General features: G+C 64.4%; 32 protein-coding genes. 9 read left to right on the top strand and 23 right to left on the bottom strand.

Annotation, left to right across the window (positions count from 1 at the left end; genetic code table 11):
* Positions 1–259: 259 nt before the first annotated feature.
* From SR3_RS31510 to SR3_RS21530, 3 genes are all read right to left on the bottom strand, one after another.
* On the bottom strand, positions 260–748 hold the full coding sequence (locus SR3_RS31510; RefSeq protein WP_169805684.1) for a hypothetical protein: 489 nt from the start codon (positions 746–748) through the stop codon (positions 260–262).
* 235 nt (positions 749–983) lie between these two features.
* Entirely contained in the window at positions 984–2000 is a 1017-nt protein-coding gene (locus tag SR3_RS21535) for a serine hydrolase domain-containing protein (RefSeq protein ID WP_068090565.1), read from the bottom strand.
* Positions 1997–3490, bottom strand: coding sequence for an MFS transporter (locus SR3_RS21530; protein ID WP_407668191.1), 1494 nt, complete (start codon positions 3488–3490; stop codon positions 1997–1999). Before SR3_RS21530 ends, SR3_RS21535 begins: the two co-directional genes overlap by 4 nt.
* A 231-nt stretch (positions 3491–3721) precedes the next feature.
* On the opposite strand from SR3_RS21530, the gene SR3_RS21525 reads away from it, so the two are divergent.
* A complete protein-coding gene (locus tag SR3_RS21525; protein WP_068090564.1) occupies positions 3722–3916 on the top strand; it encodes a hypothetical protein in 195 nt (64 codons plus the stop codon).
* Here SR3_RS21525 and SR3_RS21520 read toward each other — a convergent pair.
* The 6 genes from SR3_RS21520 to SR3_RS21495 all read right to left on the bottom strand — a co-directional run bounded on the left by SR3_RS21520 (position 3913) and on the right by SR3_RS21495 (position 14232).
* Positions 3913–6261, bottom strand: coding sequence for a putative bifunctional diguanylate cyclase/phosphodiesterase (locus tag SR3_RS21520; protein ID WP_068090563.1), 2349 nt, complete (start codon positions 6259–6261; stop codon positions 3913–3915). The genes SR3_RS21525 and SR3_RS21520 overlap by 4 nt on opposite strands.
* 233 nt (positions 6262–6494) lie before the next feature.
* Positions 6495–7412 carry a LysR family transcriptional regulator gene (locus tag SR3_RS21515; RefSeq protein WP_068090562.1) on the bottom strand — a complete coding sequence of 306 codons (918 nt, stop codon included), beginning with the start codon at positions 7410–7412 and terminating at the stop codon, positions 6495–6497.
* Positions 7413–7418: 6 nt separating this feature from the next.
* Positions 7419–9254 (bottom strand): CocE/NonD family hydrolase, encoded by a 1836-nt coding sequence (locus tag SR3_RS21510; RefSeq protein WP_068090555.1) that lies wholly within the window; start codon positions 9252–9254, stop codon positions 7419–7421.
* Positions 9255–9264: 10 nt separating this feature from the next.
* Entirely contained in the window at positions 9265–10725 is a 1461-nt protein-coding gene (locus SR3_RS21505; RefSeq protein WP_169805683.1) for a YfcC family protein, read from the bottom strand.
* 14 nt (positions 10726–10739) lie between these two features.
* A complete protein-coding gene (locus SR3_RS21500; RefSeq protein ID WP_068090553.1) occupies positions 10740–13640 on the bottom strand; it encodes a TonB-dependent receptor in 2901 nt (966 codons plus the stop codon).
* A gap of 250 nt (positions 13641–13890) precedes the next feature.
* On the bottom strand, positions 13891–14232 hold the full coding sequence (locus tag SR3_RS21495; protein WP_068090551.1) for a hypothetical protein: 342 nt from the start codon (positions 14230–14232) through the stop codon (positions 13891–13893).
* Between the two features lie 746 nt (positions 14233–14978).
* On the opposite strand from SR3_RS21495, the gene SR3_RS21490 reads away from it, so the two are divergent.
* Positions 14979–16004, top strand: a complete 1026-nt coding sequence (locus SR3_RS21490) for a ThuA domain-containing protein (RefSeq protein WP_218018867.1) — start codon at positions 14979–14981, stop codon at positions 16002–16004.
* Between the two features lie 6 nt (positions 16005–16010).
* On the opposite strand, the gene SR3_RS21485 is transcribed toward SR3_RS21490, so the two are convergent.
* The 3 genes from SR3_RS21485 to SR3_RS21475 form a co-directional block, all read right to left on the bottom strand.
* Positions 16011–16805, bottom strand: coding sequence for a 3-keto-disaccharide hydrolase (locus tag SR3_RS21485; protein WP_068090549.1), 795 nt, complete (start codon positions 16803–16805; stop codon positions 16011–16013).
* 28 nt (positions 16806–16833) lie between these two features.
* Complete coding sequence (locus tag SR3_RS21480; RefSeq protein ID WP_157099020.1) at positions 16834–17826, bottom strand: VOC family protein; 993 nt, start codon at positions 17824–17826, stop codon at positions 16834–16836.
* Positions 17827–17945: 119 nt separating this feature from the next.
* Positions 17946–18743 (bottom strand): IclR family transcriptional regulator, encoded by a 798-nt coding sequence (locus SR3_RS21475; RefSeq protein ID WP_068090545.1) that lies wholly within the window; start codon positions 18741–18743, stop codon positions 17946–17948.
* A 305-nt stretch (positions 18744–19048) separates the two neighbouring features.
* Here SR3_RS21475 and SR3_RS21470 point away from each other — a divergent pair, with 305 nt between their 5' ends.
* The gene (locus SR3_RS21470) at positions 19049–21973 is read left to right on the top strand and encodes a TonB-dependent receptor (RefSeq protein WP_245654042.1); all 2925 of its coding nucleotides are present in this window, start codon (positions 19049–19051) and stop codon (positions 21971–21973) included.
* 58 nt (positions 21974–22031) lie between these two features.
* On the opposite strand, the gene SR3_RS21465 is transcribed toward SR3_RS21470, so the two are convergent.
* Positions 22032–23261: a rhamnogalacturonan acetylesterase gene (locus SR3_RS21465; protein WP_245654041.1), complete on the bottom strand. Its 1230-nt coding sequence runs from the start codon at positions 23259–23261 to the stop codon at positions 22032–22034.
* A 94-nt stretch (positions 23262–23355) separates the two neighbouring features.
* On the opposite strand from SR3_RS21465, the gene SR3_RS21460 reads away from it, so the two are divergent.
* Genes SR3_RS21460 through SR3_RS21450 form a run of 3 tightly spaced genes read left to right on the top strand, consistent with a single transcriptional unit; the run spans position 23356 to position 29406 of the window.
* Complete coding sequence (locus SR3_RS21460; protein WP_245654040.1) at positions 23356–24945, top strand: alpha-N-arabinofuranosidase; 1590 nt, start codon at positions 23356–23358, stop codon at positions 24943–24945.
* Positions 24945–26399, top strand: coding sequence for a rhamnogalacturonidase (locus SR3_RS21455; RefSeq protein WP_068090541.1), 1455 nt, complete (start codon positions 24945–24947; stop codon positions 26397–26399). The genes SR3_RS21460 and SR3_RS21455 overlap by 1 nt, the downstream gene beginning before the upstream one ends.
* Positions 26400–26409: 10 nt before the next feature.
* Positions 26410–29406 carry a beta-galactosidase gene (locus tag SR3_RS21450; protein ID WP_245654039.1) on the top strand — a complete coding sequence of 999 codons (2997 nt, stop codon included), beginning with the start codon at positions 26410–26412 and terminating at the stop codon, positions 29404–29406.
* A 78-nt stretch (positions 29407–29484) separates the two neighbouring features.
* Here SR3_RS21450 and SR3_RS21445 read toward each other — a convergent pair whose 3' ends face one another.
* Positions 29485–30825 (bottom strand): oligogalacturonate lyase family protein, encoded by a 1341-nt coding sequence (locus tag SR3_RS21445; RefSeq protein ID WP_068090540.1) that lies wholly within the window; start codon positions 30823–30825, stop codon positions 29485–29487.
* A gap of 91 nt (positions 30826–30916) precedes the next feature.
* Here SR3_RS21445 and SR3_RS21440 point away from each other — a divergent pair, with 91 nt between their 5' ends.
* The gene (locus SR3_RS21440) at positions 30917–32431 is read left to right on the top strand and encodes an MFS transporter (RefSeq protein WP_407668190.1); all 1515 of its coding nucleotides are present in this window, start codon (positions 30917–30919) and stop codon (positions 32429–32431) included.
* A gap of 89 nt (positions 32432–32520) precedes the next feature.
* A complete protein-coding gene (locus SR3_RS21435) occupies positions 32521–33309 on the top strand; it encodes a rhamnogalacturonan acetylesterase (protein ID WP_068090536.1) in 789 nt (262 codons plus the stop codon).
* Positions 33310–33396: 87 nt separating this feature from the next.
* Here the strand turns inward: SR3_RS21435 and SR3_RS21430 are convergent, their stop codons facing one another.
* From SR3_RS21430 to bglB, 3 genes are all read right to left on the bottom strand, one after another.
* A complete protein-coding gene (locus SR3_RS21430) occupies positions 33397–33822 on the bottom strand; it encodes a hypothetical protein (RefSeq protein ID WP_068090534.1) in 426 nt (141 codons plus the stop codon).
* Entirely contained in the window at positions 33822–34196 is a 375-nt protein-coding gene (locus tag SR3_RS21425; protein WP_169805682.1) for a C40 family peptidase, read from the bottom strand. The genes SR3_RS21430 and SR3_RS21425 overlap by 1 nt, the downstream gene beginning before the upstream one ends.
* A 368-nt stretch (positions 34197–34564) precedes the next feature.
* Entirely contained in the window at positions 34565–35614 is a 1050-nt protein-coding gene (gene bglB, locus SR3_RS21420; protein WP_068090532.1) for a beta-galactosidase BglB, read from the bottom strand.
* A 243-nt stretch (positions 35615–35857) separates the two neighbouring features.
* On the opposite strand from bglB, the gene SR3_RS21415 reads away from it, so the two are divergent.
* Positions 35858–37054, top strand: coding sequence for an SGNH/GDSL hydrolase family protein (locus SR3_RS21415; RefSeq protein WP_068090528.1), 1197 nt, complete (start codon positions 35858–35860; stop codon positions 37052–37054).
* Positions 37055–37098: 44 nt separating this feature from the next.
* On the opposite strand, the gene SR3_RS21410 is transcribed toward SR3_RS21415, so the two are convergent.
* The 6 genes from SR3_RS21410 to SR3_RS21385 all read right to left on the bottom strand — a co-directional run bounded on the left by SR3_RS21410 (position 37099) and on the right by SR3_RS21385 (position 48240).
* Entirely contained in the window at positions 37099–39798 is a 2700-nt protein-coding gene (locus SR3_RS21410) for an exo-rhamnogalacturonan lyase family protein (RefSeq protein WP_068090526.1), read from the bottom strand.
* Complete coding sequence (locus SR3_RS21405; protein ID WP_068090524.1) at positions 39795–40460, bottom strand: DUF6250 domain-containing protein; 666 nt, start codon at positions 40458–40460, stop codon at positions 39795–39797. Before SR3_RS21405 ends, SR3_RS21410 begins: the two co-directional genes overlap by 4 nt.
* A gap of 23 nt (positions 40461–40483) precedes the next feature.
* Positions 40484–43300, bottom strand: coding sequence for a TonB-dependent receptor (locus SR3_RS21400; RefSeq protein WP_169805681.1), 2817 nt, complete (start codon positions 43298–43300; stop codon positions 40484–40486).
* 432 nt (positions 43301–43732) lie between these two features.
* The gene (locus tag SR3_RS21395) at positions 43733–45043 is read right to left on the bottom strand and encodes a family 1 glycosylhydrolase (protein ID WP_068090567.1); all 1311 of its coding nucleotides are present in this window, start codon (positions 45041–45043) and stop codon (positions 43733–43735) included.
* 8 nt (positions 45044–45051) lie between these two features.
* The gene (locus SR3_RS21390) at positions 45052–45909 is read right to left on the bottom strand and encodes an alpha/beta hydrolase (protein WP_068090519.1); all 858 of its coding nucleotides are present in this window, start codon (positions 45907–45909) and stop codon (positions 45052–45054) included.
* Positions 45910–45972: 63 nt separating this feature from the next.
* The gene (locus SR3_RS21385) at positions 45973–48240 is read right to left on the bottom strand and encodes a TonB-dependent receptor (RefSeq protein WP_068090517.1); all 2268 of its coding nucleotides are present in this window, start codon (positions 48238–48240) and stop codon (positions 45973–45975) included.
* Positions 48241–48307 lie beyond the last annotated feature (67 nt).

Here is a 48307-nt window from a genome sequence, read left to right as displayed (position 1 = left end):
CATGCTTGATCCGATCACATCGGATCAAGCATGCCAAGTTTTTGGTTTGGCGCGTTTTCCGAGTCGCCGGGTGTCCCACCCGGCTTGAAAACGCTCAGGCCGAAAGAAGGCCGGGTCACCGCAGGAGGGTGGCCCGGCCTTTGCTTTTGCTTTGCGCGGTTTTCGGGCGGCTGGGGCAGATTTACGGCATTTTTTTAAGGCCGTTCTATGGAGTTTTTAATCGAAAGCGGACTTGCCGGACACGACAACAAAGCTGCCGCTAGCCACCGCACGCTTTCATAGGCACAATCCCTTTCCCAAGTGGAAGGATGTCAACATGCCAATGCTTTGAAAGCGCCTGAACAAGGCGCTCGGACAATCGCCGGGCTTGGATCGGATCAGGGCCCGCCCCAAACCCTAAGGCAACTTGATACGCAGGCAAACCAAGGTTGCCGCCCAGAACATAATTCCTGCCTTTGCGATCATTAATCCCTACATTGACCGATAAGGCAGGATCGTGACGAATCGCGCTGTCGGCACCAATCACCTTTAAATCCCGTCCAGTTTCTGCACTTCCATCTACAAACTGAAGATTTTCGTCTTGTGCAATTACCCGCATCGTTTGCTTAAATTGCGAAATCCCCTGCCGATCGATTACACATAGCTGAACTTGGAAAAAGGTATCCTGCGTTGTCTGACTGCACCCTTGGATACAAAACAGCATTGCGACCATGGCTAAGCCAGCTACCGCCGATTTAATCATAGCCATGCCCCACTATCGCAACACGCGGTCAACTTCGCCTTCTGTATGGTTAGAGGGATATCTGAACGACGGCTAGCCCCAACTTAGCAGTCATTATCTTGCTGCGAAGCAGCCCTCAAAAGCAGCCATATCGCGGCATGGCTCCCACGCTGAAAGTTGCACATAACGCTGACAATAAAGGGATTGCAAAGGGCGATGGCCCTTTGCCCGCCGGAGGCTCCTTGCCTCTTTCGTGCCTCCCTTAATCCGGCGCGAACGCCGCGATCACCGCATCCCCCGTGGCGGGGCGCAGCGTAAAGATCCCGCTGTCAACATGCCGCGTGGGATGCACGCGGTTGGTCAGCAGCGTCCAGGCCAGGCCTTTCTCGAAATCCACCCACAGCCCGGTGCCGGTAAAGCCGGTATGGCCGATGGTGCCGCGCGAACAGGCCTCTCCGCCCGACCAGCCGGGGAAGGCATGCTCCCACCCGGCGGTGCGGTGATGGGCATAGGGCGTGCGGATCGCCGAAAGCCCGGCCTCCGACATGCCCGAACCATCGAGCAGGCTCAGCGCGAAATCCAGCACGCCATCCACCGTGCCGAACAGCCCGGCATGGCCCGCCGCGCCGCCCAGCGCATAGGCGTTTTCATCATGGACCTCGCCGCGCATGATCCGCCCGCGCCACATGCAGCGCTCGGTGGCGACGCTCAGCGCCGGATCGGGATGGAAGGTGAGGCCGGGGGGCAGGGGCAGAGCGTCGAAGGGCTGGCCGGTGATCCGCTCCACGGCGATGCCCAGAAGGATATAGTTGATGTCGGAATAGACCGGCGGGCCGGGTTTCCATTCGCGCTGCAGCACAAAGGCCTTCAGACGCGCCGGATCGTCGCCATAGGTGTAGATAGGCTCGACGGCGGGGAGGTGGGTGTGATGCGTCAGGCAATCGCGGAAGGTGATGCGGCGTTCCGGGGCGTTCAGCACATCGTATTGCCGCAGATCGGGGATGGCGGCGATGAGGGGCGCATCCAGATCGATCCGGCCTTCATCGGCCAGCTTCAGCACGGCGGTGGTGGTGGCGATGACTTTGCTGACCGAGGCGAGATCGAACCAATGCCCACGCGTCAGCACTTCGGGCGCGGGTTCACGCGCCGCAAGGCCTGCCAAACGCACGGCGCGGGTGCCGTCGGCGCGCACCACGCCCAGCGTGGCGCCGGGGATCAGGCCCTGCGCCACGCTGGCGGCGGCGGGGGCGAAGGCGGCGTCGATCATCGTGTCACTCATAGGTCTGTGGCCATTCGCGGTTTGAGGCGGGCAAGAAAGGGCAGAAAGATCAGCGGCGCCAGCGTCAGCGTGCCCGAGATCACGAAAATCCCGTCATAGCCGATCACCTTGGTCAGCGCCCCGGCGGCTCCGGCGATCAGGCGCGGCAGCAGAAAGGCGAAGCCGGAAAAGAAGGCATATTGCGACCCGGCATAGCGCGGGTTCACCAGCAGCGAGAGATAGACCACAAACACCGTGCCCTCGAACCCATGGCCGAACTGCTCAAGGCCTGTGGCGACATACAGCACCCATGGCGCCACCGGCATATGGTAAAGCCAGACAAAGCTGTAGTTGCCGATGGCCGACAGCGTTGCGCCGATGGTCAGCGAAAGGCCATAGGGCCAGCGCGTCACCATCCAGCCGGCCAGCGCCACGCCCGCCATGCTGGTGGCCAGCGCCACCCAGCTGTCGGCCAGCCCCACCTGGGTGAGCGTATAGCCCACCGCATTGATCAGCGGCTTGGACATGTTGAGCGCCAGCACATCGCCCATGCGATAGAAGGCCACAAAGCCCAGAAGCACCATCGAGCCATAGCCAAATCGCCAGAAAATATCGATGTAAGGCCCCAAAGCGGCAGAGCGGCGCAGCGGCGCCTCGGGCCCCATGCGGCGGATCCTGGGCAAGGCCAGCGCCATCAGCACGAAGGGCAGCAGGGCGATCACCAGCACCGGCGTGGTGACGTTGCTTTTCGCGCCGATGCCCATCTGCTGCGCCATGCCCAGCACCGCCCAGCCCACCGCCGCCGCCAGCACCGCCACGGCGAGATAGGCCACCAGCGTGGCCAGCGCCCCCACGCCCAGCGCGTTCCAGCGGCTGGCCGTGGTGGCATGCTCGTCGCGCGCGGTGATCGCCACCAGCGGAAAAGCGCAGCAGGCCGTGACGGCGATGGCGAGATAGGCCAGCGTCCAGCCCCAATGGTCCGCGATGATCAGCGTGCCCGATCCCGCCGCCACCATCGCCGATCTGTAACCCCACAGGTTGGCCGCCGACAGCGGGCCTTGGGTGGCCGCATCCGGAGCCAGCTCCACGCGCCATGCGTCGGCGGCGATCTCCACGGTGGTGGTCCAGAAGGCGAGCAGCACGGCCCAGAAGGCGGTGACGGCCAGATTGCGATCCGGATCGGCCAAGGCCAGCCCGACAATCGAGATGCCGATCCCCAATTGCGCCAGCATGATCCAGCCGCGCCGCAGCCCCCAGAAGCGGGTGAAACCGGGGGCGGCAAAGCGGTCGAGCAAGGGGGCCCAGGCGAATTTGAAGGTGGGCAGCAGCGAGACCCAGCCGAAAAAGCCGATGATCGTCAGATCCACGCCATGCCGCGCCAGCCGCAGAAACAGCACTGTCGCGAAGAGATAGAAAGGCAGCCCCGCCGAAAAGCCCAGCACGGCGAACAGCGCCATCAAACGCCGGTTATGGGGGGCTTGCACGGCAATGGCATCGGGCACGAACGGCATTCTCCCCCTGCGACAGCGCGGGGCAGAGCCTTCATGCCGCAACTGAACCTTGTGATGACATGGACTTATGCCATGGCCGCGCCCGCCTGCCTATATAGATGGCGGTTATGGGTTTATGCCTCCACTCCGCCAAGCCCGTTGACCCGAGGCCACGCCAGGCGTTAAACCCTTTATGCGAGGCGGTTTCTTTGCCCCTCCACCAGACCCTCCACCACACAAGGGGCCTCTGCCATGGATCGTTACGCCACCCAAGCCGAACGCGCCGCCTATCAGGCGGGGGTGAAGGCCGGGCTCGACGCGGCTGCCAAGGCGATCACCGACATCCAGTATGACGGGCGCAACGTCCACGACCATTTCGCGGAGGGCACGAACGCTGCCTATGAGGCCGTGGTCGACCTCAAGCTGACGGACATCGCCAAGCCCTAGCCCCGCATGGCCTGACCCAGCAGCAAGGGCGTCTCGTCCCATGCGATGGGCTGGTGGGGCGGCAGGCCCAGCTCGGCGGCGGGCAGCGCCTTGCTGAACAGATAGCCCTGCGCCTGATCGCAGCCCCCGGCGCGCAGCGCTTCAAGCTGTTCCAAAGCCTCCACGCCCTCGGCGGTGGTCACCATATTGAGGTCGCTGGCCATCGACAGCACCGAGCGTACGATGGCCTGGCAATCCTCACGCGCGGTCAGCTCGGCGATGAAGCAGCGGTCGATCTTGATCTTGTCGAAGGGGAAGGAGCGCAGATAGTTCAGCGAGGAATAGCCGGTGCCGAAATCGTCCAGTGCGATCCGCACGCCCAGCGCGCGCAGCTGGTGAAGCAGGGCCAGCACATCCTGCGTGTCCTGCAGCAGCATGGTCTCGGTGATTTCCAGCTCCAGCCGCTGCGACGCCACGCCGCTGTGGGCCAGCGCCTGAACGATGGTGGGCAGCAGGGCCTTGTCGCGCAATTGCGCCGGGGAGAGGTTGACCGCGATGGTCATATGCTCGGGCCAGCGCGCGGCTTCGCTCAGGGCCTCGCGGATCACCCATTGGCCGATATCGACGATCAGCCCGGTTTCCTCGGCGATGGGGATGAAATCGTCCGGAGAGATCAGGCCGCGCGCGGGATGTTGCCAGCGCAGCAGCGCCTCATGGCCCACGGTGCGCCCATCGCTCAGATCGAGCAGCGGCTGGTAATGCAGCTCCAGCTGGCCGAGGCGGATCGCGGCGCGCAGATCGAGTTCCAGCTCGCGGCGTTCGCGCACGCGGGTCTGCATCTCGGGATCGAAGACCGCAAAGCCGCGCCGTCCCGCCGCCTTGGCGTGATACATGGCGACATCGGCGGCGCGCAGCAGATCGCCCGCGCTCAGCGCGTCGCCCGGCGCGGTGGCGATGCCGATGCTGGCCCCCACATGGGCGATCTGCCCATCGAGGTCGATCGGCTGGGCCACCGCCGTCAGAATGCGCTGGGCGATCATCTGCGCGGCCCCGGCATCGGCGCCATCGGCCAGCACGACGAATTCGTCGCCGCCCAGACGCGCCACCAGATCGCGCGGGCGCACGGCGTGTTCCAGCCGCCGCGCCGTCTCGATCAGCACGGCGTCGCCCGCGCTGTGCCCCAGCCCGTCGTTGATTTCCTTGAACAGGTCGAGATCGATGTAGAGCAGCGAAACACGCTCCCGCTCGCGTCGACCGGCCAGCACGCGCTCCAGATTGGCCTGAAGCAGGGCCCGGTTGGCAAGGCCGGTGAGAGCATCGTAATGCGCCAGCCAGGTGACTCGGGCCTCGGCGCGGCGCGCCTCGGTGATGTCGGCCACGAAGCCGCGCCAGCCCTGACAGGCCCCGGCGGCATTGGTGATGGGCCGGCCGCTGATCGACCACCAGCGCTCCTCGTCACCGATCACCAGCGACAGAACCTGCGCGCGGAAGGGCTGGCCCGCCCGCAGGTGCCCGGCCAGCGCCTCGGCCGCCTCGCCGTTGAACAGGGCTTCCAGCTCCAGCCCGTCGAGGACGCCCGGCTCCAGCCCCAGCGCCGCGCAGAAACGCGCGGAGGGGTGGCGGATCGCGCCGCCGGCGTCCAGTTCGTAAAGCCAGTCCGAACCCTCGTCGTCATACTGGTTGAGCAGCAGGCGCACGGTCTCATGCGATTGTGAGAGGCGGCGCGTGCGCAGGCGGCGCGTGGCGAACATGTAGTAGAAGTTGAACAGCGTCCAATGCAGGAAGGTGCCCGCCACCAGCGCGATCACCCCCACCCATGCCGCCGCCAGGCCCTGCGCGAGCAGGCAGCCCAGCGTCAACGCCACGCCCTGCAGCATGGAGAGGCCCAGCGCCAGCCTTGGCAAGGTGGTGGCGGCGATGCCGTCGATCATCATCATGGTGATGGCCAGAGCGATCAGCGCCTCACGCGTGGAGAGGGGGGCGAACAGGCAGCCCCAGAACACCGCCATGCTCCACCATTGCGTGCGCAGGCCCATCAGCCAGCCGCGCCGCACCAGATTGCGGCGTTCGTTGCTGTCGTCACGCTGTTCGATCCGCTGGGCGAGGATGTGGGCGGCGCTGGCGAACAGGCAGCCCAGCATCGCGCAGAGGGCATAGGCGCGGCCTGCGCTTGCGCCCAGCAGGCCGAGCAGGATCAGCAGCCGCGTCCATTCCAGCAGCAGCGTGGGGAAGGAGCGCAGGAAATCGGCGCGGCAGCGGGCGAACCAGGCCTCTTCGCCTGCGGCGATGTCATGCCGGATCAGGGCGTGAAGCGTGATGGGCGCCTCCGCGATCAGCCGATGTTCCTGGCGCCTTTGCCCGAGCATGCCGTTCCCCTCCTGCGGCCCGGCGTGCTGGATGCCGCCCGGTTACCGGACTTTTCCGGCAACGGGATCAGGCCCGGTTCCGAGAAAGCACGGAGCCTCTAGCGGGAGATCTTTAAGTATGGATGAATCACCCAAGAATTGCCGAGAACATCATATTTATCATGAGGATTTGTTCGAATCCTCTTCACGGAAATAAGGTAAAAACGATTGCATGGCCAAGTTGCTGGCCGATGTCAGCTGGTTGCCTCGACGGGTGTTCGGAAGTAATCCATCACCGTTTCCTCGAAAATTGTCATCAGCGATGAAGGCCTGGTGCGCGCCGAGGTGACCAGCGCGTAATCATGCGTCAGCGCCGGGGCGAAGGGGCGGGCGATCAGGCGCGGGCCCAGATAGGCCTTGGCCAGCAGCTCGTTGACGATGGCGATCCCCATGCCCTGCGCGGCCAGCGCGCAGGCGGCGCTGGTGGTGTGGCACTCCACCGCGACATGCTGATGCACGCCATGAGCGAGGAAGATATCGTCGACCTGCCGACCATAGGTATTGCCCGCGCCCAACGCGATCATCGGCATGTGCTTGAGCAGCAGGGGCGTGATCACCTCATGCGCGGCCAGCGGATGATCGACAGGCAGGGCGCAGATGCTCTGGCTGGTGACGACGACACGGGCGCGCAGATCCTCATGCCCTGCGGGCATGCGCATGAAGGCGCAATCGGCCACGCGGGTGGCGATCATGGTGCGGGTGGTGGCGATGCTGCGCGAATCCACCGCGATGCGCACCCCGGGTACCCGCGCCGCGAAGGCCGAGATGATCCCGGGCATCACCCCCTCGGCAAAGCTGGGCGGGGCGATGATGCGCAACTCGCCGGTGGCGTGGTTGGCGATATCGTCGATCAGCGCATGGACGCGCGCCACGCCCGCCAGCGCCAGCTCCACCTCCTGCGCCAGCAGCAGGCCTTCCTTGGTGGGCACCAGCCGGCCCTTGTCGCGGTAGAACAGCTCGAAGCCGATGTCCTGCTCCAGCTGGCCGACGATGCGGCTGATCGCGGGTTGGGAGAGGCCCAGCGCGCGCCCCGCCGCCGTGCCCGAGCCGCTGCGCATGATCTCGGCAAAGCCCTGCATCGCGCGCAGGCTGATCTGGCGCGCGCGGTTCATGGGCGTTCAGCCCCTGCGCGGCACCACCGGCAGGATAACGCTGGAGGGATGGCTGGCCGAAAGATGCAACCGGTTGTGCGCCACCTGAGGCGGAGCATCGGGATCACGCCAGTCGCGGTTCTGGTTGATGTCGAAATGGGGGAAGTTGCTGCCCGCGATGTCGATGCGGATGCGGTGGCCGCGCGCGAAAAGATTGCTGGTGGGGAAGGCCGTGATCTCGATCTCATGGATATGGCCTGCCCCCAGCGGTTCCGGATTCGCAAAGGAGTTGCGGAATCTGGCGCGCAGGATGCCATGGGCCAGGTTCATCGCAAAGCCCTGCGGGAACTGGTCGTTTGACGGATAGAGGTCGATCAGCTTGATCGTCACATCCATATCGGGCGCGTCGGAGCTGATAAACAGCCGGGCGACGATCTGCCCGGTCAGCTCCATATCCTCCTCCAGCGGCGCGGAAACGAAGCTGAGCACATCGGGGCGATCCCCCAGATCGCGGCCCGGCTGCGTGGCGCCGAACAGCGTTGCGGTTTCGCGCTGGTCATAGGCGCCCGCCGCCATCACCGGCGCGCCCGAGGTGACCGCGCCGCCGATGGTGGGCACCGGGTTGGCGGGGTCGGCGTCATAGGGCAGGCTGGCGTCTTGCGCTTGGGGTGCTTGCGGGGCCAGCGAACCATCGGCATGGAAGTGCCATGTCTGCGGTGTCATCGCGGCGGGGGGCCACTGGCTTTCGTGGCGCCATTGGCCGCCATGCTCCAGCCTGCCTTCCGCATTGCGCCGACCGCTGCCGCCGCCCATCACGAAGATCGAGACAGGATGGGGCAGGGCTTGCGCGCCGCTGCCTTTCAGGTGCTGGTCGAACCATGCGCGGCGCAGGGCGACGAAATCCTCGCCCAGGTTGCCGTCGAGCGGCGCGGCGGGCCCGAAATCGACATCCCCGGCAAAGCTGACCGAGCGCTGGCCATGGGTCCATGGGCCAAGGATCAGGCGGCAGGGCGCGCGATCCGGGCCGGAAAGGGCGGTCCAGTTCTCGATCGCGGTGATCGAATAGGGGTCGTACCAGCCCGAGAGATGGACCATCGGCACATTGGCGGTCTGCTCGTAAAAGCCGCGCCAATAGATGCCGCGCTGCTGCCAGAAGGGGGAGAAGTCCTCATGCTCCCACTGCTCGACGACGTAATCCTCGTAGTCCGGCGCGGCGGTGAGGGGGGAATGGCCCCGGCGCCATGGCATCACCTTGATCCATGCGCGGATGTCTTCCGCCCGCACCGCCTCCGCCACGGCAGGGTCCTGCGCCGCGCCTGCATCCGTGCCCTGGTTGTAGGCCCATGTCAGCTGTTTCAATTCGAACGCGCCGCCTTGCCGCACGCCATTGTGATAGGCGCTGGAAAAACCGCCGCAGTCGAGGAACATCGCCGCCAGCCCCGGCGGATCGAGCGTCGCCAGAGCCGCCTGCACATGCGCGCAGTAAGACAGGCCCAGCGTGCCGATCTTCCCGTTGCACCAAGGCTGCTGCATCAGCCATGCGATGGTGTCGAAGCCATCCTCGGCCTCATTGAGATATTTGGTGAAGCTGCCCTGCGAGCCGAAGCGGCCCCGGCAATCCTGCAGCACATAGGCATAGCCCGCTGCCACGAATTGCGCGGCGATCTCCGGCTTGGCGCGGGGGATGGGGTCCAGCGCCGTGCGGTCGCCATGGTTGGTGCCGCGCTTGTCATAGGGGGTGCGCTCCAGCAGCACGGGTACGGGGTTCCCGGCCAGCGCCTGCGGAGGCAGATAGATGTCGGTCGACAGGCAGACGCCGTCGCGCATCGCGACCATCATGTCGCGAAGGGTCGGTTCGGTCATGGGAAACGTCCTAATATCCGGTGGCGACAGCCAGCAGCAGCGCGCTCACCGACAGCGCCGTGAACAGCGCGAACAGCGGCAGCAGATAGCGAAACCAGCCCGAATAGCTGATCCGCGCGGTGGCGAGATAGGCCAGCAGCATCCCCGAGGTGGGGGCGAACATGTTGACCAGCCCATTGCCCAGCAGAAAGGCCAGGACGGTGGTCTGGGCCGAAACGCCGCAAGTGGCGGCAATGGGCACAAGGATGGGGATGCTCAGCGCCGCCTTGGCCGAGGTGGAGGGGATCAGCAGCGTGAGCAGCATCTCCACCCCCATCAGGATCGGCGCGACGGCAAAGGGGCTCATGCCCTGAATATGCAGGGTGACGGCCTCGATGATCGTGTCGAGGATCTGGCCCTCGCGCAGGATGAGATCGACGCTGCGCCCCAACCCCACCAGCACGGCGGCCAGCACCATGCGGTGCATGCCCTCGACAAAGACCTCGACGGCGCGCGCGGGGGCCATGCGCGCGATGGCGGCCATGATGGCGCCGGCGGCGATCAGCACGGAGGCCAGCTCCATCTCCTTCCAGCCCAGCGCCACCGAACCATAGATCATCGTGCCCAGCGTGACGCCCGCCACCAGCAGAATGCCCAGATGGCGCGGCGCAAGGCGTGCGGCATCCAGAGGCGCGGGCGTGGCGGCGCCGCGCCCGGTGCGCAGCACGACCACCATGGCGATGCCCAGAAACAGCACCCAGATCGAAAGCCGCAGCCACAGTCCGCTGAACACCGGCACGCCCGCAATCGGCTGGGCGATCAGCAGCGCAAAGGGGTTGGTGACCGAGGCGAGATAGCCCACCTTGGCCGCCAGCGTCACCAGCGCGAAGCCGAACATGGTCGAGCGACCCATATCGCGGCCCAGCGTGACGATCACCGGGATCAGCAGCAGATATTCGGTGACCATGCCCAGAAAGGTGCTGCCCGCCGACAGCGCCAGCATCAGCAGCGGCACCAGCACCACCGGCCTGCCCCCGCTGATCGCCAGCAGGCGGCGAATGCCCGCATCCAGCGCGCCGGAGGTGCGCAGCATGCCAAACATGCCGCCCAGCATCAGCACCATAATCATGATCGGCGCGGTTTTCAGCAGGCCCTGCGGGATCGCGGTGACCAGCGCCAGCGGGCTGACGGGATGGGCCACGCCCTTGGGGCCGTCATGCGGGATCAGCGCGGCGGCACTGATCGGCTTGGGCAGGGGGTGATAGCTGCCCGCCACCACCGGTGCATTCTCCTTGTCGGAGGCGCGCTGGTAAAGGCCCGAGGGGATCGCCCAGGTCATGGCGATGGCCACCGCCATGGCGGCCAGCATCATCAGCAGCGGATCGAGCGACCAGCGTCGGGCTGTGTGAGAGGGTGCACCGGCGCAGGGCTCTGCCGGTGCCGCAGAAACCGAGGGGTGACCTTGGGTGTCACCTGAGGGAAGGAGGCTCACCTGTTCCATCACGCTCACATCTTGACCGCGACGCGCAGGTAAAGATAGCGCCCGCGCGCGTCATAGGTGTAGATATCGTAGTTGATCGGCGCATTGGCGTAGGACAGCGGCGGCTGCACATCGAACAGATTGCTGACGCCGAAGCCAAGGCGATAGGCGCCCTCGCCGATGCTCACTCCGCCTTCCAGATCGGTGTAGATGATCGACTTGGTATGGGCATCCTTCACCGGGTTCACCACATCGGTGGTGGGGCCGATGTAGCGGGCGCGGGCGGTCAGATCGAAGCGGTCCTGCGACCAGCCCAGCGAGGCCTGACCCTTCCAGTGCGGATAGGTGGAACGCGGCTGGTCGCCCTTGCCGGCGCGCTCATCCACGATGGGGGCGCCGCCCGAAGGATTGGGCGAGACCGTCTGGAAACTGTGCAGGTAGGAGGCATCGACGGTGCCGGTGATCCGCCCGATACGTGTTGACTTTTCATAACGCAGCGTGGCGTCCACCCCATCGGTGCTGATCGAGTTGAGGTTCTGCGATGTCTGCTGGATGGCGATGATCGCGCCCGAGTTGGGATCGCGCGTCACCAGATTGCAGAAGACCCCGCCCTGCGTGGCGCAGAGCCCCAGAATCTGCGTCGCCGATTGCGCGGCGATCGCGTTGTTGACGACGATCTTGTAGTAATCGACCGTCAGGCTCAGGCCCCGGATCTGATGCGGGGTGATCGACATGCCCGCGCTGTAGGTGTCGGCGGTTTCCGGTTTCAGCCTGGTGTTGCCGCTGATGATGCCCGGCAGCAGCGCGCCATTGTAGCCCGACTGGTTGTAGCTGGTGGGCACCCCGGCGCAGCCCGGCAGGCCGCTATGCGCCGCCGCGCCGCCATTGCAGGGATCGATGCCCTGAAAGTTGGTGGCCCGCGCGCCCTGATAAAGCTCCAGCAGCGATGGCGCGCGGAAGCCCTGCGAATAGGTGCCGCGCAGCAGGATGTCCTGAACGGGGCGATAGCCGAAGCCCGCCTTCATCGTCACCTTGCTGCCCACCGTCGAATAGTCCGAGAAGCGCGAGGCCAGATCAATGTCGAGGCTCTTGCCCAGCGCCCAGTCCTTGAAGACCGGCACGGACAGCTCGCCATAGACCTCATGCAGATCGTAGCTGCCCATGGTGGGGGTGCGCTGCTGCTGGCTGGTGCGGGTGTAGGCGCTGCTCAGATAGGCAGAAGGGCTGTTGACATAGGGATCGGGGTGATCCTCGCCGCTGTTCTTGCGGAATTCATAGCCCACGGCCAGCTGCAAGGGGCCCGCGGGCAGATCCAGCAGCGTGCCGGTCAGATCGGCGGTGGCGTTGGCAAGGCTGGTGCTGTTGCCCTCATAGCTGTTGTTGCGGATGTAATCCGCCTGAGCGCTGCTCATCGGCCCGAACAGGTTGACCGGCGTGCAGCCCGCCGTGTTGGCGCAAGTGGTGGGCGAGCCCAGCGCCAGATAAAGGTGGTCGTAATCGAGGAAGTTGAGCGAGGCCGACTTCATCATGTCCCTGGAATAGGCGCCATAGACGCTCCAGTTCCAGCTATGGCCCAGCAGGTCGAAGCTGCCGTTCAGCCCGGCATCGACGCGCCAGGTGGTCACATCCTGCAGGCTGGTGCGGTTGCCCACTTCGGTCAGCACCTTGCGGATGCGCCATGGGCTGTTGGCGGCGAAACCCAGCGCATTGGCGGCAGGCACGCCATTGGCGGTGCCGAAGGGATTGTAGGCCTGATTGTTGGCGATGGCGAAGCCCTGCACCGAGCCGGACGTACCGCCGATATCCAGCAGATTGGGCGAGAACAGCTGCTCGGAGGTGCGCTTGTTGTAGAGGCCCTCCACCTTCAGCGTGATGCCATCGCTGATCTCCTGATCGAGGCGGGCATAGAAGCCGTAACGCTTGGACGGCCCGGTGGAATAGACGCCCTGCGCGTCGGTGTTGTAATAGTCGCCGGGCAGGCTGGCGGTGTGGTAGCTGTTGTCGGCCAGCGATCCGGCGCCATAGGTCGATCCGCCGTTGAAGGCGATGGGCGCGGCGCTGCTGGCGAAGCCTGCCCCCGTGCCGAAATAGCCGTTGTTGGCCAGACCCGGCAGCACATAGAGCCCGTTGGGGCTGGTCCCCGGCGTGGTGACGGGCACCAGCGTGTTGGCGGTGAGCGCGCGCGCCGAGGTCAGGATCGGATAGGACTGGTAATAGCTGCCCGACAGGATGATCGAGCCGCCCTGCCACTTATGCCCGACATTCAGCGTGGTGGAATATTCCGCCCCGTCGCCCTTGTCGGTCACGCCTGCCTTGGCGGTGGCCTTCAAGCCGTTGAAGGGCTGCACCGTCTTGATGTTGACCACCCCCGCGATGGCATCGGCGCCATAGAGGGCCGATGCGCCGTCCTTCAGCACCTCGATCCCGTCGATCATGCCTGCCGGGATGGTGTTGAGATCGACGAAATCGCGGAAACCGCGCTGCCCAACACCATCGACCCAGCGATGGCCGTCGACCAGCACCAGCACGCGGTTGCCGCTGCCTTCCGCCCCGCCGAGATAGCGCAGATTGATCGAGCTGGCGCCGTAGGAGGTGCCCTGCGTGCCGTTGGAATTGAGGCTCACCCCCGCCGAGGGCAGCTTCTGCAGCAGATCGCCCACCGAGGAGGAGCCCGATTTGGCGATCTCGTCTGAGGTGATGGTGAGCAGCGGCCCGAGCGAGTCCGCATCCTTGCGGCGGATGCGCGATCCGGTGACGACGATATCGCCAGCCTCGGCAGGCCTGGCGGCTGGTGCGGCATCGGCAGAAGCGGTGTCCGGCGCGGCCACCCCCTGCGCCGATGCGGTGCCCGATGCCAGTGCCAGCATGCTGCCCCCCAGAGCCAGCAGCGACGACAAAGCGATGCGTTTGCGAATGGCCTTTGCCATAAGACGTTCCCCTCAAAACCCGTTAGCGCAGGCTTAGGAGGGCTGTCACAGCCATGAAATATGATTAGCTTTTTTCATCCGCCCATGCGCTTTTGATATGGCCGGAGCGCCCTTCCCACACCGGGCCAGGCCCTGATGACGCAGATGGAGAGGCCGGACGCCCGGATCGGGCGCAACCATCCTGCCGCCGGAAGACGGCATGGGCGCGCGAGGGGGCAACCCCCTCGCATTGTCCTTTTTCTCTACCGGATCAACGCTGCTTCTTGGCCAGGGGCGCGGTGAAATCGGGATCCTTGTTCGCCACCCAGTCCACGAATTTGCGCACCGCCGGATTGTCCAGCAGGCCTTGCACATCCATGCCGTGGCGCTGCAGTTCGGAATTGGTGAAGTTGGCGATCAGCGTTTGCTGGCAGATCGGGTGCATGGGCACCACGTCGCGTCCGCCCCGGCTCTTGGGGATGGGGTGATGCCAGACGATGGTCTGGCCCGTGGGGCGGCCACAGAGCCAGCAGGGCACGGGCGGCGGGGCTTGTTCCTCGTCCTCGCGATCGAGGTCGCCATAGGGATCACGTTTGGAATGCTTGCGGGCCATGGGTCTGCCTGAAATGCCGGAATTGCGCTGGCGCTCCTATAGACGGTGTGGGGATGAATGCCACACCGCTAAAAGCTGCCCGGAACAGGCCGCTTGTCAGGCAGAGGTTCTCGCGCCGGGGCCGGTCGGCTGGTCCATGCGCGAGGCGCCCTTTCTATATGCCGCATTTTCAAAGCCGTTGACCGTAGATGGCCAACTCGAAAATGCTCTTATGCTCCGCTTACAGGATGTGCAGCCACCAGAAACACAGCAGCAGCAGCGTAAAGGCAGGCACAGCCATGCAGATGGCTGCCCGGTCGGAGCAGGTATGTGGTGTCGGCATTTTTCGCGCTACCGGGCGCGATGATGGCACATTATGGTGCATTCTCGTCATAGGTCCCCCCCGGGTCCCATGCTGCCGCCCATTCGACAGCGACTCGGAGCGTATCATGACGCCCGGCTTTGTCCAACGGGTTTGAGAAAGGCAAAAAAAGGGGCCGATCCGAGGACCGACCCTTTGGAAAGTTTGGGAGAGGATGCCTGAAAGGCAAGGGTCTTGTTGCATTGCAGCAGATTTGCCGCAAGTGCGAAAAACCGATTATGACTTGCAGAAAATGCGATCAGTGCCGATCGATTGCAAAGCTGCCTTGCGCAACAAGGACTTAAGCCGGATGGTTGCCCGCGCGAGAGGCTGGATTTTCTTGCCGAAGAGGCGCATTGCGAGCCTGGACCATCCAGTTCGTATCGAGAATGACAGGGAGAGAGCCGTGGGAAAATCAGCTTTCAGCGCAGCGCTGGCGTTGCTGCTGGCCGGTACGTTAACCGGTCAGGCCATGGCGCAGACCGGCAATCCGGGCGGCCCCATCAACGACAATCTGGGCGAGATGGATTATGGCGTCTGCCGCGGCCTCGACCCCAAATGCTATCACGACTGGCCCCGCGCCCCGACCACGACATACCGCATCCTGATCTATTCGCGCACTGGCGCCTCGCGCCATGCCAATCTGGGCCATGTCCTGCCCGCCGGGCTCAATCCGCCGCTGGGGCCTGACAATGTGGCGCAGGCGGGCATGATCCGCATGGCGCATGAGCAGGGCTGGAATGTCGACTGGACCGAGGATGTGACGCAGATGGCCAGCCTCAATGGCTACAATGCGGTGATCTTCCTCTCGACCTCGCGCGAGATCCTCGATGACACCGCCAAGACCGCGCTGCGGCAATATATGCGCGCGGGCGGCGGTTTCGTGGCGATCCACAATGCGTTCGGCACCAATTACACCTGGCCCTATTACGAGGGCATGCTGGGCGGCGCCAATTTCTACGACCATCTGCCCGCGCGCGAGGGCGATGTGGTGATCGTGGATGACAAGGACGCCTCAACCAAAACCCTGCCCAAGCGGTTCCACTATCGCGACGAATGGTACAATCTGGTGCCCTTCCCCACCCATGTGCGTTTTCTGGCCACGACGGATGAGAAGTCATGGGCCACCCCGCCCAAGGTGGGGGGCGACGCCAAAAGCATCGCCGCGACCATGGGCGAGCCGGGCGCGATCCTGCCGGATTATATCGTCCACCCGCGCTATCCTTCGGTGGTGGGCCATCATCCGGGGCATGGGGACTTCCACCCCGTGGCGTGGTGCCAGTATTACGATGGCGGCAAGGTCTGGGCGACCACGCTGGGCCATGACACGCGCGCCTTCCAGCCCCATGGCATGCCCGGCGCCGACGAGTTTCAGGCCATGGTGATCGGCGGCATCAAATCGGTGATGGGGGCGGCACCCTTCTGCCGATAAGGGCGTTCAGGGGTAGGTTTTCAGCCACATGTTGCGGTAGGAAACCTTGCGATCACCGCTGCCCTCAAGCTGAATGGCGAGGCGGCCATGGGCGATAAAGCGGGCAGGGTCGTCATCCTGCACGGTGGACATCAGCACGCCGTTCATCAGATAGAACAGCGTGTGGCCGCGCGCGATCACATGCAACTGGTTCCAGCCGCCGGTGTGGATGCTGGCTGTCAGCGCGCCGGGATCGCCGATCCGCCCGATCAGCGAGGGGGTGCCGCTGGCCTCCGGCGCGGTGCGCAGGGCGAGCCCCATGCTGGCGCGGAAGGGCCGGGGTGAGGGGCCTCGACGCGGTCCGGCGCAGCATTCGATCAGCGCGCCGGTCTGGACATTGGCGAAGTCCATGTCGGCCTGATAGCCGAAGGATTCCCATTGCGAATTGGGCTTCTCGGTCTTGCCCAGCAGTTGAGCGCGGAACTGCACGCCGCTGTTGGCTTTCTCGCCCTCCAGCCTGATTTCGGTCTTGAACTCGAAGTCTTTGAGATCGCCGCCGTCCTTGCCTTTCCAGAAGAGGTAGATGGAAGGGCTGTTGCCATGGTCCGTTGCGGTGATGGCGCCATCCTCCACATGCCAGGCGTCGATCTGGCCTTCCCAGCCTTGCAGCGTCTTGCCGTCGAACATCGATTGCCAGCCTGGGTGGTCGTCGAAAGTGTAGGGTGTGGGTTCGATGTAGCGTGGCGGGCGCTGAGCGAAGGTTGGCGCGGTGCAAGCCAGAAGGCAGGCGGGCAGCGCGATCCTGAGGGCGATCCGTTTCAAGGCATGCCTCCCGTTGTTGCGTGGGTTTTCAGGGCCAGGGATAGACGCCCGGTTTGCTCGCCGGGATCGGCGGCGCGGGCGGGCCCGGCGGCATCACCGAAAAGGGCGTGACATCGGCCGGAACGGGGTCTTTGCTCATCAGTTCGGTGCGGGTACCGTCGGGGTCGAAGAGATGCAGCAGCCAGTGATGGTTGTTGCCCGAGGCGACGCGCAAACGCAGATCGTCATAACCCCCGCGCTTTTTCAGCGTTTCGCGGGCGGCATGCATATCGCTGATTTCCAGTGAAAAGTGATTAACCGCGCCCGAGACCTCGCGCAGATAGCGCGCGTGCGTGGCCGGGTTTTCGGGATCGAGGGGAGGGTTCTTGGTCTCCAGATTTTTGTCGGAGGCGGGGGTTTCGATATAGTCGCCGCGCGGGCCGGGCAGGGTCTTGCCCCAGCCCAGACGGGCGAAGAAGGCCTTGGTGGCGTCGTCCGTCACCATGGTTCCGGCATGCAGCAGATGGGTGGAGATGCGCTGATCCGTCAGCAGCCTGCCGCGCAGCAAGCCTTGCCGCGATCCGGGCGCATAGTGCAGGAAATCGAGCGGCAGCCCATTGGGCGCCACGATGCGGAACGCCGGATTGCCATCTGCGCCCTTGGCGATAGGGCCGGGCCGCAGGCCGCGTTCGGTGTAGATCGCATGCAGCCTGTCCAGATCGGAGGCCTGCAGCACCAGCCTTGCCTGCCGGTTGTTGTCGCCCGCGCGCAGGCCGGGGATCAGTTCGAGATATTGCTCGTCATTGACCTTGAAATAGGCCGAACGGACATGCCTGTTCTTGTCCTTCAGGTCGAAGGCCTCGGGCAGGCCCAGCACATCGTGGTAGTAATGCCGCGACCTGGCCAGATCGCTCACCCGGAACGAGACCTGCGCCAGCCCGAGGATCGGCAGATCTTCCGTCGGCGGGGCATGCTGGGCAAATGCCGGGGCGGTCAGCAGCAAACCCGCCGCTGCCAGCAGCAGGCGCAACGATACGGCCATGCGTTTCTCTCCCCTCGGTCCCGTTCAGACCGAGGGTCTAGCCTGTCACATCACCCGCGCCCATGGCTGGGAGCGTACAAGATCCTGTGGCCACCGCGCCCTCAACAGAGGGCGGGGCTTCAGCGATCCGGGCGCCAACCGATGGCCGCGCTCACCTCTTGCGCGCAGTGGCGCACGCCTTCGGCCAGCTCCGGGGCGATATCGTCGGTGAGATAGGTCGCGGCGCTGGCGATGCTGATGGCCACCACGATCGCCCCGCGCGCATTGCGCACCGGCGCGGCGATCGAGCGCACGCCATCGCCCAGCTCACTGTCATGGCGCACCAGACCATCGGCCTTGTAGCCGCGCATCCGCTCGAGGAAGGCGGCGATCTGCTCGTCGCTGACGGCATCGGCATGCGCCTGCTTCCACAGCTTCTTCCAGCTCGCCTCGGTGTCGTCGAGCAGCAGCGCCTTGCCCAGCCCCGTTTCGGCGATGGGGCGGCGATCCCCCGGCGCCGTTGCGACGCGCAGCCGCTGCCGCCCGGTGATCCGGTCGAGATGGCGCGACCAGTTGCCCTCGCGGTTGCCGATGAAGACGCAGAAACCGGTCTGTTGCGACAGGGCCTCCATGCGGGGCCGCGCGATGCGCACATAATCGGTCTGTTCGCTGGCCGAAGCGCCCAGCTGCAGCAGCTTGGGCCCCAGCGCAAACCCCTCCGGCGTGACCGAGAGGTAATCGCGCAGGCGCAGGGCATGGGCCAGACGATGCGCGGTGGTGCGGTTCATGTTCAGCTTGCGGGCCAGATCGGCGGCGCGGATCGGGCGGTCGATCACCTCGTCGAGGATGTCGAGCGCGCGCATCAGCGTCTGGGCGCCCTTGATCGTGGTCTCGCTGGTGCTGTCCCCGGCGTCTTCGGCAGTGTCTTTGTCGCTCATGGCCGTGGATATAGGGCGTTTGTGCGCGGACGGCAATTGGCCAGAGGGGCAATGTGGTGTGCGCTATATGAAACGCGGTTGCACCAAATATACAAAAAATTAGTCCTTCATCGTCAATAAGTTCAACTTGATCGTTCATATTGTGAAATATTGTTGCGATATATGCTTTGACATCGCCGCCCTCTCATACCTATTCACAGCGTTGACAGGCCCACAACCGCGACTCGACAGGGGGGTACGCGAAAGGCCGAAGAACAAAAATGGAGGGTGTTTTGGGGCTATCGATGCATTCGACCGGGGGGCGCTTGCGTCCATCTGCTTCCCGACTGGCCATGGTGATCGCCGGTCTGGCGGGAAGCGCGCTGCTGGCCGCGCCGGCCATGGCGCAGGACAAGCAACAGTCCGACCAAAGCGCCGCTGCCCCGCAGCCCGAGCGCGACATCATTGTCACCGGTTTTCGTTCATCGCTCAATGCCGCGCTTCAGGAAAAGCGCACGTCCGCCGCCGCGATTGACGCGATCAAGGCCGAGGATGTCGGCAAGTTCCCCGATTCCAATCTGGCGGAATCGATGCAGCGCGTGCCTGGCATCGCCCTGGCGCGCGGTGACGGCGGCGAGGGCAAGAACATCGCCGTGCGTGGCCTTGGCGCCGCTTTCACCCGCGTGCGCCTCAACGGCATGGAGGGCACGGCGCAGACCGGATCTTCCGACATTTACGGCGCGGGCAACACCGGGCGCAGCTTCGATTTCAACGTCTTCCCCACCGAAATCTTCTCCGAACTGGCGGTGCGCAAGACGCCCTCGGCGGACGTGGAGGAAGGTTCGCTGGGCGCCACCGTCGATCTGAAAGCGCCGCATCCGCTGGACTTCCACAAGCCTTTCGTCGCCACCATTTCCGCCAAGGGCGTGTGGAACGAGGTGAGCCGCAAGGTGGACCCGCGCGTCTCGCTGCTGATCTCCAAGCAGAACAGCGACGGCACGCTCGGCATTCTGGGCACCTTCAGCTACAGCCACCGCAACATCCGCGAGGTCGGCTATTCGGCGGTCAACATCCTGCCGACTTATGTGAACGGCGGCTTCTGCTCGCCCATCGGCGTCACGCCGCAGAACCCTGCGACCAGCGCGCTCAAAGGCACCGATGCCGCCAATTGCTCCACCGGCAATCCGCGCACCGGCAGCGTGGCGGCCTACAATCAGATCCAGTCGCTGACGGGGCCTTCGGGGCAGCCGGGCGGCGGCGTGTTCCTGCCGCGCATTCCGCGCTATCTGAATTCGGTGCAGGATGCCACGCGGCTTGGCGGGTCGCTGTCGCTGCAGTGGAAGCCCGATGACCGCACCGAGATCGTCTTTGACGGTCTGTTCAGCCGCTATCAGGTCACAAGGCACGACAATTACATCGATGCGCTGTCCTTCGCGCGCAATGCCAGCAACAATGGCCAGCCGATGACTTCGGTGACGGATATCCAGCTGAAATCGAACGGTTCGCTGCTTTATGGCGCGTTCAATGGCGTCGATCTGCGCTCGGAAAGTCTGGTGGACCGCTTCACCACCACCTTCGCGCAAGGCAACATCACGTTGCATCATGAGCTGACCGACAAGCTCACCGTCGATGTGATGGGCGGCTGGTCCAAATCGATCTTCGACAATCCCGAACGCCTGACCGTCAATCTTGACGCCATCGATGCGCCCTTCTCGATCGATTTCCGGGGCGGCGGTTCGATTCCCGTGCTGAAATATGGCATCGACGTCTCGAACCCGGCCAATTTCTCCTACGCGCCGGGCAAGGCAGATGGCACGGTTCTGGGCAATTTCAACACCCGCAACTGGTATGTCACCACCCGCAACCTCACCTATGACACCAGCTTCACCTGGGCCTGGAGCGATCACTTCAAACTGAAATTCGGTGGCCAGTTCCGTGAAAGCGCCTTCAAGAACCGCCAGCTCAACATTGCCCCCGCCAATCAGGCGACCACGGCGCTGCCGGCGGGCGTGACGACCTCTGATTTCACCTATCAGATCACCGGTCTGAACAAGCTGCTGAATCCCGGCGCGCTCTCCAGCTTCACCGCGACGGATATCGAGAAGTGGAAGCAGGCGGTGGGCTATAACAGTTTCACCTTCTGCGGCATCGAATGCGGCAATGGCTCGCCCGAGGTGCGCGAGCAGGAGTTGGGCGCCTTCGTGATGCAGCAGTTCGATCTGCCCGACACCCTGCCGATCCCGGTGCGCGGCGATGTAGGCGTGCGCTTCGTCAACACCATGCAGCATACGGTGGGCTACATCCCCACCGCCACCACCGGCGGCGCCTATCCCACCGTGGCGATCCCCGCCATCGTCGATCGGCAATATTCGGACTGGCTGCCCTCGGCCAACATCGTGCTGGAGCTGAGGCCCAACCTGCTGATGCGTCTGTCCGCCGCCAAAGTCATGAGCCGCCCCGAGCTGGCGGTGCTGCCCTCGGGCGGTTCGGTCAATGCGGTGACGCGCACGGCCACCATCGGCAATCCCTATCTCAACCCGATCCGCGCCACCACTTTCGATGCCGCGCTGGAATGGTATTTCCGCCCCGGATCGCTGCTGTCCGTCGCCTATTTCCACAAGCAGATCAGCACTTACATCCAGTCGGTCAACACGCTGGTGCCCTATAGCCAGCTGGGTCTGCCCAACACGCTGCTGGCCAATTCGAACACGCAACCGAGCGACCTGTTCACCGTGACGCGTTCGGTCAACACGCCGGGCGGCCCCTTGAACGGCGTGGAGGTCAACCTGCAGCTGCCCTTCACCTTCCTGAAGGGGTTTGCCAAGGATTTCGGCCTGTTGGCCAATTACACCCATGTGGCGTCCCGCGTGAATTACGTGCTGCAGAGCAGCGCCACCTCCACGCTTTCCACCACGGCCAATCTGGTGAACATGTCGCCTGACACGGCCAGCGGAACCTTGTTCTATGAGAACAAGCTGTTCAGCATCCGCGGCACGGTCAGCTATCGCGGGCCGTTCATTCGCCAGATCCCCTCGGGCGCCAATGACAGCGACGTGCTGGGCAATCACGGCACCACCTATATCGATGCCTCGGCCAGCTACAATCTCACCAAACAGGTGAAGCTGACGGTCGATGTGCAGAACATCACCGACACCCATAACGTGCTCTACATCGACAGCGGCCGTCAGGATCCGCTCTTCGATACGCGCACCGGCAGAACCATCACTTTTGGCGTGAACGCCAAATTCTGACCACGCTCCCTGCGTGTCACTGGCCGCCGGGAGCTTGCTCCCGGCGGCTCTTTTGTGATCAGTTGCCGAGGGGGCGCTGCGTGGAATGGGCCGCGCTGACGGCGATCTCGGCCTGTTCAGGATGGGCCGGATCGAAAGGCGCCGAGGTGATATGCGGTGCCAGAACGGGCAGGGCATGGCGCAGCTGGTCGGCTACGATGCGGGCGGTCATCCAGGCGCCCCAATTGTCGTAATGGGTCTTGTCGCGGCCTTCGTCGTTGAACATGGCGGGGGCGCGGGCCGGGCCCAGCGCCTCATACAGCGTGATGCTGGCGCGGTTGAGATCCACCAGCGGCACATTCAACGCATGCGCCGTATCGCGCATCGCCTGCGGATAATCGCCCAGCGAGGGCGTAATATGGCCTGCCGCATCGAAATTGCGCCGCTCCGGGCTGGTGACCAGCACCGGCGTAGCGCCATGCCTGCGCGCCTCGGCGATATAGGCGGCCAGATAGGCGCGATAGGTGGTGTTCGCCTCGGCATAGGTCTGGGGCCAGTTGGCCTTCTGGTCATTATGGCCGAACTGGATCATCAGCACATCGCCCGGCTTCATCAGGCTGAGCGCCTTGTCCAGCCGCAGATCGGCGAGGAAGGATTTGAGCGTCGCCCCGCTCTCGGCGTAATTGGCGACCGCGATCCCGTCATCCAGCATGGCGGGCAGCATCTGCGCCCAGCTGGCGGTGGGCTCGGTGGGATGGTCGGCCACCATGGAATCGCCCACGGTGAAGATGGTGGGCACCTGCGCCGGTTCCACCTTCACCGAGCGCACCGCGGCGCCGGGGCCAAGCACTTCCAGCGTCAGCCGATCATCCCAATTGCGCTGCGCGGCCTGCGCCGGGGTTAGCCGCACATGATCCCCACCCGGCGCATTGAGCGGCACCGCGCCCAGCGAGGCATTATGCACATGCACCACAAAGCGCTTCATCACATGCTGGCCCTTGGCGCTGGGGATACGGTCGAGCATCAGGCGGCGGTTTTCGGCCTTGATGGTGGTGGTTCCGGCATGGGCATCGCTGCCGATATCGAGCGTGACCAGCCAATTGCCTTCCGCCACCGGCAGAGAGAGAGCGCCATCGCTTTCATAGCCGCCGGTGGCCGGATTCCACGGCGCGGCGGGGGCAATGGCCTGTTCGCCGGGCTTGGCCGGGCCGTCCAGCCGCCACAGGCGCGGTCCTGTTTCAGCATGCAGCGAGGTGGCGGCGATCGACAGCATGGCCGTCATCACTCCTGTGGCAAGCTTGCGGGTCAAGATCATGGCATGACTATGCAATAGTTGGACTTGATTTTCAATATACGCGACAGCATACCTCTATATGAAAACAAGCATTGGAGAGGGGAACCCCATGATTCGTCCTGCCTCACGCTGGATGACGCGCTGTGCCATGGCTTTGCTGCTGGGGGGCAGCGCTCTGGCATCCTCGGCAAACGCTCAGGATCAGGCGCAAACGGACACCGCCGCCACACTCCACGCCGATACGCCCGGCGCGACCGTGGACCGCCATATCTTCAGCCAGTTCGCCGAGCATCTGGGCTATGGCATCTATGGCGGCATCTGGGTCGGGCCGAATTCGAAAATCCCCAACATCAAGGGCTATCGCAAGGATGTGGTCGAGGCCCTGCGCGCGCTGCATGTGCCGCTGGTGCGCTGGCCGGGCGGCTGCTTTGCCGACGAATATCACTGGCGAGACGGCATCGGCCCGCGCGCCAACCGCCCTGTCCGCATCAACACCCATTGGGGCGGCGTGACCGAGCCCAACAGCTTCGGCACCCATGAATTCATGGACTTCGCCGAGCTGATCGGGGCGGACGCCTATGTCTCGGGCAATGTCGGCAGCGATGCGCCCTCCGCCATGGAGGAGTGGGTGCAGTACATCACCGCTCCCGAAGGCGCTCTGGCGCAGGAGCGGGCGAAGAATGGCCGCAAGGAGCCATGGAAGCTGCCCTATTTCGGCATCGGCAATGAGCTGTGGGGCTGCGGCGGCAACATGCGGCCCGACGATGCCGCCGGGATCACGCGGCGCTATGCCACCTTCGTCAAGCCGCCCTATGGCGTGAAGATCCAGAAGGTGGCCAGCGGCGCCAACGGCCCTGACACCAACTGGACCGAGGTGATGATGCGCGAGGCCGGCAAGCAGATCGACGGCATCGGCCTGCATTACTACACCACCCCCGGCGAAACGTCAGGCGCTCCGAAGGGCAGGGGCTCGGCCACCACCTTCACCGAGGTCGATTACGCCCGCACCATGGCCAAGACATGGCGCATGGAGGAACTGCTCACCAAGCACTCCGCCATCATGGACAAGTATGACCCCGCGCGCCGCGTCAATCTGGCGGTGGACGAATGGGGCATCTGGACCGATGTGGAGCCGGGCACCAATCCGGGCTTCCTCTATCAGCAGAACAGCCTGCGTGACGCGCTGCTGGCGGCGGTGAACATCAACATCTTCGTCCACCATGCCGAGCGCGTGCGGATGACCAACATCGCCCAGATGGTGAACGTCCTCCAGTCGATGATCCTGACCGATGGCGCGAAAATGGTGCTGACCCCCACCTATCATGCCTTCGATATGTATCGCCCATGGCAGGACGGCACGGCCCTGCCGCTCGATCTGCCCAAAACCTGGTACAACCGCGAGGAATGGACGGCGCCTGCCGTGACGGGCTCTGCGGTGCGCGGCAAGGATGGCGCGGTGCATGTGGCGCTGGTCAACATCGATCCCACCCAGCCGCATCATCTGGAGATCGCGTTGACGGGGCTGAATGCCGCGCAGGTTTCGGGGCGCATTCTGACCGCCGGGCGGGTGCAGGATGTGAATGACTTTGCCACCCCGGCGCGCGTTGCGCCCGTTGCCTTCACCGGAGCGACCATCCGCGACGGCAAGCTCTCGCTGGATGTTCCGGCCAAGGCGCTGGTGGTGCTGGATCTGCGCTGATGCAGCGCTTCGATGTCACGGCCTATGGCGCGGCCAACCATGGGAAGGCGCTGGCGCATCAGGGCATCAATGCCGCGATCCTCGCCGCGCATCAGGCGGGCGGGGGCGTGGTGGTGGTGCCTGCGGGGCGCTATCTCTGCTTCTCGATCCGGCTGGCCAGCGGGGTCACGCTGCATCTGGAAGCAGGCGCGGTGATCGAGGCCGCCGACCCCGCGCAGCATGGCGGCGCCTATGACCGGCCCGAGGACAATGGAGAGCAACTCTATCAGGACTTCGGCCACAGCCATTGGCACAACAGCCTGATCTGGGGCGAAAAACTGACCCAGATCGCCATCACCGGCCCAGGGCGGATCGAGGGGCGCGGGCTCACCCGCAACGGCCCTGGATCGCGCTGGCGGGCGCAATCGGGCGAGCGGCCTTTATCCATGCAAGGCATGAGCCCCACGCAGGTCGCCACGCTCGAAACGGCCCACGCTGGGATGATCGGGCTGGGCAACAAGGCGATCGCCTTGCGTGAATGCCGGCAGGTGACGCTGTCGGACTTCACCATCGACCGGGGCGGCCATTTCGCCATTCTGGCCACCGGCTGCAGCGATATGGTGCTGCGCGACCTCACCATCGACACCCAGCGAGATGGCATCGACCTCGATTGCGTGCAGCGCTGCGTGGTGGAGCATTGCCGCGTCAACAGCCCCAATGACGATGCCATCGTCATCAAGACCAGCCTTGCTCTGGGCCGGATCACGCCCAGCGAGGATATCGCAGTGCGCCATTGCACGGTGTCCGGCTTCGATCTCGGCACGATGCTGGATGGTTCGCAGGGCCGCAAGCAGGAACTGGCGCCCGATCAGGATCATGTGACAGGCCGCATCAAGATCGGCACCGAAACCAATGGCGACATTCGCCGGATCACCATTGAGGATTGCCACTTCCAGCGCAGCCGGGGCCTCGCCATCGAAAGCGTCGACGGCGCCGTGGTGGAGGACATCACCGCCCGCCGCCTGACCATGGACGAGGTCACCACCGCCCCGATCTTCCTGCGGCTGGGCGCAAGGCTGCGCGGGCCTGCGGGGACCAATGTGGGCGCGATGCGGCGCATCCTGCTGGAAGGCATCACCGCCAACCGGATCAATCACCACTTTCCCGCCGCCATCGCCGGTTTGCCCGGCCATCCGGTGGAGCAGGTGACGATGCGCGACATCCATCTCACCTATCAGGGCGGCGGCACCACGGAAGACGCCCGGCTGCAGCCCCCGGAGGTAGCGGATGCCTACCCCGAACCCAGCATGTTCGGCACGCTGCCCGCATGGGCGCTGTGGCTGAGGCATGTGCGCAGTCTGACCATCGACAGCTTCCAAGCCAGCCACGCCACGCCAGATGCCCGCCCGGCTTTGATCCACAGCGATGTCGAGAGCCTCAGCATCACCGCTTCTCCTCTTCTTGATCCTCGCTAGGAGGCCAATCTTGCGCAACATTCTGATGACGACAGCCGCCGCTCTGGCCTTGACCGCCTTGCCTGCCCCCATGCCGGCTTTTGCCCAGCAGGCCCGGCCCACCATCAATGACAAGGCCCCGGTGAAGAGCTTCGGCCGCGTCTCCTTCGATGGCCATTCGCTGATGATCGACGGCAAGCGCCAGCTGATCTGGGCCTCCGAATTCCACCCCTTCCGCCTGCCGAGCCCCGATCTCTGGCGCGACATTCTGCAAAAGATGAAGGCCAGCGGCTTCAACACCGTCACCTTCTATTTCGACTGGAATTACCACAGCCCCAAACAGGGCGTGGAGGATTTCAGCGGCATCCGCGATATGGACCGCCTGCTCACCATGGCGGATGAGGAAGGCCTTTATGTCATCACCCGCGTCGGGCCCTATGTGAACGCGGAGCTGGCGCGCGGAGGCTTCCCCGGCTGGCTGCAGAACCAGCGCGCTCAGGCCCGCACCGATGATCCCGAATATCTGGCCGCGGCTGATGAGTGGCTGACGGCCATCGACGCCATCGTCGCGCGCCATCAGATCAATGGGGATGGGCAGGGCCACAAGGGCAATGTGATCCTGCACCAGATCGAGAATGAGCTGTCGCAGACCTCGGCGGTGCATCGCCGCTATATGGACCACCTTTACGCCAAGACCCGCGCCGATGGCATCAATGTGCCGATCTTCCACAATGATCCCGGCCGGCAGGGGCGCTGGGTTCCCGATGCGAGCCCCGTGCCCGGCGTGGTGCATGGGCCCAACGATATGTATGCCTTCGATGCCTATCCGGGCGGGGCCTGCACGGCGGATGGCCATGTGGTGCGCTCCACCCCCGCGCCCGACTGGGGCTTTTATGGCGAGGGCGGCGCGAAAGGCGGGGCCTCGGCCTCTCCCGACACGCCGGGTTTTCTGGCCGAGATCGGCGGAGGCTGGTTCGATTACTGGGGTTCCAACGGAAATTATGCCTGCAATTCCGTGCAGCGCGGGGTCGGCTATCAGAAGCTGTTCTACGGCACCAATCTGGCCAATGGCATCGCCTTGCAGAGCATCTATATGGGCTATGGCGGCACCAGTTGGGGCTGGTTGCCTGCCCCGGTGGTCTTCACCAGCTATGATTATGGCGCGGCCATCGCCGAGGATCGCAGCTTGCGTGACAAGGCCGCCGAATTGAAGCTGATCGGCGGCACGATTGCCGCTGTGCCCGATCTGGCCGGGATGGTTCCGGCCACGCCCATCAAACCCAGCTCCGAGGCGATCCGTCTCTATCACAACCGCAATCCGAAAAGCGATGCGCGCTTCCTGCTGGTGGCGCATGCGGATGGCCATCTGACCGAAAACACGCCTTTCACCTTCAGCGCCGATCTGCCGGATGGGCACTATCAGTTCCCGCAGATGCGGTTGAACGGTTACGATGCCAAATGGTTGGTGGCGGGGGTGAACCTTGGTGGCCAGCGCCTGGTCTATGCCACCAGCGAGATCCAGAGCCATATCCACCAAGGCGCGCGAGACCTGCTGCTGATGGTGGGCCGCAAGGGCGAGGCTGGTCGCACCGTGCTGCGCTATGCCTCCGCCCCTCAGGTGAAGGTGACAAACGGCGCGGTCGAGAGCCATTTCGATGCCGCGCGCGGCGATCTGGTGCTGGATTACACCCATGGCGCTCTGGCCAGTGTGGAGATCAGCGGAGGCGGTCGCCCGCCGCTGACCTTGCTGCTGGGCGATGATGCGGAGGGCGCTTCGTGCTGGACTGCCGATGGCGTGCTGGCCTGCGGGCCGAACCTTCTGCGCCATGCGGTGGCGAAGGGCGGCGCTCTGGCGCTGACGGGCGATACCATTGCGGTTGGGCCTTTGCGGGTCTGGGGCGAGGCTTCGCGGGTAACATGGAATGGCGCTCCGGTGGCGATGAAGGCGCAGGATGGTGCGCTGGTGGGCACTCTGCCCGGCCCGGCGGCTGTGGCTTTGCCGCAGCTCACATGGCGCAGCATGGCGGGCACGCCCGAGGCGCAACCCGGCTTCGACGACAGCCATTGGCAGGCCATCGACCATCGCCGCGATGCCACCCAGACGCAAAAGCCCGATGGCCAGCCCACCATGACCATGGACCCCTATGGCTTCCATGAGGGCGATGTCTGGTATCGCGGGCGTTTTGCCGGGGATGCGAAAGCGCAGAAGATCACGCTGGCCTATGGCGCGGGCGGGGCGGGGATGATGCAGGTCTTTCTCGATGGCGCGCTGATCGGGCAGGGCGAATTGCCCGCCGGCATGCCGCGCCCGATCACCACCGGCAGCCTGACGCTGAAACTGCCTGACAGCGCCCATACGCAGGGCGAGCATGTGCTGGCGGTGATGGTGCGCAACAATGGTCACAATTGGGACCTCACCGCTTCGGACGAGCATAAGGAAGCGCGCGGGCTGATCGCCGTGTCGCTTGAACCGCTCAAAGGGCCGTCCTTCTCGGTGCCGGTGAACTGGCGCATTCAGGGCCGCGCCGGGGGCGAGAGCTTTGCCGATCATGCGCGTGGCACCCCCAACAATGGCGGCCAATATGGCGAGCGCATGGGCTGGCATCTGCCCGGCTTCAGCGATGCGGCATGGAAGAGCGTGCAGGGGCTGCCTCAAGGGCCGGCGGGCACCAACTGGTATCGCAGCAGTTTCACGCTGAACGTGCCCAGGGGGCAGGACGCCACCATCGGAGTGCAGATGGGCGATCCTGCCGTGCCGCGTTCGGCTGGGCATTATCGCGCGCTGATCTTCGTCAATGGCTGGAACATGGGGCAGTTTATCGCCCATGTCGGCCCGCAGCGGACCTTCCCCATCCCCGAGGGTATCCTCAACCATCATGGCGCCAATGTGATCGCTTTGGCGGTGACCAGCGATGGGGCGCCTGAGAACGCGCCGCAGCCGGTGAAGCTGGTGGTGATGCAGAACCGTCTGGGCGGTGTGCCGGTGAAGATGGTCGAGGCGCCAGCCAGCCTGCCCCCCACGCCCTGACAGCACAAGGGCGGCCCTTGCTGGCCGCCCTTGCCTCAAACGATGAAAGGGGCGGCCCATCAAGCCGCCCCTTAGTCGTTACTGCGCCCGGGCAACCTCCACGGCATAGACATGGGTGCCGTGTTCATCGGGGTCATTCTCGAAATGGCCGCGGAAGATGATCCATTTGCCATCGGGCGTGAAGGTCATGTTGGGCTCGGTCTTGTAATTGTGCTTGCGCATATCGACCAGTTTTTCCTCGGCAAAGGTGCCCGGCACGATCAGCTTGTCGGCATCCGCTGTGGGGATTTCGGCATCGTCGGGGATGGCTTTGGGGGTGAAGAGGTAGAGATATTTGCCGTCCGGCGCATGGGCGACCATCTCGCTGTCGCCGCCATCGCCGGTGAACAGCTTCAGATCGTTCGACTGGTTGTAATGCACCGACCACTGGTTGCGCTCCACGTGATACCATGTGCGCTTGCCGCTGGTCACATCGTAACCCGCCAGCCAGAAGACCTGCCCGCGCGGGGTCTGCAGATCGTACCAGATGGTGTGGCCATCGGGCGAGAAGAACTCATGCCCTGCGATCTCGTTGTTCATGGTGCGGGTGTGGACCAGCTTTTTGCCGGTGCCATCGGTGCGGATGGTCCAGATGCGGTCCACCTCATGCCATGGGCCTTCGTGGCAATACATGATCAGCCCCGGATCGGTGGGCGAGAACTGCACATGGTTGAGCCAGTCCTTCGACGCCACGATCACCTTGCGCTCGCCCGTCACCAGATTGTGGGTGAAGATCTCCATCGGGATGCCCGCGATCAGGCGGCGGTGCAGCGCGCGGGTTTTGGCGTCGGCATAGGTGTAGGGCGTGCCGTCGGGCTTGTTTTCGGCATAGGTGTAGCCGCCGGGGGTCTCGTTGCCGCCCTTTTGCGCGGGGTGTTTCAGCGTGCCATCGGGGTTCACATTGGAGGGCGGCAGGGTGTACTGGCCCAGCAGCATCGTTTCGTCCGCATTGATCGAGCCGATCGAGCCGCCCGCAATATCGGCCACCTTCTTCACCGCGCCGGTGTCGACATTGGCGGCATAGACCTGGAACGTCTGCCCGGCATCGTCACGCGCGCGGCTGGCGTAATAGACGTTACGGCTTTTGTGCCCTGTAAACAGCAGGTTGAGTTGCGGTCCTGGCACCAGCAGCTTCACGCTCCAGTCCTTCAGCGTGACGACCGCGATGCCCTGCGGGGTTTTCATCACCATCTTGTCGCCCTGCGGGGTGAAGGCGCTCTGGGTGAAATAGAGGCTGGAGGTGCCGGGCATATCGCTGATGCGCAGCACGCGGTGATGCGTCAGCGGATCGACCCATTCGCGCTGAGGCTTGGCGAGGGCGGGGGTGGCGAGCAGGATCGTGCCCGCAAGAAGGGCCTTGGCCAAGGTACTGAAGCGCATTCGGTCATCTCCCTTGCAAAGCGGTTCGCACATCATTTGCCGCTTGTCGGTTTTGTTTTACATAGTATGTATTGATCCCTCAATGTGAAAAATGTCACAGGCTGATACACGGGCAAGAGGATCGAGCAGCATGGGTGGACCCACCCCCAGACAGGTGAAGACCGTCAACTATCTGGCCTATGGCGCCAATGACGTGCTGGGCGCGGGATCGATGGCGGTGATCTCCGCCTGGGTGCTTATCTTCTACACCAAATTCTGCGGCTTGAGCGCGGGCGAGGCGGCGCTGATCTTCGCCGTGGCGCGCGTATTGGATGCCTTTGCCTCGCCCACCATCGGCCATCTGTCGGACAGTTTCGACCGCTTCTGGCTGGGGCAAAAATTCGGGCGGCGGCGCTTTTTCATTCTGGCGGCGATTCCCTTGCTGCCCTCCTTTGCGCTGATGTGGTGGCCGGGGCAGAATTTCTGGTTCTACCTCACCTCCTACGTGCTGTTCGAGCTGACCTATGCGCTGGAGGTGATCCCTTACGAGACGCTGGCCGCCGAAATGTCGAGCGACTTTGCCACCAAGGCCAAATTCGCGGGCATCCGCATTCTGTTTGCGCAGGGATCGGCCATTCTGGCGGGCTTTCTGCCGCTGTGGCTGATCAACTGGCTGGGGCGCGACAGTCCGATGACCTTCTTCGCCATGGGCGGCCTCTTCTCGCTGCTGTTTATGGCGGCGGCGGGCTTCCTCTATGCCTTCAGCTGGGAGCGTCACCGCCCGGAAAGCGCCCGCGTGGTGACGGCACGGCCCAGCTTGTGGAAGAACCTCAGCTCCACCCTGCGCATCCGGGCGTTTCGCCTGCATCTGGGCATGTATCTGGGCGGCTATATCAGTCAGGACATCTTCAATGCCGCCTTCACCTTCTTTGTGATCTTCGCTCTGGCGGGCGGCACGCAGACGGCCTCGGCGCTGCTGGGCACGATGTACATCGTGCAGCTGGTGGCGGTGCTGATGGCGATCCGCATGGCCCTGCGCGCCACCCCCGCCGGAGCCTATCGGCTGGCCGCGCTCAGTTTTGCCTTGGGCGTGGGCGCGCTGGTGCTGCTGTGGCGCGCGGGATTGCCCGCCACATCGGGCTGGATCTGGATTGGTATGGGGCTGGTTGGGCTGGGGCGCGGCGCGCTCAATTACATCCCCTGGGCCACCTATAACTATATGGCGGACGTGGATGAAATCGTCACCGGCCGCCGCCGCGAGGGCGCCTTCGCAGGCGTGATGACCTTTATCCGCAAGGCCACTCAAGCCGCCGCCGTCGCTTTTGTCGGTCTGCTGATGGACTGGGGCGGCTTTGCGCCCAAGGCCGATGTGCAGACGCCCGGCGCCGTGCTGACCGTGGTGTTGGTGATGGCGCTGGGCACATGGGCGATGCTGGCGCTGGGGGTAGCGATCTCCCGCCGTTTTCGCCTCAGCCGCGCGACCCATGCCGTGCTGATGGCGGAAATCGAACATCTGCGCAGCGGACATCGCGAACCAATCAGCCCGGAAAGCCGGGATATCGTCGAGGATCTCTCCGGCTGCTCCTATGACCAGCTGTGGGGCAGGCGAGAGGTCGACCCGATGTGATCGGATCGACCTCTCTGTTTTTGTTGACCGCGTTTTCCGAGCCGCCGGGCCTTCTGCCCGGCTTGAAAACGCTCTGATGAGGTGAAGGCATGAGGATCTGGCTTGGCGCTCTGGCGCTGATGGCAAGCACCGCGCAGGCTCAGGAAGCGCCTGCCCCGCGCATTCTGGTCGCAGGCGATTCCACGGTGCAGACCTATGATGTGGTGCATTATCCGCAAGCAGGCTGGGGCCAGTTCCTCGCCTGCGGGATGAAGCCGGGCGCTGTGGTGCTGAACCGGGCCATCGGCGGGCGCTCGACCAAAAGCTTTATCGCCGAAGGCCGCTGGGACCGCCTGATGGCGGAGATCAGGCCCGGCGACACCGTCCTGATCCAGTTCGGTCACAATGACGCCACCAAGGCCAAGCCCGAGCGCTTCGCTGACCCCGCCCTTTTCCGCGACAATCTGTTGCGCATGATCTGGCAGTCACGCGGGGCCGGGGCCAATCCGGTGCTGGTCACGCCAGTGGCCCGCCGCAATTTCGATGAACAGGGCAAATCGAAGGCCGATTTCGCTGAATATTCCGCCGTGATGCGTGAACTGGCCGCCAGCACCAACACCCCGCTGATCGACCTTGAAGGCGCATCCCGCAACATGATCGACCGCATGGGGCCCGAAGGTGCGCGCAAATACTACATGAGCCTTGCCGCCGGAGCCTATCCCGCCTTCCCTCAGGGCCAGCATGACGACACCCATTTCAACGAATTGGGCGCCCGCGCCATGGCCAATCTGGTGGCCGAGCAGCTGGCGGGGTTGAGTGTGCCCGCCGCCTCTCTGGTGATGGCCCAGAGGCCGGATCTGGAAAGGAAGGCGGCTTTGGGGAATTACGCCTGTCATTAAGCAGCAAAGGAAGATGCGAGGGGATCATCCCCTCGCGCTCCCATGATGTCTTCCGGCGTTGACCAAGCCTCGCTTTCGATCCTGAAGTCAGTTCAGTTCGATCACCGCGCCGTTTTCGTAGAAGACATAGGCGTGGGTTTTATCCACGAAGGCGAAGGGTTCCACATTGGCGCCGTCGCAGCGCACCCAGCCATACCAGACCTTGCCGGGCAGCTTCGGAAACCTCCAGCTCGCGCCGAAATGCTGTTTCAGCCCGGCTGACGGCCGCAGTTTGATATCCGCATAGCTCAGCGACTGTTTGCAATCGCTGGACAGCGGATCGGTGTAGGTCTTGTCGCCCAGCGTGATCGTCTTGTTGAGGATCTCGCGCGTGGTGTCGGCGCCCAGATCGCCACGCACGTTTTTGACGGTCCAGCTTTTCAGCCAGAAGGGTGACGCCGTCCCCGCCGCCATGGCGGGTGCGGTGATAAGGAGCAGGGCCAGCGCCCCGGCTGCGCGCAGACGGGTGGCCATCAGTACTTCAACCTCAGGAAAAAGTGCGGTTTCGTGCTCCAATAGGGATTGGAGAAGGTCACCGGAGCCACGCCGGTCGAGGATTGCGAGCCGATCCAGTGGTCCGCGTCATAGACGATGCCGACATGGTCATGGCTGATGCCTGGCCCCTTGCGAAAGCCGATCAGATCGCCCGGCTGCGGATCGGTCACCTCGGTGAAGCGGTTGTCGTTGAACAGTTGGGCTGCCGTGATGAAATGGACGCCCACGCTGGGGTTGGCCTGCCAAAGCGTGTAATTGACGAAGCCGGAGCAGTCGAAACCCTTGGTGCTATGGCCGCCCCAGGTGTATTTTTTGCCTTTGGCAGCTTCATAGGTCGCCTTGGCGGCAGCCACGATCTCCGGCCTTCCAAGACCTGATGCTTTTTCAACCGCACCCATGCGAATCATCCTTTGAACTGGCTGTTGCGCCGAACATGCAGCGTAACATCAGGTTTCCATCAAATGTCGTGGAGGATGAAATAGCAGCTTGAGATTACAGGGCAATAGCACATTGCCGACCGAACTGTTGTTGCGCCTGTTCTGGATTTACAATTGGAATAGACAAAGAGGCGGCTACCTTAAGGTTAATCAAGCAGCAAGAAAGTGCCACAGGCCTTCAATCCCGCGGCGCTCCCAACATGTGCCGACCCGATCGATAGAGCACAACATGGACATTCATGGGAGCGCGAGGGGGTAACCCCCTCGCATCTATCCTTCCTTCTTCAAACCCGATGCAAAGCCTCGGCCAGCGCACAGATCGCCAGAGACTGCCCATAAGGCATCGAGGTCAGCGCGATATCCTTATAGAACTGCAAGCTATCGCCCATCGCCGTACCGAAGCTGACCTGAGTCAGTTCACCGGCTTCATTGATATGGTCGATCACGCCCTGCACGGCCTTCAGCCCCACGGCTTCATAGTCGGCGGGCAGCAGGCCCAGACGCACGGCCTTCAGGATGCCATAGGCAAAGCCCGCCGTGGCCGAAGCCTCCAGATAGGAGCTCGGATCGTCGACCAGCGTATGCCACAGCCCGCTCGCCGCATCCTGCGTGGCGTCCAGCGTGCACACCTGCGCCGCCAGCGTATCGACCAGGAACGTGCGGAAAGCATCGCCCTGCGGCAGGGCGAGCATCTCGATGATCTCGGGGATGGCCACCGTGATCCAACAATTGCCGCGCGCCCACAGCGCCCGCGCGAAATTGTGCCGCCCGCCAAAGTCCCAACCGTGGAACCACAGGCCGGTCTTGGTGTCGAAGAGATATTTGATATGGACGAGGAACTGGCGGCGCGCTTCTTCCACATACTCGGGCTTGTCCAGCAGCAGGCCGATGCGGGCCAGCGGCAGCACGCTCATCATCAGCGTGTCGTCCCACAGCTCGCCGGGGTTCTCGTCATTGTAGACGATGTGCTGGAAGCCGCCGTCCTCGGTTTTGGGCAGGCCGTCGGGGGCCATCAGCCAGGCGGCCCATTCCTCCAGATGCGCGCGCCATTCGGGGCGGGGATCGCGCTCATAGAGATAGGCCAGCGTCAGAAAGGGCGAGACGGTGTTGATGTTCTTGGTGGTGCCGCGCGGCAGCTGGTCGGCGAACCACTGGTGGATGATGCCCAGCGCCTTCTCATCGCCGGTCTGCTCCACATAGCGCCACATGCCGAACAGGCCGATGCCATGGGTCCATTCCCAGCCGTTCCAGCCCTTGGTGTCGATCACGCGCCCGTCTTCCAGGCGCAGCAGGAACTCGCCGGTCGTATCCTCGATCGAAACCAGATTGTCCATCAACCGGTCGATCAGACCGATTAGATGGGGGCGGTTCAAACTCTGTTGCGTCACGATGAGGGAAGCTCCTGGCCATGAGCGATCCGCCGGTGGGTGGGATCGTTATTGTTCTATGTGATACGTTGTTGCGATATATGATACAAAGAGTCCCGTCAACATCTTGCGGGATATGCTTTGCGGGTAAAGCCCCGATGCGGCACAAGGGGCCGCATAAGTGCCCCCGCACAGGAGAGACGAAAACCCATGCGCAGCATCACCACCACTTTGACAACAATGGCGCTTCTGGCCGTGGCCAACCCCGCGCTGGCCGGAACCGCGCGCAGCTGGAGCGCGGCGATGCAGGCGGTGCCCACTGTGAACGGCGCCTCCGCCCTGCCGCCGCTGGGTGACACCACCATCCGCCAGATCATGCGCCTGTCGGTGGGCGGAGACAGTCTGCGCCTCACCTTCGACAACAGCGATTCGCCCAATCCTCTGCTGATCGATCATATCGAGGTGGCGCAGGTCGATGCCGCGGGCCGCATCCTGCCCGGGACCAGCCAGCGCGTGACCGTGGGCGACCGCCCGGCGGTGGTGATCCCGGCCCATGCGCCGATGGTCAGCGATGTGGTGAAAATGGCGCTGCCGCCTTTGGCCCGCGTGGCGATCTCGATCCATCTGGCCGCCGGGCAGCAGCCGTGGAGCTTCCATGGCTATGCCGCCGCCAACACGCTGCTGGCCCCCGGCGACCAGACCACCGCGCCGGAACTGACCAGCGCCAATGCGATGCAGCGGCGCTTTCTGGTTTCGGGCATCGATGTCATCTCCGCCAAGCCCTTGCGCAGCGTGGTGGCCTTTGGCGATTCGATCACCGATGGCGTGCGCGCCACGGTGGATTCGGACCGCCGCTGGCCCGATCAGCTGGCCGGGCGGTTGCAGCAGGCGGGGATGACCCAGGTCGGCGTGGCCAATCAGGGCATCTCGGGCAACAAGGTGCTGCAGGATGGGGCGGGGATCGGCGCTCTGGCGCGGTTCGACCGCGATGTGCTGGGCGTGCCCGGCGTCAGCCATGTGATCGTGCTGGAGGGCGTGAACGACATCGGCGGCGCGTTTCAGACCGGCCAGCAGGCCAGCTTTGATGCGGTGGCGCTGATCAACGCCTATCGCCAGATGGTGCTGCGCGCGCATGACCACGGGATCAAGGTGCTGCTCGCCACCATCCTGCCCTACAAGGGCGCGGGCTACTGGTCGGCATGGGGCGAGGAGCAGCGGACCAAGGTCAATGCCTGGATCCGCAGCCAGCGCGAGGCCGATGGCATGGTCGATCTGGACGCGGCGGTGCGCAATCCGGCGGACCCGCAGGCCTTTGCTCCGGCCTATGACTCGGGCGATCATCTGCATCCCAATGATGCGGGCTTTACGGCGATGGCCAAGGCCGTGCCGCTCAACCTGCTGCGGTAAGCGCAAGGCCCTGCCGGCCAGAGCAAGGCCGGCAGGGCGCGCCATCAGTGGCGCGGTTCCTGAGCGCTGGAGTGGTGCGGCGGGATGGCCATCGCCTCCAGCTCCTGCGGGGCGAGCGCCAGCATCTGGATCGCCGCCAGCCCCCATTGCGCCGAGGCATTGGTGGAGACCTGAGGCCACTCCAGCACGCCATCCACCCTATGGCGCGGATCGTGATCCCATGTGCCAAGGCCCTGATCGCCGGAGTAGAACTCTTCCACCGCGCGCTTCATCAAGGCCTTGCTGCCGCTGGCGCGGGCGGCATAGGCGGTCATGCGGGCATAGGCCTCGCGCAGGTTGCGCGCGCCGAAGGGCGGCCCGAATTTGGCGAGAAATTCTTCCTTGGGGGCGTTGTACCACTGGCAGAAATCGACCCACGCCTGCTTGTAGGCGGGCAGGTCGATCAGCTGGATCAGCTCGGCATTGACCTCCACTGCGCCGAAGACGGCGGAGAGATGCTGGAGCGCGATATGATCGCCGGGGCCGGAAAAACTGTGCGTCTTCGGATCATAGGGCGCGCCGCCCGCCATCCAGCCGAATTTGAGCGCGGCAATGCTGCTCATGCCCGCCACCAGACGGTCGCGCCACTGCTTCTCGCCGGTGCGTTCCCACATGGTGAGCCAGCTGCCGGCCACCGCCGTCCAGCTGGGGCCGAAGCCCATATCGAAGGTGCCGGGCGGGCCGCTGTAGGCCTTGGCGCCGGGCACCTTGCGGCCGATGTCGACATGATCGAGCGTGCGGTCTGAATCGGCCATGTCGGCGATCAGATCGCCCACGCGCTCATCGGCGGTGAGGTAGTAATAGATCCGGCGGTAAATGGCGTTGGAAACGCGTGGCTGCTTCGAGCTGTCGCCCCAATGCTGCACGCCGTGACGGGTGCCCAGGCCCACGAAGCGCCCCATATGATAGGTGTCGACCTCGCTGGTGTGGCGGGTCATCGCCTCGGCCAGACGCCATGGCTGGGATGCGCCGGTGCGCAGCGCCTGCAACCACAGCCAGAGATCGGGCGAGAGTTCGGAATTGTCCCAGGCGAAACCGCCGATGTCATAGCGCCAGACGTGCCGGTCGCTGTCATAGGTGTGCATCACATCGCCGAAGTTCCAGAACCCATACCACGCGCGGCGATCGACCTCCCCGCTGTAAAAATCGACCAGATTGGCGAGCTGGTTTTCAATGGCGGTGCGGTTGGGGCCGGAACGATCCGGCAAGGACCAATCACCGAAAACCTGAGCCGCATGCAAGGCGGCGGGATCGGCCATCAGGCGCGGCGCTGCGGTATTGGCCTGAGCCATGGCCACGATGGCCTCATTGGCGGGGGTGGCGGCGCAGGCCCAGAGCGTCAGCTCGGCGGTGCGGGCGATGCCGGTGGCGCTGTCCCAGCCGGGTTCGTAATCCTCATAGGTGATGTCGAGCCCGGCGTTTTGCGCGTCATAACCCTCCATGCCGTTGACGCCGCGCCAGGGGCGCATGTCCATGGGGGCGGCCTGCGGGCTCCACAGCCATGCGGTGAGGCTGGCGGTGTCGCTGGCGGCATGGTCCACGGCCAAGGCCGAGGGGTAGGTCTCCCAGAACCAGCGCCGCGCGATGGCGGCGCCACCGCTTGCTCCGCCGACATAGGCCAGACCCGGCGCACGGCCTCCCTCCTGCGCGCCGATCCAGGCATGGCCCGCCTCGGTGCGCTTTTCGATGGTGTAGCCATGGGCGCTGGACTGTTCGAGGCGGAAGTCCGACCACGTGGGGATATATTGCAGCTTGTCGCGCACGGCGGCGCTCATCTGGGCGAGCGGGGGCACGGGCTGGCCATGGGTCTGGGCATGGCGGAAAGCCGCGCCGGGATCGCGGCGCAGGCCGGTCAGCGGGCGGACGGCTTCGGCGAACAGCGCGCCATCGGTGGCGAGGCGGATATGGCGGTCATGCGGGGCGTCATGCATCGGCACGGCGGCGCTGAGGCCAAGGCCCGCGATGGCGTCGTGTTCGGGCTGGCCGTCATAGATGAAGCTATGCACGATGCGCAGATGCTGCGCGCCAGCATAGGCGTAGAAGCGCACTGTGAAGGGCAGGGTGGCTTTCGCATCGGGGCGGTGCAGGCCTTCCACCTTGATCACCGCGCGGATCGGGCCGCTCTGCTCGATGGTGAGGCGGGTGACGGTGCCGGTAAAGGGCGTGCGGGCGCCATCCGGGCCCTCCGCCATGGCGCCCACCAGCGTGAGCGGCCCCAGCACCGGCTTGCCGCCGATGCTGGCCGAGCGGATCAGCGCCTGCCCGCTGCTCGCAAAATCCCACACCACGCCGCCGCAGGTGACGCGGGCGCCATTGGCGCTCTGCTCAACCGTCACCCGTTCAACCGGCGCTGCCGGGCGGGCGGCGGGGATCACCTGCAAGCCATCGGGAGCGGGGCCTTGCGGGATCGGCAGGGCATGGGCGGTCCATTTGATCGAGCCGTCGGGCCATGTCGCTGTCACCCAGCTTTGCGCGGGGAGGGCGCTGCCGTTGGCCTGCACCGCAAAGCCGGTGTTGCGGGGCAGCGTGCCGCGCGGCCAGGCCACGCCCAAAGTCTGGCCCAGATCCATGTGCGGCGTGCCTTCCAGCCAGTGCAACGCCACCGGCGCGGGGGCTTTGGCGGGAGCGCTCCATGCGGCTGTTGGCATGGCGGCGGCGGGCAGCAGGCTGGAGAGTTTCAGCGTATCGCGGCGGGAAAAAGTCATGGGCGAGGGGTCCCGGTTGAGATGGTGAGCCTGCGGATGCGCAGATGGCTGAAGGTGGTGCGCAGGCCGAACCAGCCGCTGGTGTAAGGGGTGGGGTCGTCGAGCGTGAAAAGCATCTGCCCGTCGCGCTGCACGGTGATGTGTTGGCCGTCCGCGGTCAGGGTGATGCTGGTCCAGATGTTGGGGCGCAGCATGGCGGCGGCGTCGCTGCGGTCATGCCGGGGGAGGAGCGGGCGCACGCCTGTTTGCCCGATATAGCGGCGCAGGCGCGTGGTGGTGTTCCGGTTGCCGCCGATGCCAACATAATACATCGCCAGCGTGTCGTAATCCTCGAACTTGCCGGAGCGGCGGGCGAGGGAGGGGCCGTTCTTCTCATGCGCCATCCAGAAGGCGTTGAGATCGCTGACCTTGTCATTCGGCCCGCCGGCCGCCACCGCCATCGCTTCGAAGCGGATGGTGGTGGGGCCGGAGAGTTTTTTCGGCGACCACAGGGTGATGCCCCTGGCGCTGTCGATGTCGATCACGCCATGGTTTGTGGTGACTGTGGCCGCAGGATCTTCCGCCTCCACAGTCCAGCTCCTTGGCCAGCCTTTCGGCGGGGCGGCATGGGCTGATAAAGGCAGCAGGAGAGGGGCCATCAGCATGGCTCGCCAGCGTGACATGCCCCGTCCTCCTGTAACCGCGATCACATCTTGCCGCGCACGCCGAAGTAGATGCGGCGGCCATAGGTTTCCACCGTGCTGACGCGATAGAGGCTTTCCTCGTCCTCCTTGCGCTGGGCGTTGAACAGGTTCACGCCCTCGAGGAAGACGCTGACATGATCGTTGAACTTGTAGCTGAACGATCCGTCCCACTGGCCGAAGGCTTCGCCAAAGGCGTTGAGATTGTCGCGATCGGGCCCGATGTTGTAGCGCGAGCGCCAGTTGTACGAGATGCGCGCCGAAAGCTTGCTGTCCTCATAGTACAGCGAGCCGTTGACAGTGTGGCGCGACAGGCCCGGGAAGCCCAGCTTGGCCCCCGAATAATAGCCGGTCACCGAATAGCCGCTGTCCTTGGCGTAGGTGTAATTGGCCAGCATGCCCATGTTCTTCAGCTTGCCCGGCAGGAAGCTGAAGGCGAATTGCGAACCGGCCTCGAAGCCGGTGATATGCACCGGGGCGGGGCTGTTGACGTAAGTGGTCATCACATAGTCCTGCCCGAAGAAGCTCTGGGTGGTGGCGATCTTCTGCGGGAAACCGGTGATGTCCTTGCGCCACAGCGTGGCCGACAGATAGTTCAGCTTGGAGAGATACCATTCCGCGCCAAGGTCATACTGCTGGCCGGTGTAGGGTTTCAGGTTGGGATTGCCCACGGAGCCCGTCAGCGAGGTGGTGTTCAGCGACATCGATGGCGCCACCTTCGACAGATCCGGCTGCGCGGCGACCTTGGTGGCGGTGGCGCGCAGGATCAGCTTGTTGTGGATCAGATCGTAACGCAGATTACCGCTGGGCAGGGCATAGGTGTTGCTGCCGTAATAGGTCACCGGCGCGAAGGTGCCCGCCACCGTGTTGATGTTGTAGCCCGAGGAGACAGTCCTCATATTGACCACGCGCACGCCAGCCACAATATCCAGATCATGGCCGAAGGGGCGCAATTGCCACTTGCTGGACAGGTAACCGGCCCAGTTCTTCAGCTTCACGTCATAGGTGCTGCCCGGAACCCAGCTCGACGCGACGGTGGCATCGGGAATACCCGCCGCCTGCGCAACGGCCATGCCCATGTTCATCCAGCGCGGATAGGCCGTAAAGCCCAGATTGCCGGTGTTGAAGAAGTTGTGGTCGCCCAGATCGTAATGGCTGACGAAAGACTGGATCTGCGAGAGGATCGCCGCATTGCTGCCGGTGGAGGTGATGTTGTCGACGCCCGATCCGGTCACATAGCTGCGGGTCTTGATATCGCCCGTGCCGGCTGTGGTGCCATAACCGTCATAGGTGATGGTGGCGTCATGATAGATCGCGTTCTGCTCAAGCAGGCGGCGCTGCACGCCGAATTTGATGTTCTGCAGAATGCCGCCCACATCATACTGGCCGTCGAACTGGAAGTTCTTTTCGGTCTGGCGGTTGATCAGCGGCTTGTGCTGGATCTGGAAGTTGTTGATGCCCGAAGGGTTGGTGGGGTCGCCCGAAATGGTGATGTTGGGCGCGCCCGAGGGATTGTTGTAGTTCACACCCACCGAAGTGAGGCCGAACTGGCTGCCCACCACGTCGATCTCATCGTTGAAGGCGCGGGCCCAGGAATAGCCGCCGCGCGCCTTGAGGGTCAGGCGCGGGGTGGGGTGCCATTCGGTGCCCAGCACGCCGGTGAAGGTCTGGCGGTCGATGGTGCCCAGCACGTTGCGATAGGTCACGCCAAGGCCGCTGGCGCTGTTGGGGTTGGTGGTGGCGGGCTGCAGGAAGGTGACGTTGCTGGCCGCATTGCCGGCATTGATCGCGGTGTCACTGCCAAGCGAAGAGGTGGGGCTCAGGGCCGATGACGTGGTGATCTGCATGAACTGGTCGTTCTCGGTCTGGCGGCCGCGGGTGTAGGTCGTGTCCAGATAGAGCTTGAAATTGTCTGCCGGGCGCCATTCGATGATGCTGTTGAAAGCATAGCGTTCGGTGCTTTCGCGATACATCGCGTAGCGCGGAATATCGGGATAGAAATCGCCCAGCCCATCGCCGTTCAGATCGACGCAGCCGCTCTGCACGGCGGCGGTGCAGGTGGCGGTGGCGCTTTTCTTGATCTGGCGCCAGCCGGTGGTCTTGGCCTGATCGTACCACATGCTGCGCTTTTCATAGGTGCCAGACACCAGCACGCCCAGCGTATCATGCGCGAAGAGATGGCTGGCGATGATCGAGGCCTTGGGGTCCACCTTGCCCGCCGTGGTGCCGTAAACGCCCTGAAGCGAACCGGCCAGATAGTCCTTCTTGGAATCGAAGGGGCGGCGGGTGATGATCCGGACCGTGCCGCCCAGACCGCCCTCGGTCATATCGGCGGTGGCGGATTTGACGACTTCGAGGCGGCTGATGAATTCGGCGGGAATGTCGCGGAATTCGACGGCGGGATTGGTCGCCGCGCCGCTGGCGGGGGCGGCAAAGGTCGAGAGCATCGACTGGCCGTTGACCTCGACGCGCACCAGACCGGGATCGACACCGCGGATCGAGACCGAGGAGCCTTCGCCGCCCGCGCGGCCGATCTGCACGCCCGTCACGCGTTGCAGGGCTTCACCCACATTCTTGTCGGGGAATTTGCCGACGTCTTCGGCGGAGATGGCGTCGATCACCTGATCGGAGCTGCGCTTGGCGTTGAGCGCATTGGCCAGGCTCTGGCGGATGCCGGTGACCATGATGTCCTTGTCGGACACATTGGTCTGGGGCTGGGCGGCGGGGGCCGATTGCGCAAAGGCGGGGGCGTGGCACAGCAGCGCGATCCCCATGGCCATCGCCGACGTGCCAGTGCTGCGGACAAGTGTTCCCAGTCTCATTCTCTTTCGTCCCATCCCCTGATATGTCTCATCTTGATGTATCAATATATGAGATCAACATTCTATTTGTGAACTTCTATCAAGCGGGATGGAGATTGGCAAGAGCGCTAAGCCTTGGCGGCGGCAAGCCGTGACAAGGGGAGGGTGACACGCCAAAAGGCACGCGCAAGTGCGACGCCTTGTGCGATTTAAGAGCGTTTTTTCAAGTTTTTACAGGAATGCCACGGGCGAGGCAGGGCGCGATGCAGGGGCGCGAAAAGGCCTATATCCAGCCCATATTAAAAGGTCTCATGGTGAAATATATGTTCATCATGTGGGCCTTTGGCGTATCGAGTCGCCATGGCCGTCCTCCGGCGCTGTCACGCGGCACCCGGGAGGGTGAGGGCGAGAGGATCGGCGCCTCTCGCCCTTCCAGGTCGTACAGGGCAGGTCTTACAGGGAATTGTTGCGCGCAATGGCACCCAGCACGGCGGCGCTGGGTTTGGGCGTGCGCTTGAAGCTGACCGGATCGACGCTGGCCAGACCGAAATTGGCATGGCCGACCCCGGCGCCCCATTCGTAATTGTCCATCAGCGACCAGTGAATGTAACCCTGCACCGGCAGACCCTCGGCCATGGCCTGACGCAGATCGCGCAGACCCTCGCGGATCAGATTGACGCGGATGGTGTCGTCATCGGTGCCCACGCCATGCTCGGTGATCAGCACGGGCTTGCCGGTCGCCTGATGGGCATAGCGCGCCGCGCCCGCCAGCGAAGGGGCATAGACCTCCGCGCCCCGGAAGTTGCGCACAGAGCCTTCCGGCGCGGGAAGGCGGCCATCCTTGCCCCACAGGATGCGCTCATAGTTCTGGATCGCCACGAAATCGTCGGTGCGCGCCACCTCCAGCCATTCGCCGTAGAGTTCGGCCCGCATCCTGTCGCGGATCGAGCCCTCGCCCACCGCCTGATCGTCGGCGATGGAGAGGCTGAAGCCCACCGGCAGATCGGGGCGCACCGCCTTGATGGCATCGCGCGCGGCGTGATGCCCCTTGATCATCGCGGCGGTCAGCGCGGGCACATCCTCGGGCAGCACGGTGTTGGCCACCACATAGCGCGGCACGCCCGCCGCCTTGGCCGCCGCCGCCAGATTGGCGCGCAGCCCGCCGATGAACTGCGGCGGCAGCACGAAGGGCAGCAGCCGGGGCAGATTGGGCTCGTTGAGGGTGAGCGCCACGGCAATGCCGCCCGCCAGATGCTTGGCCGCATGGTCGCAGAAGCGGGTGAAGAGGTCGGCGGCCTGTGGGTGCAGCCAGCCACCCTGCGCGGCGAACCAGCGCGGCGTGGTGTAATGGTTGAAGGTGACGACCGGCGCGATGCCGCGCGCATGGCAGCCATCGATGATCGCCTTGTAATGGTCCAGCATGGCGCGGGAAAACATGCCGGGCTCCGGCTCGATCCGCGCCCATTCCAGGCTGAAGCGGAAGGCGTTGAGGCCGATCCCCTTCACCAGATCGAGATCGTCACGCCACAGATCGAAGCTGTTGACCGCATCGCCCGAGGGTGCCCCGGTGATGGTGGGCTGGACGTTTTCCAGCAGCCATTGGTCCGAATTGGTGTTGTTGCCCTCGATCTGGTGACCGGCGGTGGCGGCGCCCCACAGAAAGCCTTTGGGGAAGGCTTTCCCGGGCATCTTCGTTGTGGCGGCAAAGGCAGGCGTGGCGGCCAGGGCGGCGGCGCTGGCGATCAGGGTACGGCGGTCGAGCAGGGGGGAGGTCATGTGATGTCTTCCACAAAACGGGCGATTTCATCGGCCAGTCGGCGGTCCGCCGTGCCCAGATGCATCGCCATGGTGTAGTGATTTTGGCCGGACAGCGTGACGGCGCGCGGCATGGCGCCATGGCGCTCCAGCCGCTCGGTCATCAGGCTCAGGAATTCGGCCTGAAAGCGCGGCGGATCGAACTGGGCGCAGGCCAGCAGCAGGGGCAGGGTGGTGGCCGCCACGGCTTCGCGCGGCATCTTGCCAGCGTAAGTTTCGGGCGCGCCATAGTAACGCTCATCCTTGGGATCGAGCGGCGTATAGCCATAGAGGCCGGACAGCAGCACAGCGCCGCGCACCAGATCGCGGTGATCAGGCCGCAGCCGCAAAAACCCCGCGACATGCACCGATCCCGCCGAGGTGCCCAGCAGCACGATCCGCTCCGGATCGCCGCCATGTTGCGATGCATGGGCGCGCAGCCAGTCGACGGCAGCCCCCACATCCTCGCTGCCCGAAGGCCAGAGGTGATCGGGGGCGAGGCGATAGTTCATCACCGCGCCCACCATGCCCAGCTTCGCGGCCATCATGCCCACGGCGGCATTGGGCCAGTCACCGGGCTCTTTCCAGCCCTTGTCGCCCATCACGAAGGCTCCGCCATGGACGAAGAGCAGCACGGGTTTCAGCGCGCTCTCCGCGCCGCCATAGAGGTCCAGCCGGTGCCTTTCATGCGGGCCATAGGCGATATCGCGGGCGCTGGGGGCTATCGCCCCGGCGCGCTGCTCTGTATCGAACAGGGCGCGGCAGGCGGCCAGCACGTCGGGGCCCAGCCCCGTGCCCATGGCGGTGATGGCTTGGGTGATGTCATGCAGGCTCATGGGGTCAGCATCCTGTCGTTCGGCACAAGGGCGGGATGCTTGCAGCACCCCGCCTGCGTTTCATCAGAATTTGCCGTCGAGCGACAGACCCACCGAACGGAAGGACTGAGGCCCGTAGATCGCGCCGACATTGGCCCCGTCGCTGTAGGGGAAGCTGCTCTGCATCAGCGCGGGCTCATGCACGTTGAACAGGTTGCGGGCGAAGACCGCCACGGTGAAACGCTCGTCCGCCGTGCGCACGCCCACGCGGCCGCCCACCGTCCAGTGCGGGCGGAAGGTGGTTTCGGCGATGGAATTGGCCTCATAGCGCACCCGCGATTTCCACACCGTGTCCATCGCGAAGAAGCCGTTGAAACGCTCGGTCAGCTTCTGGCTGTATTCGCCCGACAGGGTGAACTTGTATTCGGGCGCATAGGCCAGCTGGGTGCCGCCGATCATGGTGCCATCGGTCCCCTTGAAGCCGGTGGGATAGGTCGTCTTGGCCCAGATGAAGCCGGTGTTGAGCGAAAGATTCTTCGTCACCTTGCCGAACAGGTTGATTTCCGCGCCACGCGATTTCACCCCGTCGATGTTCTTCTGATCGCAGGAGATCACACCATTGACATCGGTGATGCACTGCTGGGCCTGGAAATTCTTGATGGTGGAATAGAACAGGCTGGTGTCCAGCACCCAGCTGCCCAGCAGCGTGCTCTTCAGGCCCAGTTCGTAAGAGGTGGGGATTTCCGGCAGCACCACATAGGGCGTCCGCGGATAGGCCGGGGTGGCGATCTGCCCGCCCTTGAACCCGCGCGAGACGGTGCCATAGACCATCGTCTTGCGCGCCACATCATACTGGCCGCCCAGCTTCCACGAGAACTTGTTTACATCCAGCCCGGTGTGGCTGTTGGTGGAACCCAGAATGCTGCCCGCGAAAGTGTCCAGCTTCAGCCCGTCCCAGGTGTAGCGGCCACCCGCGATCAGCCGCAGTTTCTCGCTGGCATGGATGGTGGACTGGCCATAGATCGCCATCGACGTGTCGGAAACGCGGAAGGCGCCCGTGCCGGCACTGACCACGGGAATGAACACGCCGGGCGCGGGATGGATCGAGACGGTCAGCGGTTCGGGCATGCGGCTCTGGATCTGGTTCGAATAGAACAGGCCGCCGGTGTATTCCACCGTCTGGCCCGAGGGCGAGGAGATGCGCAGCTCCTGCGTGAACAGGTCGATCGGGCGGTGCACGTCGCCATTGGCCACCTGCAGCAGCAGCGGATCGGCGCGGAACACGCTGGTGGCCGCTCCGCTGCCTGATTCCAAGCTCTTGCGATAGGCGCTGATCGAGGTGATGGTGAAGGGATCGGCCTGATAATCGACCTGCAGCGAAGCGCCGCCGCTGTAGGTGTGATCGACATAATTGGCGCTGGTGCAGAAGTTGCGGTTGCCTTCCGCCGCCGTGATGCCGCAGCTGGCGAGATTGGCCGAGACATTGTCGGGCACGCCCGCGGCCAGCGGGAAGGCCGCCGCGCCATTGGCCTTCACGAAGGTGAAGAAGTCGCCGCCATTGGTGGTGCGGGTCTGGGTGTAATCGCCGATCAGATTGATCGTCAGCCGCTCGGTGGGCTGCCACAGCAGGTGGCCGCGCGTGCCCCATGTGTCATTGCCGGTGTATTTGCCGCTGGTGAGGTTGTAATCGGGGCCCTGACGCAGATTGCCGAAACCGGCGATGCGGATCGCGGCATTGCTGGCCAGCGGCAGGTTGACCACGCCCTGCATCACCTGATTGCCCGATTTCGAACCAGCGGTGCCGGCATTGGACAGTTCGGTGCGGACGCGCACGCTCACCTTGTCGAATTCGGGCTTGTTGGTGGTGATGTTGATGACGCCCGCCGAGGTCGTCAGGCCGAACAGCGTGCCCTGCGGACCCTTCAGCACTTCCACCCGCGCCACGTCGAACAGGTTGGAGATGTTGGCATTGCCCTGGCTGACCTGATCGACCACCACGCCCACCGAAGCCACCGCGCCCGCCGAGAAGGTCTGGGTGCCGATGCCGCGGATCGAGCCGCCGCCGCCGGTGTTCTGGCCGGGCGCGGCCTGAATTTCGAGGCTGGGGGCGATGCGGCTGAGATCGGTGATGGTGTTGACCTGCTGGCGCTCCAGCTGCTTGGAATCGGCCACGGTGATCGAGATCGGCACCTTGGTCACGCTTTCCGAGCGGCGCTGGGCGGTCACGACGATCTCGCCCAGGCTCGGGGTGTCGGCGGCCTGAGGGGCGGCAGCGTTCTGGGCCATGGCGGGCATGGCGAAGGCGCTCAATGCAACGCCCGACAGCATGGCGGCATGCTTGAAACTGGTCATACGATCTCTCCCTGAGGTTCTTCTTGTTGGTTGCTCACAGGGGGCGCGGCGGACCGCGCCCCCGCAA

This window comes from Novosphingobium rosa NBRC 15208 (assembly GCF_001598555.1).
GTDB lineage: Bacteria > Pseudomonadota > Alphaproteobacteria > Sphingomonadales > Sphingomonadaceae > Novosphingobium > Novosphingobium rosa.
Note: the sequence above shows the minus strand (reverse complement) of the source record. Positions and strands in the feature narration are given on the sequence as shown.

What these genes read in the sequence shown, in the direction of transcription:
- SR3_RS21430 (WP_068090534.1), bottom strand. Translation starts at nt 33,822, where the DNA reads ATGGCCACCCGTCTGCGCGCAGCCGGGGCGCTGGCCCTGCTCCTTATC.
- SR3_RS21405 (WP_068090524.1), bottom strand. Translation starts at nt 40,460, where the DNA reads ATGTCACGCTGGCGAGCCATGCTGATGGCCCCTCTCCTGCTGCCTTTA.
- SR3_RS21495 (WP_068090551.1), bottom strand. Translation starts at nt 14,232, where the DNA reads ATGGCCCGCAAGCATTCCAAACGTGATCCCTATGGCGACCTCGATCGC.
- SR3_RS21410 (WP_068090526.1), bottom strand. Translation starts at nt 39,798, where the DNA reads ATGACTTTTTCCCGCCGCGATACGCTGAAACTCTCCAGCCTGCTGCCC.
- SR3_RS21445 (WP_068090540.1), bottom strand. Translation starts at nt 30,825, where the DNA reads ATGCGCTTCAGTACCTTGGCCAAGGCCCTTCTTGCGGGCACGATCCTG.
- SR3_RS21515 (WP_068090562.1), bottom strand. Translation starts at nt 7,412, where the DNA reads ATGAACCGCGCGCGCCAGATCAGCCTGCGCGCGATGCAGGGCTTTGCC.
- SR3_RS21535 (WP_068090565.1), bottom strand. Translation starts at nt 2,000, where the DNA reads ATGAGTGACACGATGATCGACGCCGCCTTCGCCCCCGCCGCCGCCAGC.
- SR3_RS21530 (WP_407668191.1), bottom strand. Translation starts at nt 3,490, where the DNA reads ATGCCGTTCGTGCCCGATGCCATTGCCGTGCAAGCCCCCCATAACCGG.
- SR3_RS21440 (WP_407668190.1), top strand. Translation starts at nt 30,917, where the DNA reads ATGTCACAGGCTGATACACGGGCAAGAGGATCGAGCAGCATGGGTGGA.
- SR3_RS21475 (WP_068090545.1), bottom strand. Translation starts at nt 18,743, where the DNA reads ATGAGCGACAAAGACACTGCCGAAGACGCCGGGGACAGCACCAGCGAG.
- SR3_RS21390 (WP_068090519.1), bottom strand. Translation starts at nt 45,909, where the DNA reads ATGAGCCTGCATGACATCACCCAAGCCATCACCGCCATGGGCACGGGG.
- bglB (WP_068090532.1), bottom strand. Translation starts at nt 35,614, where the DNA reads ATGGACAATCTGGTTTCGATCGAGGATACGACCGGCGAGTTCCTGCTG.
- SR3_RS21415 (WP_068090528.1), top strand. Translation starts at nt 35,858, where the DNA reads ATGCGCAGCATCACCACCACTTTGACAACAATGGCGCTTCTGGCCGTG.
- SR3_RS21460 (WP_245654040.1), top strand. Translation starts at nt 23,356, where the DNA reads ATGATTCGTCCTGCCTCACGCTGGATGACGCGCTGTGCCATGGCTTTG.
- SR3_RS21525 (WP_068090564.1), top strand. Translation starts at nt 3,722, where the DNA reads ATGGATCGTTACGCCACCCAAGCCGAACGCGCCGCCTATCAGGCGGGG.
- SR3_RS21400 (WP_169805681.1), bottom strand. Translation starts at nt 43,300, where the DNA reads ATGAGACTGGGAACACTTGTCCGCAGCACTGGCACGTCGGCGATGGCC.
- SR3_RS31510 (WP_169805684.1), bottom strand. Translation starts at nt 748, where the DNA reads ATGGCTATGATTAAATCGGCGGTAGCTGGCTTAGCCATGGTCGCAATG.
- SR3_RS21500 (WP_068090553.1), bottom strand. Translation starts at nt 13,640, where the DNA reads ATGGCAAAGGCCATTCGCAAACGCATCGCTTTGTCGTCGCTGCTGGCT.
- SR3_RS21480 (WP_157099020.1), bottom strand. Translation starts at nt 17,826, where the DNA reads ATGGCCGTATCGTTGCGCCTGCTGCTGGCAGCGGCGGGTTTGCTGCTG.
- SR3_RS21435 (WP_068090536.1), top strand. Translation starts at nt 32,521, where the DNA reads ATGAGGATCTGGCTTGGCGCTCTGGCGCTGATGGCAAGCACCGCGCAG.
- SR3_RS21455 (WP_068090541.1), top strand. Translation starts at nt 24,945, where the DNA reads ATGCAGCGCTTCGATGTCACGGCCTATGGCGCGGCCAACCATGGGAAG.
- SR3_RS21510 (WP_068090555.1), bottom strand. Translation starts at nt 9,254, where the DNA reads ATGACCGAACCGACCCTTCGCGACATGATGGTCGCGATGCGCGACGGC.
- SR3_RS21385 (WP_068090517.1), bottom strand. Translation starts at nt 48,240, where the DNA reads ATGACCAGTTTCAAGCATGCCGCCATGCTGTCGGGCGTTGCATTGAGC.
- SR3_RS21520 (WP_068090563.1), bottom strand. Translation starts at nt 6,261, where the DNA reads ATGCTCGGGCAAAGGCGCCAGGAACATCGGCTGATCGCGGAGGCGCCC.